This window comes from Micromonospora sonneratiae (genome assembly GCF_042679305.1).
In the GTDB taxonomy this organism is placed as follows: Bacteria; Actinomycetota; Actinomycetes; order Mycobacteriales; family Micromonosporaceae; genus Micromonospora_H; species Micromonospora_H sonneratiae.
On record NZ_JBHTMP010000031.1, the window covers coordinates 1 to 57671 of the forward strand.

Below are 57671 nucleotides of genomic sequence, written 5' to 3' on the forward strand. Positions count from 1 at the left end.
CGAGCGTGCCCAACGGGGCGAGCGCGGTGATCGGGGCCAGCGTGCCGCGGTCGACCGGGACAACGAGGGCGACGAGGACGGCGAGGGCGGCGGCCGGCGCAGCCGGCGTAGCCGATTCCGGGACCGCCGTCGGGGCCGGGGAGACCGCCCCGAGGGGGAGACCGGTGGCCGGGAGCCGCAGGTCGCCGAGGACGACGTTCTCGTTCCAGTAGCCGGCATCATCGACGTTCTCGACAACTACGCGTTCGTACGCACCACCGGCTACCTGTCCGGCCCGAACGACGTGTACGTGTCGATGTCCCAGGTCAAGAAGTACGGCCTGCGTCGCGGTGACGCCGTCACCGGTGCGGTACGGGCGGCCCGCGAGGGCGAGCAGCGCCGGGACAAGTACAACCCGCTGGTGCGGCTCGACGCGATCAACGGGATGGACCCGGACGAGGCCAAGCGTCGTCCGGAGTTCTACAAGCTGACTCCGCTCTACCCGCAGGAGCGACTGCGGCTGGAGACCGAACCGCACATCCTGACCACTCGGGTCATCGACCTGGTCATGCCGATCGGTAAGGGGCAGCGGGCGCTCATCGTGTCGCCGCCGAAGGCCGGTAAGACCATGGTGTTGCAGGCGATCGCCAACGCGATCACCCACAACAACCCCGAGGTGCACCTGATGGTCGTGCTCGTCGACGAGCGGCCGGAAGAGGTCACCGACATGCAGCGCTCGGTCAAGGGCGAGGTCATCGCGGCCACGTTCGACCGGCCGCCGCAGGACCACACCACGGTCGCCGAGTTGGCGATCGAGCGGGCCAAGCGCCTGGTCGAGCTGGGCCACGACGTGGTCGTACTGCTCGACTCGGTGACCCGGCTCGGCCGGTCGTACAACCTGGCAGCTCCGGCCAGTGGCCGGATCATGTCCGGCGGTATCGACTCGACCGCGCTCTACCCGCCCAAGCGTTTCCTGGGCGCGGCCCGCAACATCGAGAACGGCGGCTCGCTGACCATCCTCGCCACCGCACTGGTGGAGACCGGTTCCATGGCGGACACGGTCATCTTCGAGGAGTTCAAGGGCACGGGTAACGCCGAGCTGAAGCTGGACCGGAAGATCGCTGACAAGCGCACCTTCCCGGCCATCGACATCCACCCGTCCGGTACGCGTAAGGAAGAGATCCTGCTTGCGCCGGAGGAACTGGCCATCGTCCACAAGCTTCGCAAGGTGTTGCACTCGCTGGACTCGCAGGCGGCGCTGGATCTGCTGCTCGACAAGCTCAAGCAGTCCCGTACCAACATCGAGTTCCTGATGCAGATCGCGAAGTCGACGCCGGGGGAGTAACCCCAGCCTCGTCTCCGCCAAGTCACGGCGCGAGCCGGACCGCAACCGCGGTCCGGCTCGCGCTCGTTTTTGCCTCCGACACGGCTCGTTCGAGCTCGTTCGTGGCCCCTGACGCGGCCCCGGCGCGGCTGGGCTCCCGCCCCGGCCGCAGCCCGTCCTGCTCGGAATTTTCCTTCAGTTCAGCCGGTAGGTATTGAAACTTCTATTCACCTTCCGGTTGACTACCCGACATGCGTACCCGCAGTCGACCCGCCCACCTCGTCGGTGCCCTGCTGCTGGCACCGCTGCTGACCCTGGTCGGCCCGGTGCCGGCCCAGGCCACGCCGGCACCGGCGCCAGCCGACGTCCACGCCACCGCCGTCGACGACGCCCCCGTCGCGTCGTCCTACCCGGCATCGTCCGCATCGCTGCTGTCCGCCGAACCAGCCGGCGGCCTCGACACCGATCGAAGGTCCCGTCCCGTTGCACCGGGGCTGACCCTCACCTCGTTCGACCGCTTCGACTCGGCCGGCTGGCTGCGAGCCGACGCGCTGACCGCCGACCTGTCCGGCGGCGTCACCGTCGACTACGTCAACTCCGGCGAGGTCGCCAAGGCCGAGCCGCTGCGCCGCGCGGTGGACCGCGCCGGCGCGGTCGCTGCGGTCAACGGTGACTTCTTCGACATCAACAACTCCGGTGCCGCCCAGGGCATCGGAATCCAGAGTGGACAGCTCATCCAGTCGCCGGTCGCCGGACACAACAACGCCGCCGCCATCACCGCCGACGGGATCGGCCGGGTCATCCAGGTGCACTTCGAGGGCACCGGCACCCTGCCCACCGGCACGGTCGAGCTGACCCAGTTCAACAACATGATCCAGGCCAACGGCATCGGCGTCTTCACGCCGTTGTGGGGGTCGTACGCCCGGGGACGTACGGTCGAGGGAGCCGCTCGCGTCACCGAGGTGACCCTGGTCGACGGCCGCGTGGCCAGCGTCACGAACACCGCCGGCAGCGGAGCGATCCCGGCCGGAACCACCATCCTGCTCGGCCGTGACGGTGGGGCGGACGCCCTCGCCGGCCTCCGGCCCGGTGATCCGGTCACCATCGCCTACCAGCCCCGCCCCTCCGCCGGGGACGCGCCGCGCGCGGCGGTCGGCGGTGGCAACGTGATCCTGCGCGACGGCGTACCCCAGAACATCGCCGACGCCACCCTGGCACCGCGTACCTCGGTCGGGTTCTCCGCCGACGGCCGGAAGATGTTCCTGCTCACCGTCGACGGCCGGCAGGTCGACAGCCGGGGCGTGACACAGACCGAGATGGGCCGGCTGATGGCCGAACTCGGCGCGCACAACGCGCTCAACCTCGACGGCGGTGGCTCCTCCACGCTGCTGGCCCGGGAACCGGGCGCGGCGGCCGTACAGGTGGAGAACAGCCCGTCGGACGGCTCCGAGCGGCCCGTTCCGAACGGACTGGCCATCTACGCGCCCAAGGGCAGCGGCAAGCTGACCGCGTACTGGGTCGAGACCGCCATCGACCCGACCGAGGCACCCGGCGTGGGTCCGGTGCGCGGCGGCCGGCCGGACCGGGTGTTCCCGGGCCTGACCCGGCGACTGACCGCCGCCGGCTACGACGAGACCTACGGCCCGGCCGCCGGTACGCCCAGCTGGCGGACCACCCCGGCGGTACGGGGTGTGGTGAACTCCGACGGCGTCTTCCGGGCACTGGTGCCCGGGGCGGCCACGGTGACCGCCGCCCGGGGTGGTGCCCGGGGTGAGGTGAAACTCACCGTGCTCGGCCCGCTGGACCGGATCAGTGGAACGGTGGACCGGGTCGGCCTGGTCGGTGCCGGTGCGACCGGTCTGATCGGGGTCGTCGGGTACGACGCCGAGGGCAACACCGCGCCGATCGAGCCGGCCGACGTCCGGCTCGACTACGACCGGAACCTGTTCGAGATCACGCCCACCGCCGAGGGCAACCTGTCGGTGAAGGCACGGACCGATTCCGGCGCCGGCCTGATCACGATGCGGGTGGGGGGTGCCAGTGCTGCCGTACCGGTCACCATCGGTCTGACCGACGTGCCGGTCGCCAACTTCGACGATGCGGCCAGCTGGACGTTCAGCGCCGCCCGGGCCACCGGGTCGGCCGCCCCGACCGCCGGCCACACCGGCACCGGCCTGAAGCTGTCGTACGACTTCAGCCAGTCCACCGGCACCCGCGCCGCGTACGCCAACCCGCCGGCCTGGATCGAGGTTCCCGGTCAACCACAGGCGTTCGCCATGTGGATCTACGGCAACGGCAAGGGGGAGTGGCCGAGCCTGCACCTGCACGACGCGCTGGACCAGCAGCACATCCTGCGTGGGCCGCTGCTGGACTGGACCGGCTGGCGGTACGTCGAGATGGCGGTACCGGCCGGGGTGCAGTATCCGGTGCGGATCCGGCGGTTCTACGTGGCCGAGACCAACGCCGCCGCCGCGTACACCAACGACATCGTCATCGACGACATCGTGGCCCGGGTACCGCCGACGGTCAGCGCGCCGGCCGAGACGCCCCGTACCGACCGGGTGGTGGTCCGCGACGGCACGGTGGACGGGGCACCCTGGCGCTTCGCGGTGATGTCCGACGCCCAGTTCGTCGCCGCCAACCCGGACAGTGACCTGGTCGCCCAGGCCCGCCGTACGCTGCGGGAGATCCGGGCGGCGAAGCCGGACTTCCTGGTGATCAACGGCGACTTCGTGGACACCGCCTACCCGGCCGACTTCGCGCTGGCCAAGCGGATCCTGGACGAGGAACTGGCCGGGACGCTGCCCTACTACTACGTGCCCGGCAACCACGAGATCATGGGTGCGCCGATCAGCAACTTCAAGGCGGTGTTCGGTGACACCCACCGGGTCTTCGACCATCGCCCGGCCAGCGGTGGCACCGCCACCCGCTTCGTCACGCTGAACACGTCCACCGGCAACCTGCGGGGGGGCGGCTTCGAGCAGATCGAGGCGTTCCGCGCCGCCCTGGACAGTGCGGCAACCGACCCGGCGATCGGTTCGGTGGTCGTACTGCACCACCACCCGCCGCGCGACCCCAGCCCGGCCCAGGCCAGCCAGCTCGGTGACCGTAAGGAGGCGGCGCTGGTCGAACGGTGGCTGGCCGAGTTCCAGCACACCACCGGCAAGGGCGCGCTCTTCGTCGGCGGGCATGTCGGCACCTTCCACGCCGGGCGGGTCGACGGTGTGCCGTACGTGATCAACGGCAACTCGGGCAAGAACCCGTCGTCCGCACCACACCTCGGTGGGTTCACCGGCTGGACGATGTTCGGTGTCGACCCGGTCACCGAGGACGAGGCGGCACGTGCCCGGAGGAATCCACTGACTGAGGGCCCGCAGTGGGTGACCGCGCAGATGCGGGCGCACGTGGACGGGTTGACGGTGACCGCCCCGGCGGTCGTCGCGGCCGGCTCACCGGTCCAGGTGACGGCCACGGTGACCCAGGCCGGCGGGCGTCAGGTGCCGGTGGCCGCCCCGGTCAGCGCCGACTGGTCCGGGTCACCGAGCGTCCACATCGGATCCCCGTTGGGGCTGCGCCCGTGGCACGTCGCCTGGTTCGACCCGGCGACCGGTCGACTGACGGCACTCCGGCCGACGGGCTCGGTGCTGCTGGCGGTGACCGTCAACGGCGTACGGGCGGAGGCCGCGCTTCAGCTCGCGCCCCGGGCGGCTGCCCCCGCCGCCGCATGATCCGTATGGCCGCCGTGGGTCGCTTTGGCGGCTGTGGTCCCCGTGGCCGTAGCGGCCCTCATGGCTGCATGATCCAGGAGTAAATGTGTCGTCGGCGCGTCGCCCTGATCGCGGGGATCAGGGCGACGCGCCGACGACACGCGCGAGTCCGACCCTGATCACGCGGATCTTGGCGGGTCAGAAGTCGCCGTCGGCGACCTGGAACACGGTCAGGCCGAGATCACGCCACATGCGTACGACCTGCATCCGGTCGTCGAACACGCCGACGACCCGGTAGTGGTCGCGGATCTCCCGTTCGAAGATCTCCTTCTTGACGACGGAGTCCTTACGGGTGTCGCCCAACGCCCGCATGTGCAGGGCGAGGTAGGGGACTCCGACATGCTCCGCCAGCCAGCCCTCGGTCACCGTACGGCAGGAATCGTCCCGTCCGGAGCAGAAGACCACTTCGTAACCGGCGGCATGCATCGCCCGTACCGCCGCGATCACCGCGTGGTTGGGCCGGTCCTCACCGACCCGGCTCATGTCGTACGGGCTGCGCCCGCTCATCAACGCGACCGTGCCGTCGATGTCGACCAGGACGATCTCCGGTGCTCCGCTCGGCGGGGTGTAGACGGTGGCCGGCCCGCCCGGCTCGACGTTCGGCACCGGCAGGGGCAGCTTGCGTCCGGCCAGGTACCGCTCGTGCAACCGCCGGATCGCCTCCTCGCCGACCTGGTCCTGCGCCGGCCGTACGGCGTCCCGGCGAATGCACTCGTCCAGCGGTACGTCGGTGAAGTCGTGCAGTTCGAACGTCGCGCCGAGCCGGGCGGCCAACTCGGCCCACTCCCGTACGGTCTTGGACCGCAGGTTGGTGTCGTCCACGCAGACGTCCACCCGGGCCCGCAGCAGTGCCTCGACCTGCACCCGCTGGGCGGTGGTGACCTGGCCCTCGGCCCACTGGGTGAACAGTCGCTCCCCGTGCAGCATCCGGCGCAGGTCGTCGCGATTGACCCGGACCACACTCGGCTGCAACTTACGGGCGAAGGTCGTCTTGCCGGAGGCGGGCAGCCCCCGGGTGAGGATCAGTCGGGTCACGGCTGCCACTCCGGCGTCGTCGCGTCAGGTCGGTCCTACCGTACGCCGTATTGATCTTCGTGGCGCGACTGTTTCCGACTGGCCTGCGTACGCATCCCACCCACCCCCATCCCCCCGTCCCGTTGATCATGAAGTTGTTGTTGCGACACGCCGGTAACGGGGGTCATAACTTCATGATCAACGGGGTCAGGGGCGGGGTGGGGCGGGCGGGTAGGGGCAACGGGGGCGGGGGTGGGGGTCAGCGGGACTGGAGGCTCTTGACGTTGTCCCCGAACGTCCAGCCCCGTGACCCGTCCCAGTTCAGGGACCAGGTCATCAGGCCCTTCAGGCCACCCTGATAGGTGTTCCACGCCTGTGCCACCAACGACGGGGACATGTGACCACCGCCGGCGCCCGGTTGTGCGGGCAGTCCGGGTACCTGCTTGTCGTAGGGCACCCGGATCGTGGTGCCCTGGATGACCAGTCCCGCGTTCAGGCAGTCGGTCTGCTTCGTGAAACCCTGGACGGTGCCGGCGGAGTACGAGTCGCCGGAGCAGCCGTACATGCTGCCGTTGTAGTACTGCATGTTCAGCCACCAGAGCCGGCCGTTGTCGGCGTACTTCTTGATGATCGGCAGATAGGCACCCCAGATCGAGCCGTACGTGACACTACCCCCGGTGACGTACGCCGTCTCGGGCGCCATCGTGAGCCCGAAGTTGGCGGGCATCTGGGCGAGTACGCCGTCGATGATGCGGATCAGGTTCGACTGTGACGGGGACAGTTGGTTGATGTTGCCGCTGCCCGTGAGACCGGTCTCGATGTCGATGTCGATCCCGTCGAAGTTGTACCGCTTGAGGATCGGCACGACGGTGGCGATGAACCGGTCGGCGACGGCACTCGAACTGAGGTCGATACCGGCCGTGGCACCGCCGATCGACATCAGGAGCGTGAGGCCGGCCGCCTTGGCCTGGCACATCTCGGCCGGGGTCGCGACCTTCACCGTGGCGTCCATGCCGTCTTCCCACAGGACCGTGCCGTCCGAGCGGATCACCGGGAAGGCGGCGTTGATCACGTTGTAACCGTGTGCGGGGATGCGGGGATCGGTGATCGGGATCCAGCCGAGCGGCGGGTGCACGCCGTTCGCCGCGCCGTCCCAGTTCTCCCAGTAGCCCTGGAGGACCTTGCCGGCCGGCTTCGACTTGACCGGACAGGTTTCGGTCCCGGGTGAGGAGGTGGGACTCGCGGTGGGCGTCGGCGACGCGGTCGGGCTCGCAGTGGGGCTCGCGGTGGGCGATGGTGACGAGGTACGGGTCGGCGTGGGGCTTGGGGAACCGCCGCCGTCACATACCCCGAGGTCCCGCCACAGTGACGGGGCCGCCGCCGGGTTCCAGCCGGCACCCACCGGCGGTGTGTGCGTCACCCGGGCCTCGTACAGTCGGCCGTTGTAGCTCACCTGGCTGCCCGCCGGGTAGCTCGTGCCCTCCGCCCATGCCGGTGCCGAACAGGCGACGAGCGGCACGTCCGCCGAGGCGCCGAACGCCCCGGCGAGACCGTAGGGTGCGGGCACGAAGCCGACCGCGATGGCTGTCGCGGTACCGGCTACCAGGGCGATCAACTCACGTCGAAGTCTCATGGCATCCCACCTCAGTTAGGTGGCAGGAAGCTTATCCGTTAACTTTCCTTAATGTAAGTGTCTCAATGTGACGAGCGTGCCGGGCGCCCGTTGGTCCGGGGCGCCCAGTGGTCCAAGGCGCCCCGGTGGACCAGGGCGCGTCGGTGGTCCAAGGCGCCCCGGTCGATCAGGGCGCGTCGGTGTCCGGGTGGTGTGGCGTCCAGTCGGCGGAGGGGCGGGCGTGCTGCCAGAGCAGTGGACGGTAGTCCTTGCCGTCCAGGTGGAGGAACAGGCAGGCGCGTTCGGGGTGTCCGTGCACCGCCTGGGCGAACTCCCGTCGGCTCCAACCTTCGGGCAGTACGGCCACGATCTCGCGATACGCCGTCTCGATCTTCGCGGCCCGGTCCTCGACGGTCTCGGTCAGTGTCGCTACGACATCGCGTACCCAGATGTGGAACTCGTCGGGCAGCGGTTCGACGAGTGCGGCGAGATCGCCGCCGTTGACGAGCACGTCCCACACCGCGCGGGCGGTCAGGCCGGTCACCAGGCGGTGCAGCCGCAGGTACTCGGCGTACTTGATCTTTACCCGCTGGTCGGTCTCCCGGCAGTGCACCACCAGGCCCTCCCGGTTGTCCCGGGGTGGCGCGGCCAGCGCCTCGGCCAGCGTCGCGTAGCCGAACTGCTCGACCGTCGGGCCCGGCCAGCCGGGCACCGCCTCCGGCCCGTGGGTACGACCGGTCGCGATCTCGACCGCGCCGAGCAGCACCAGGTCGTCCAGGCCCCGGTAGTCGAGGACGATCCGGTTCGCCGGATAGACGACCTCCACCAGTACGGTCAGCCCGGTCGGCGGAACGAAGTGGGCATACCGGTTACGGAGTACGGCGGTGGCGTGCCGGGCCTGGTCCGACGCGAACGACCCCCGGGTGGCGACCGCGAACGTACCGTCCGGATCGGGATAGATGATGCCCAGCGATCCGTCCGCCTTGTCGGTGACCGTCACCGGTGCGTCGAGTCGGAGGGTCGGCGCACCGGGCTGTTCGTGGTTGAAGAACTTGGCGAACGGCCGGGCCAGCACGGTGCCGGTGGCGTCGTCGACGATCAGACCGCGACAGGCCAGGGTCACCGGTGTCCAGTACTGCCCGTAGGTGCACGCCTCGGTGTAGTTGTAGATCGACATCGGGTGGTCGGGGTGGCGTTGCGCCCGGACGTGTCCCTCGGCGAGCGCGGCATCCAGCGCGGTGACGTCGAGGATGTCGGCCAGCCGGGTCGGTCCGGCGGGACCGCCGGAACGGGACTTCGGGGCAGAAACGGGCATGGTGACAGGCGTAGGGGCGGTCACGGGTGTGCCTTCCGGCGGGGCGGGAATACCTGAGGGGAGAGCCAGGTTAGCCGTCACGTGACCGGTGTGCAGTCCGATTACGCCGCCGCCGGCGGCGCATGGCACACTGGTCAATCGGCCAGGGTTCCGGTTCACGCCCCCAGTCGTCACCAGTTCGTCATCGGACTGTGCTGGCGAGGGCGACCCGGCGACCATCAACGAGAGGACCGAGGCGACATGAAGCAGAACATCCACCCGGAGTACGTCACCACCGAGGTCACGTGCTCCTGCGGCAGCTCCTTCACGACCCGCAGCACTGCCAAGGGCGGCACGATCCACGTCGAGACCTGCAGCGCCTGCCACCCGTTCTACACCGGCAAGCAGCGCGTGCTCGACACCGCCGGTCGGGTCGCGAAGTTCCAGCAGAAGTACGCCAAGGTTCAGGCCAAGAAGGCCAAGTAGCTGCTCTGACGGCGCCCGCGTCCGGTTTCCACCGGGCGCGGGCGCCGTCCGTGTTGGTGCGCCAGTAGCGGTCTGGGTTGAAGGGGTACGGGCATGAACCAGCGAATCATCGGGGCGCGGATATGAGCAGTGAACGGCTGGTCGGGCTCCTCGCGGAGTACGCGGAGCTGGAGAAGCGCCTGGCCGACCCGGCCATCCACGCCGACCAGGCCACGGCCCGGCGGGTGGGCCGGCGGTTCGCCGAGCTGACCCCGATACACAAGGCGGCCGGTGAGCTGGAGCAGACCCGCGCCGACCTGGAGGCGGCCCGGGAGTTGGCGGCCGAGGACCCCTCCTTCGCCACCGAGGTCGAATCGCTGGCGGCGTCCCTGCCGGTGCTGGAGGAACGCCTCGCCGAGCTGCTCATCCCGCGTGACCCGCACGACGCCAAGGACGTGATCGTCGAGATCAAGGCGGGCGAGGGCGGCGAGGAGTCGGCCCTGTTCGCCGGCGACCTGCTGCGGATGTACATGCGCTACGCCGAGCGGCACGGCTGGGTCACCGAGGTGATCGACGCGCAGGACTCCGATCTGGGCGGCGTCAAGGACGTCTCGCTGGCCGTGAAGACCAAGGGTGTCCCCGAGGGGGGCAACGGAGTCTGGTCCCGGCTGAAGTGGGAGGGTGGCGTACACCGCGTGCAGCGGGTGCCGGTCACCGAGTCGCAGGGGCGGATCCACACCAGCGCCGCCGGCGTACTCGTCCTGCCCGAGGCGGAGGACGTGGACGTCACCATCGACCCCAACGACCTGCGGATCGACGTGTTCCGCTCCTCCGGTCCGGGCGGGCAGTCGGTCAACACCACCGACTCGGCGGTCCGGATCACCCACCTGCCGACCGGGATCGTGGTCTCCTGCCAGAACGAGAAGAGCCAGTTGCAGAACCGGGAGCAGGCGATGCGGATTCTGCGGGCCCGGCTGCTGGCCGTTGCCCAGGAGCAGGCCGACGCTGCCGCCTCGGACGCCCGTAAGGCCCAGGTGCGCACCGTCGACCGTTCCGAGCGGATCCGCACGTACAACTTCCCGCAGAACCGGATCACCGATCACCGGATCGGCTTCACCGCGTACAACCTGGACCTGGTGCTGGCCGGTGAGCTGGACGGTGTCCTCGACGCACTGACCGAGGCGGACCGGACGGCCCGGTTGGCGGGGGAGACCGAACTGTCCCGCCGCTGACCGGTCGGCTGCGGCCGAGCGCCGACGCCGGGCCACCAAGTCGGTCGGACCCCGGACGATCCAAGCCGGTAGGCCGCCGGACCGACCCCAGCCGGTCGGACCGGACGGTCCAGCCGGGTAGGCCGCCGGATGGCGGGATCAGGAGAGGCGGGATCGGCCGCCCGGCTTCTCCCGGTGGGCGATCTCGAAGGCGACCCCCAGGGCCCGGTGCAGCGGCGTGCCGGGCCGTACCTCGGCGAAGCCCACCCGGACGCCGATCGGCGTGCCCGGCACCAGCGACTCCCAGTCCTCGGCGAGGACGGCACTGGTGATCCGCCGGGCCACCTCGGCGGCCTGGGCCATGCCCGCGCCGGAGAGCAGAAGTACGAAGTCGTCGTCGCCGTACCGGGCCACGAGATCACCCTGACGCATCACGCGGTTGATCACGCCAGCGATACGTTGCAGTACCAGGTCGCCGGAGTGGTGCCCGTGGGCGGAGTTGACCGCCTTGAAGCCGTCCAGGTCACAGACTCCGATCACTGCCCGCTCACCCCGGCTGACCAGTGCTGCGGCGTAGCCCTCCAGCCGTCGCCGGTTGGGCAGCCCGGTCAGCGGGTCGGTCAGCGCGTCACCGCCGTACCGGGCCGCGTCGCGGCGCATCTCCTCCTGGTCGATCCGGGCGGCGATGCCGTCGACGTAGACGTCCCGGAGCCGGTCGTTGCGCTGTGCGGCCAGCCGGAACGCGTGCCGGTCGGCCCGGTGGGCCGCCGCGTGGTCACCGGCCAACGCGAAGGTCAGGCTGCGTAGCCGGGGCTGCTCGGCCGCGCCGAGCGTCTCGGCGGAGACGGTCATCGAGTCCAGCCGGGTCATTGCCTCGGCTGGCCGGTTGGCGGCGAGGGCCAGGCAGACGGCACCGAGTTGGCGCATGTCCCGGGCCCGCGCACTGTCGCCACCGTGGCTGAACAGCTCGGTCGCGTCCGGGCATCCGGTCGGCCCGACCGGATCGCCGAGCGCCGCCTGGCGGGCGATCGTGTAGCCGTAGGCGGCCAGGTTGCTGGGGCGCAGCCGGGCGGCGCGGCCGGTACGCCGGAACCGGTCGAGGTCGCTGCGGATGTCCCGGAGTACCCGCAGACAGCCGTCGCTGTCGCCGTTGTGGTCGAGGGCGACAGCGTTGCGGAGCCGGATTCCCGGCGCCGCGAAGGTCTCCTCGTGGATGCCGGCGGCCGTGCCCAGTTGTCGGGCACGTTCGATCGCACTCAGGGCGTAGCCGTGGAAGCTGAGGTACGAGTAGGCCATGGCCAGGTCGTGCCAGGCCCAGGCGGTCTCCCGGCCGGGGTCGTCCACCGCGCGCAGAGCCCGGTCGCTCTGTACGAGGTGGGTGACACAGCGGTCCAGTGCCCCCTGATGGTGTGCCGCCAGCGCGGCCAGCGCGTGCAGATGTCCGTGCAGGTACGGCTCGGCGAGGTCACGGGCGGTGGCGAACGCCTGCTCGACGGCGGTGGTGTAGGAGGCGGTACGACCGAGGTTGATCAGTGCGGAGAGCCGTTGCAGCAGCGCATCGGCCCGGACGTACGGGTTCTTGGTGGTGCTGATGATCAGCTCGAGGGCCAGGCACGCTTCTGCGGACCGGTCACTCTCCTGGAGGGTATGTGCGTGCATGAGGACGTCGGCCTGGTCATTGACCTGGTCGAGCCAGCTCACGGGCATCCTCCTGACAGGTCGTGAGCACACCGCACCCACCCGTGGCGCGACAACGTCGGCCGACGTTCCATGATTATGTCGTGACACGTCCAGGTGATGACTCCGACGGAGGGGCCGAATTGCTCCGTCCGGCACGGGTTTTGGCGCGCGCCGCCGCAGCCCTGGCCGAGGCTGGTATCGGCCCGGCCCGCGCCGAGGCGGAACTGTTGGCGGCGAACGTGTTGGGCGTGTCGCGGGGTCGACTGGCGCTGGCCGAACCGTTCAGCCGGGAGCAACTCGACCGGTTCGACCGGATGGTCGCCCGACGGGTCGGTCGCGAGCCACTGCAACACATCCTCGGTACGGCCGCATTCCGGCACATCGAGTTGGCGGTCGGACCCGGTGTCTTCGTACCCCGCCCGGAAACCGAGCTGCTGGCCGGTTGGGGGATCGAACAGGCCCGCACGCTGGCGCCCGTCGGACCGCCGGTCGTCGTCGACCTGTGCAGCGGTACGGGAGCGATCGCCCTGGCCGTCGCCGACGAGGTGCCCGGCGCGCGGGTGGTGGCCGTCGAGCGGGCGGCCCCTGCCCTGGACTGGCTCCGGCGTAACGCCGCTGCCGGTGGCGGGACGGTGCGGGTGGTAGCCGGCGACGTGACCGATCCCGGGCTCTTGGCTGAGCTCACCGGCCGGGTGGACGTCCTGCTGTGCAACCCGCCGTACGTGCCGGCGGACGTCGCCGTACCGGCGGAGGTGGCCGACTACGACCCGGCGGACGCGGTCTTCGCCGGGCCGGACGGTCTCGCGGTCATCCGCCCGTTGATCGGTCGGGCCGCGCAACTGCTGCGTCCGGGTGGGGTGGTGGGGATCGAGCATGACGACAGCCACGCCCACGCGGTGCCGGACCTGTTCCGCGCCGACGGTCGGTTCACCGACATCGTCGATCACCGGGACCTGACCGGTCGCCCCCGCTTCGCCACCGCCCGGAGAACCGCCGAGGGTTCGGAATGAGCCGGCCGCGACCGGGCCGGGTAGCGAGGACTGGGCCGGGTAGCGAGGACTGGGCCGGGTAGCGAGGACTGGGCCGGGTAGCGGGAACCGGGACCGGGGTGGAGCTGACATCCCGGGGGCGGCGCGGGCGTGGCAGACTGGCTTCCCGTGATGCTCTATGACTGCCGTTCGCTGGCCGAGCGGGACCGAGGCATCGCTGCGGCGATCGAAGCGGTCAAGAACGGCGAGCTGGTCGTGCTGCCGACCGACACCGTCTACGGGGTCGGTGCCGACGCCTTCACCCCGTACGCGGTGAAGGCACTGCTCGACGCGAAGGGGCGCGGGCGGCAGATGCCCCCGCCGGTTCTGGTCGGCTCCCGGCACACCCTCGACGGGTTGGTCTATTCGTTGCCGCCGGTCGCCCGTGACCTGGTCGAGGCGTTCTGGCCGGGTGCGTTGACCATCGTGGTGGAGCATTCGCCCAGCCTCCAGTGGGACCTCGGTGACACCGACGGGACGGTGGCCGTGCGGATGCCGCTGCACCCGGTTGCGCTCGAGGTGCTGCGGGAGACCGGGCCGATGGCGGTCTCGTCGGCCAACAAGACCGGCCAGCCGGCGGCGGTGACCGCGGCGGAGGCCCGCGACCAGCTCGGTTACACGGTCCGGACCTACCTGGAGGCGGGTCCCTGCCCGGATCCGGTGCCGAGCACGATCGTCGACGTGACCGGGCAGGTGTGCCGGGTGCTGCGGCAGGGCGCGATCCCGCTGGAGAAGCTGCGCGACGTGGTGCCGGACATCCAGGGGCAGGTGTCCTGAGTGCCGCCGTTCACCGTCCTGCACGTCTGCATGGGCAACATCTGCCGTTCGCCGATGGCCGAGCGGTTGCTGACCCTCGCGGTCCGTACCCGGATCGCCCGGTCGGTCGGCTCGGCGGCCACCGCCGGGACCGTGACGCCTGACGAACTGGTGCACAGTCACAGTGCCGGCACGGGCGGCTGGCACGCGGGCGAGGAGATGAACCCGCCCGCAGCGCGGCAGGTGCGGGGGCGGGGCGGTGACATCGCCGGGTTCGCGGCCCGGAAGCTGCGGTCGGACCAGATCGACGCCGCCGACCTGGTGCTGACCGCGACGGCGGACCAGCAGGAGTACGTGGTGGCGCTGCGTCCCGATGCCGCCGCCCGGACGTTCGTGCTCGGTGAGTTCGGTCGGCTGCTGGCCGGGGTGAACGTGGCGGCGCTGCCGTCGGTGGAGCTGACGGCCGAATCGGTGTACGCCCGGGGCGTCGCCCTGGTCGAGGCGGTGGACGTTCTCCGGCGGGGCGCGTCCCCGCTGCCCGCCGACGATCTGGACGACCCGTGGGGTCGGGGTGACCAGTGCTTCAGCCGGGTGGCTGACGAGATCGAGGAGACGGTGCAGCCGCTGGCTGCGGTGCTGCTGCCCTAGCCCCCCGAGCTCCGCCTCGCGGGCGATCCGTGAGTTTTTTGCTGTTTTGTGGAAAAGGCAGGTCTACCAGGCAGTTCGTGGTCATTCTTGACTGGTTCAAACGCTTATACGCCATTGCGAAGGGTGAGCGTTATGGCCCGGTCCCGATCCCAGGTTGCCAAGCTGTCGATCCTGTTGTTGGCCGGGATACTGGCCGGAGTGGCTCTCGGAGTGGCGGCGTTGCCGACCGGCGTACTGGTCGGGTTCGGGCTGGGCGCGGTCAGCGCCGACTACGACGAACTGCCCCGTGAACTGTCGATTCCGCCGACGGCGCAGCGGTCGTACCTCTACGCCAACGACGGCAAGACGTTGATCACCTCGTTCTACGCCGAGAACCGGCACGACGTACCGCTGGCCGAGGTGGCACCGCTGATGCGGCAGGCGGTGGTGGCGGCTGAGGACAGCCGGTTCTACCGGCACAGCGGCGTCGATCTACGCAGCGTGGTACGGGCGTTCGTCGCCAACCAGAGCGGGGGCGAGGTCCAGGGTGCGTCGACGCTGACCATGCAGTACGTCCGCAACGTGCTCAAGAACGACCCGAACCGGACCGAGGAACAGCGGGCCGCGGCCACCGAGATGACCACCGGCCGCAAACTACAGGAGATCCGGTACGCGTTGGCGTTGGAGAAGGAACTCGCCAAGGACGAGATCCTCAGCCGCTACCTGAACATCGCCTACTTCGGGGCCGGGGCGTACGGTGTCGCCGCCGCCAGCCAGCGCTACTTCTCCAAACCGGCGGCACAGTTGACGTTGGCCGAGGCGGCTCTGCTGGCCGGGTTGGTCCGGTCGCCGCACACCGACGACCCGATCGACGGTGACGTCGCCGCAGCGCTCGGCCGCCGGTCGTACGTCCTGGACCAGATGGTGGAGATGGGGGTGGTCTCCGCTGCCGACGCGGCCCGGGCGAAGGCGGAGAAGCTGGCGCTGCGTCCCAGCATCGAGCCCAACGACTGCACCGGGGTGCCGCAGGAGTACGCCGACTGGGGCTTCTTCTGCGACTACTTCCAGCAGTGGTGGAACGACCAGCCGGCCTTCGGGGAGACCGTGGAGGCCCGGCAGCAGGCACTGCGTCGGGGCGGATACTCGATCACCACCTCGCTCGATCCGGGGATCCAGGCCCGGGCCCTGAAAGAGGCCCTGGAGGTGTACGACTACAGCAACGAGCGGGCCCTCCCGACGGCGGTGGTGCAGCCCGGCACCGGTCGGGTGCTGGCCCTGGCGGTCAACCGGCACTACAGCCTCGACGAGAACCCCGACGGGCAGGAGAACTATCCGAACACGGTCAACCAGCTCGTCGCCGGTGGCGGTGACATCGACGGCTACCAGGCGGGTTCGACGTTCAAGATGTTCACCATGCTGGCGGCCCTGGAGTCCGATCTGCCCCTGAGCACCGGCTACGACTCGCCGACCAAGCTGGTGACCAAGTGGCCGGTGAGTGGGCCGAACAGCTGCAAGGGCTACTGGTGCCCGAGCAACGCCAAGCCCGAGTGGATGGACGGCTACCGCACCATGTGGACCGGGTTCGGCCGTTCGGTCAACACCTACTTCGTGCACCTGACGGAACGGATCGGGGCGGATGCGGTGGTGGAGATGGCCGAGCGGCTGGGCATCACCTTCCGGGCCGAGGACGATGCCGAACTGGCCCGTAACGGTGCCCGGACGTGGGGGCCGTTCACCCTGGGGGTGTCGGCGACCACACCACTGGATCTGGCCAACGCGTACGCGACCGTGGCGGCCGAGGGCAGGTACTGCCAGCCGTTGCCGGTCGTCTCGATCAGGGATTCGGCTGGTCGACCGGTGTATGCCGGCGGCCCGATCTGCAGGCAGGTGCTGCACCCCGACGTGGCGCGGGCGGCGACCGACGCCGCTCGCTGCCCGGTCGGTGACCAGTCGGCGTTCGGCCGCTGCAACGGTGGTACGGCGACCCAGGTGCACACGATCCTGAAGGAGCGTCCGATCGCCGGCAAGACCGGCAGCTCGGACAACTACGCCACGGAGACGGTGGTGATCTACACCCCGCAACTGGCCGTGGCGGCGATCGCGGCGAACCCGGATGATCCGCACGACCTTGTCGACTCGAAGGTGCAGGCGAAGGTCGCCGAAGGGGTGGCCCGGATCATGGTGGACGCGTTGCGGGACGAACCCCGTGCGGAATTCGTCCCGCCCCCGCTCGACCTGGCGTTCGGTATCGACGAGTGAGCTGCCCAGCTCAACGCGGTCGCGAAGCGGGGCGGTCGATCGGGTCGGCCTAGACTCTGGGGTGTGGCGAACTCGATGAGGCGTTGGCGATGAGCGGGCGGGACACCGGACCGGACACGTTCTGGGGGCCGGACTTCGGCCAACTCCAGGCGACCGATCCGGAGATCGCGGCGGTGGTGCTCGGTGAACTCGACCGGCTACGGGGCGGCCTCCAGTTGATCGCGAGCGAGAATCTCACCTCTCCGGCGGTACTGGCAGCGCTCGGCTCGACCCTGACGAACAAGTACGCCGAGGGGTACCCCGGGCGGCGCTACTACGGCGGGTGCGCCGAGGTGGACCGGGCCGAGCAGATCGGCATGGCCCGGGCCCGCGAGCTGTTCGGCGCGGAGCACGCCAACCTGCAACCGCACTCGGGGGCCAGCGCCAACCTGGCCGCGTACGCGGCACTGGTCCAGCCGGGTGACACGGTGCTGGCCATGGACCTGCCGCACGGTGGTCACCTGACCCACGGCAGTCGGGTCAACTTCTCCGGCAAGTGGTTCAAGACGATCGGCTACCGGGTCCACGAGGAGACCGAGCTGATCGACTACGACGAGGTTCGTGACCTGGCCCTCGTTCACCAGCCGAAAATGATCATCTGTGGGGCCACCGCCTATCCGAGGTTGATCGACTTCGCCCGGTTCCGGCAGATCGCCGACGAGGTCGGGGCGTACCTGATGGTGGACGCGGCGCACTTCATCGGGCTGGTCGCCGGCCGGGCGATCCCGTCGCCGGTGCCCTACGCGGACGTCGTCTGCGCCACCACACACAAGGTGCTGCGTGGCCCCCGGGGCGGCATGATCCTGTGCCGCGAGTCGCTGGCCCAGCGCATCGACAAGGCCGTCTTCCCGTTCACCCAGGGTGGTCCGTTGATGCATGCCGTCGCGGCCAAGGCGGTCGCGTTGCGCGAGGCCGCGATGCCGGAGTTCCAGGCGTACGCCGCCCAGGTGGTCCGCAACGCGCGGGCGTTGACCGCCGGGCTGGTCGCCGAGGGGATGCGCCCGGTCTCCGGTGGTACGGACACCCACCTGGCGCTGATCGACCTGCGCGGAATCGACGTGACGGGCCAGGAGGCCGAGGAGCGCTGTGACGCCGCGATGATCACGCTGAACAAGAACGCCATCCCGTACGACCCGCGTCCACCGCTGACCGCCTCCGGCATCCGGGTCGGTACGCCCAGCGTCACGACCCAGGGCATGCGGGAGGGGGAGATGCACCGGATCGCCGCGCTGATCGGACGGGCGGTCCGCACCGACCCGACCGCCCCGGGTGGCACCGACGCGCTGGCCGCGATCGCGGGCGACGTCGCCGACCTGGTCGCCGCGTTCCCGGCGTACCCGCGATGAGCGCGCCAGCGGCCGGGCAGCCGGGAGCGATCCGTAAGCGCCTGCCCTATCTGCGTACCACCCTGCTGGCGTCGGTCGCGCTGCTGGTCGTGGCGGTCCCGGTGGGGGCGATGCTGCGTGGTCCGACCGGCGCGTTGGGAGTTGCCGCCGGGGTGGCCCTGGTGGTGTTCAGCTACCTGGTCTCCGGGGTCTCGGTGGCGTGGGCCGACGCGGTGAACCCGAGATTAATAATGTCCGTCGGTCTGGTGACGTACGCGATCAAGATCGTGATTCTCGGTGTGGTGATGGCGGTGATCGCGGCGACCGGATGGTCGGGACTGGCCCCGATGGGGGCGGCGATCATCGCCGCGGTGGCGGTCTGGACCATCACGCACCTGGTCTGGGCGGTACGTTCACCATTGCCCTACGTGGAGCCGAACCAGAGCTGAGTGGTGGCTGGCCGCAGGTCCTGCCGTCTCTGCGTTGACCAGGGATTTCCGTAGCGTCAACTGCGGTGCCGGTTGACCGTCGTCAGGCGGTACGACCGGAGAAAAGCTGTCGGAATTTTACCGGGTACGGCGCGGGTGAACCCGTCCGATGGGGAGTAACGTGTGCGGAGAATTACGCGCACCTGGTTCCCGGCCCGCACCCGTGATGCTGTGTGGGGGGTGCCCCGCACCTGCGCGTATCCAGGCTGATATCGTTCGCCACGTCATGGCCGATGACCTCCACCCCCAGAAGTCCGACGACGCGTCGTCGGAGGGTGTGGCCGGTTCCGTCGCGGGTTACCTGATCGCCGGTATCGGCGTGTGGGGTTTCCTGGGGTGGTTGGCGGACCGATGGCTCGGTCTGCCGTCCGGCGTCGGGATCGTGACGGGCATGATGATCGGCGCGGTCGGAGCGATCTACCTGATCATTAGAAGGCTCGGTGCCTGATGCCAGCGTGCCGGTCTTGTCGAGTGCGGAGGATGACACGGTGAGCGGACAGCTGGTCGTCGCCCAAGGGGCGGAGCTGCCCTGGCCCCCTAGCGTCGGGGACTTCTACCCACCGGATGTGGCGGGCCCCTGGGTCACCAAGTTCGGCATCATGATCTGGATCGCGGTTGCCGCACTGATCATCTTCTTCATGACCGCCTACCGCAAGCCGAAACTGGTACCGGGTCGGGCCCAGTGGGCGGCTGAGGAGGTCTACGGGCTGATCCGTAACGGCGTCGCCCGGGACCAGATGGGCGCGGCGGGTATCAAGTTCGCCCCCTACCTCACGGTGCTGTTCAGCTTCATCCTGCTGACCAACCTCTTCGGCATCATCCCGGGCTTCCAGATCTCGCCCAACTCGCACATTGCGTTCCCGATCGTGCTCACCGCGATCTCCTACGCGATGTACAACTACGTCGGTGTCCGCAAGCACGGGTTCTTCAAGTACGTCAAGATGAGCCTGATCCTGCCGGGCGTGCCGTGGCCGATGCACTTCCTGCTCGTCCCGATCGAGTTCCTGCAGAACTTCGTCATCCGCCCGGTCACCCTCGCGCTGCGACTCTTCGCCAACATGTTCGCCGGGCACCTGCTCCTGCTGGTCTTCACCGTCGGCGGGTTCGTGATGCTGGCCTCGGACAGCCTGTTCGTCCAGGTGACCTCGGTCTTCTCGTTCCTGATGGCGATCCTGATGGTCTTCTTCGAGCTGCTGGTCGCCGTCCTGCAGGCCTACGTCTTCGTGGTGCTGAGCGCCAACTACATCTCCACCTCGATGGCCGACTCACACTGATCTGACGGGCCGCCGGCACCGTCCGAGAGCTTTGGTACTGACTTGTCGTACGCGTGAGCAGTCACGCGCGAACTAGGAGGAATCCTCGCAATGAACGCACTTGCCGCGATCGAGGGCAGCGTCAACACCATCGGCTACGGCCTCGCGGCTATCGGCCCGGGTATCGGTGTAGCACTGGTCTTCGCGGCCTACATCCAGTCCAGCGCCCGTCAGCCCGAGTCGGCCGGCTACAACCGGACCTGGCTGATCCTGGGCTTCGCCCTGGTTGAGGCGCTGGCGCTGTTCGGCCTGGTGCTCGCCTTCGCAGTCGGTGGCTGAGCGTCCAAACCGTAACCGGGAGGTCTGAGATGTTCTTCGCCGCTGGAGGCGCCGAGCACAACCCGATCCTGCCGATCTGGCAGGAGATCGTCGTCGGTTCGATCTCCTTCGCCATCCTTTGCTTCGTCCTGCTCAAGTTCGTCATGCCGAAGATGGAAGGCATGTACCAGGCTCGGGTGGACGCGATCGAAGGCGGCCTTAAGCGCGCCGAGGCGGCCCAGGCCGAGGCCAACCAGGTCCTGGAGCAGTACAAGGCACAGCTCGCCGAGGTACGTACCGAGGCGGCCCGGATCCGGGACGACGCCCGCGCCGACGCTGAGTCGATCCGCAGCGACGTGCTGGCCAAGGCCCGCGAGGAGTCCGAGCGGATCATCGCGGCCGGGCGGGAGGCCCTCGCCGTCGAGCGGCAGACCATCGTGCGCGAGCTGCGCACGGAGGTGGGCACGCTCGCCGTCGACCTGGCCAGCAAGATCGTTGGTGAGTCGCTGGCCGACGAGGCACGGCGCAAGGGCACGGTCGAGCGGTTCCTGACCGGCCTTGAGAGCGCGGGGGCCCGCTGATGCAGGCCGCCAGCCGCGAGTCGTACGCGGCCGCGTACGAGCGCTTCGAGGCGTACGCCCGTAGTGCCGAACCGGCCGCGCTGGCGGACACCGCCGAGGCGCTGCTGTCTGTGGCTGCCGTACTGGGGCGCGAGCCCCGGTTGCGGCGGGCGTTGGCCGACCCGGCCCGCTCCGGTGAGGACCGGGCGGGCCTGCTCGGCAGCCTCGTTGCCGACAAGGTCGGTGCCGAGGCGCGTGAGCTGCTCACCGCACTGGTGTCCGGCCGTTGGTCGGCCCCGTCGGAGCTGCTCGAAGCGAACGAGCGGCTCGGGGTGGAGGCGCTGCTGGCCAGCGCCGACCGCGCCGGTGATCTCGGTGAGGTCGAGGACGAGCTGTTCCGCTTCGGTCAGCTGGTCGCCGCCGACCCGGGGCTGAGCAGTGTCCTTTCCGATTCCATCGCTCCGCCGGCCCAGCGGGCCGAGCTGACCCGGGCGCTACTGGTGGACCGGGCCAAGCCGGTGACGGTCCGTCTGGTCGAGGTCGCCCTGGCCGGCTTCGGTGGGCGCTCCTTCTCCGGGTCGCTGACCCGGCTGGTGGAGCTGGCCGCCGACCGCCGGGACCGGCAGGTGGCCTACGTGACCGTCGCGGCGCCCCTCAGCGAGGACGAGGAGCGTCGGTTGGGTGCGAAGCTGGCCGAGCTGTACGGCCGGGAGGTTACCGTCAAGCAGACGGTCAACCCGGAGATCCTCGGTGGTATGAGCGTCCAGGTCGGTTCCGATCTCTACGACGGCACCGTTCTGCGTCGCCTCACCGACACCCGTAACGCGCTCGCAAAGCGCTGAGAAGACATCCACGCCGTTCCGGTTCTCCGGGCGCTGAATAGAGGAAGCAGAGGATGGCCGAGCTGACCATCTCGACGGAGGAGATCCGCGGCGCCCTGGAGCGCTATGTCTCCTCCTATTCGCCCGACGTCTCCCGCGAGGAGGTCGGCACCGTCGCCGACGCCGGTGACGGCATCGCCCACGTCGAGGGCCTGCCCTCGACCATGACCAACGAGCTGCTGGAGTTCGAGGACGGCACGCTCGGCGTGGCGCTGAACCTCGACGTCCGGGAGATCGGTGCCGTGGTGCTCGGCGACTACGCCGGCATCGAGGAAGGACAGCGCGTCAAGCGGACCGGCCGGGTGCTCTCGGTGCCGGTCGGCGACGCGTTCCTGGGCCGCGTCGTCAACGCGCTCGGCCAGCCGATCGACGGCCTGGGCGAGATCGCCAACGAGGGTTACCGCGAGCTGGAACTCCAGGCGCCGAACGTCATGGCCCGGCAGTCGGTTTTCGAGCCGATGCAGACCGGTCTGAAGGCGGTCGACGCAATGACGCCGATCGGCCGGGGCCAGCGGCAGCTGATCATCGGTGACCGGAAGACCGGTAAGACCACCGTCGCCCTGGACACGATCCTCAACCAGCGCGAGAACTGGCGCTCCGGCGACCCGAAGAAGCAGGTCCGCTGCATCTACGTCGCCATCGGTCAGAAGGCCTCCACCATCGCCTCGGTGAAGGGCCTGCTGGAGGCCGAGGGTGCGATGGAGTACACCACCATCGTCGCCTCGCCCGCCTCCGACCCGGCCGGCTTCAAGTACATCGCCCCGTACGCCGGCTCGTCCATCGGACAGCACTGGATGTACAACGGCAAGCACGTTCTGATCGTCTTCGACGACCTGAGCAAGCAGGCCGAGGCGTACCGCGCCGTGTCGCTGCTGCTGCGCCGTCCGCCGGGTCGTGAGGCCTACCCGGGTGACGTCTTCTACCTGCACTCCCGGCTGCTGGAGCGCTGCGCGAAGCTCTCCGACGAGCTGGGCGGCGGATCGATGACCGGTCTGCCGATCATCGAGACGAAGGCCAACGACATCTCGGCCTTCATCCCGACCAACGTCATCTCGATCACCGACGGCCAGATCTTCCTCGAGACCGACCTGTTCAACCAGGGCGTCCGGCCGGCCATCAACGTCGGTACCTCGGTCTCCCGGGTCGGTGGTGCCGCCCAGGTCAAGCCGATGAAGAAGGTCTCCGGTTCGCTGCGGCTCAACCTGGCCCAGTACCGCGAGCTGGAGGCGTTCGCCGCCTTCGCCTCGGACCTGGACAAGGCCTCGCGTAACCAGCTGGAGCGCGGTGCCCGTCTGGTCGAGCTGCTCAAGCAGTCGAACTACGCGCCGGTCCCGGTGCAGGAGCAGGTCGTCGTGGTCTGGGCCGGCACCGAAGGAAAGCTCGACGACATCCCGGTCGGGGAGATCCGCCGCTTCGAGTCGGAGTTCCTCCAGTACCTGCGGCACAAGAACGCCTCGACGCTGCAGGCGATCGCCGACAACAACTGGGACGACGAGATCATCGCGGCCCTCGACGACGCCATCGGCCGGTTCAAGCTGATGTTCCTCGGCAAGGAGGACGAGCTGCGGATCAACGAGCCGGCCGCCAAGCCGGCCGAGGGCCCGGAGAACCGCGAGACGGTCACCCGCTACCGGGACGGCGCTCCCGCTGACGAGAAGCAGTAAGGGCTGATCCATGGCAGCCCAGGTTCGCGTTCTTCGTCAACGGATCCGCTCGGCGAAGTCGATGAAGAAAATCACCAAGGCGATGGAGCTCGTCGCGACGAGCCGGATCGCCAAGGCCCAGGCCCGGGTGGCGGCGTCCCTGCCGTACGCCCAGGCCATCACCGGGGTGCTCACGGCACTGGCGTCCAACTCGCAGATCGACCACCCGCTGCTGACCGCCCGGCCCAAGGTACGGCGGGCCGGCGTCGTGGTGGTCACCAGCGACCGGGGACTGGCTGGTGGCTACAGCACCAACGCGATCAAGGCTGCCGAGTCGCTGGTCGCCCGGTTGAAGGCCGACGGCAAGGAACCGGTGCTGTACGTCATCGGCCGCAAGGGCGTGACGTACTACCGGTTCCGTAACCGGCCGATCGAGGCGAGTTGGACGGGCTTCTCCGAGCAGCCGACGTTCGCCAGCGCCCGGGAGGTCGGCGAGACCTTGATCAAGGCGTTCACGCACGGCGCGGACGACACCGACGACGGTGCGGGGAACGACGGGGTACGGGGTGTCGACGAGTTGCACATCGTCTACACCGAGTTCAAGTCGCTGATGACCCAGAACCCGGTAACCCGGATCGTCGGTCCGATGGAGGTCGAGGACCGGCCCCGGTCCGAGGCCGCACCGGGTCTGCTGCCGGCGTACGAGTTCGAGCCGGACGCCGAGGCGCTGCTCGACGCGCTGCTGCCGAAGTACATCAACACGCGGATCTACGCGGCGTTGATCGAGTCGGCGGCCAGCGAGTCGGCGGCTCGGCGGCGGGCGATGAAGAGTGCGACCGACAACGCCGAAGAGATGATCGACAAGTACACGCGTGAGATGAACTCGGCCCGCCAGGCCGGGATCACCCAGGAGATCAGCGAGATCGTCGGCGGCGCGAACGCGCTGGCCGCGTCGGGAAGTGAAGTGTGATGACTGCCCCAGTAGAGACCAAGACGGCCACGGGTCGCGTGGTCCGGGTCATCGGCCCGGTCGTCGACGCCGAGTTCCCGCGCGACGCCATGCCCGACATCTTCAACGCCCTGCACGTCACCGTGGCGCTCTCCGGTGGAGACAAGCTCCTGACCCTGGAGGTCGCCCAGCACCTGGGTGACAACATGGTCCGGGCGATCTCGATGCAGCCGACCGACGGTGTGGTCCGGGGCGCCGAGGTCCGGGACACCGGCGGCCCGATCAGCGTGCCGGTGGGTGACGCGGTCAAGGGCCACGTCTTCAACGCCATCGGCGAGTGCCTCAACCTGGAGCCGGGCGAGAAGCTCGAGGTGTCCGACCGGTGGGGCATCCACCGTAAGGCGCCGGCCTTCGCCGACCTGGAGCCGAAGACCGAGATGCTGGAGACCGGCATCAAGGTGATCGACCTGCTGGCCCCGTACGTCAAGGGTGGCAAGATCGGTCTGTTCGGTGGTGCGGGTGTGGGCAAGACGGTGCTCATCCAGGAGATGATCACCCGGGTTGCCCGTAACTTCGGTGGTACCTCGGTCTTCGCCGGTGTGGGTGAGCGGACCCGTGAGGGTAACGACCTCATCGCCGAAATGACCGAGTCCGGCGTCATCGACAAGACCGCGCTGGTCTACGGCCAGATGGACGAGCCGCCGGGCACCCGTCTGCGGGTGGCGCTCTCCGCGCTGACGATGGCGGAGTACTTCCGCGACGTGCAGAAGCAGGAGGTGCTGCTCTTCATCGACAACATCTTCCGCTTCACCCAGGCCGGTTCGGAGGTCTCCACCCTGCTCGGCCGGATGCCGAGCGCGGTGGGTTACCAGCCGACCCTGGCCGACGAGATGGGCGAGTTGCAGGAGCGGATCACCTCGGTCCGGGGCCAGGCGATCACCTCGCTGCAGGCGATCTACGTGCCCGCCGACGACTACACCGACCCGGCGCCGGCCACCACCTTCGCCCACCTGGACGCGACCACCAACCTGGAGCGGTCCATCTCCGACAAGGGCATCTACCCGGCGGTGGACCCGCTGGCGTCCTCGTCGCGGATCCTCGCGCCGGAGTACGTCGGTGCCGAGCACTTCGCGGTCGCCAGTGAGGTGAAGCGGATCCTGCAGAAGTACAAGGACCTGCAGGACATCATCGCCATCCTCGGTATCGAGGAACTCTCCGAGGAAGACAAGCTCGTCGTGCAGCGCGCACGGCGGATCGAGCGCTTCCTGTCGCAGAACACCTACGCCGCCGAGCAGTTCACCGGCGTACCGGGCTCGACGGTTCCGATCAAGGAGACCATCGAGGCGTTCAAGAAGATCAGCGAGGGCGAGTACGACCACTTCCCCGAGCAGGCATTCTTCATGTGCGGTGGTCTGGAGGACCTGGAGCGCAAGGCTGCCGAGCTGATGAAGGGCTGAGTATTTCAACCCGCGAAAGGGACCATGCTGGCCAATGGCCGCATGGTCCCTTTCGTCGTGGATGCTGTTCCAGTTCGAGCGAGGTACTTTCGATGGCGGCTCACCGAGAAACGGCGTTGATCCCCGCAACGCTCGCGTCCTTGGCGCCCGTCCCTAATACAGGGACGTGACATACGGAGGTTTTCGTGGCTAAGGCCGAAAAGGGCGGGCGCGGTACGTCAGGACGGGCTGGTGCGCCCCGCTGGGCCCAGGTGTGCACGGTGTTCGGTGCCATTCTGGTGCTGCTCAGCGGCGGTACTCTCGTCGCTGCCGAGACGTTGACCGCCCGCTACGAGGGTGCGGTCGGCAAGGGGGACCTGTTCGGTGAGCAGGCGGCCGGCACGAAGCCACGTGAGGTCGAGGTCGCCGGCCCACTGAACATCCTGATGGTCGGCATCGACCCGAGGAATCCGGAGACACCCCCGCTGGCCGACTCGATCATGATCATGCACATCACCGCCTCGCTCGATCAGGCCTACCTGTTCTCCATGCCGCGTGATCTGGTCGTCGACATTCCTGCTTTCGAGAAGGCCAACTTCCGGGGCGGCGAGGACAAGCTCAATGCGGCGATGTCGTACGGTAGCCGGGTTTCCGGCCAGAATCCGGATGCGGCCCGGGGATTCGAGTTGCTGGCCATGACGATCAGCAAGTACACCGGCATCAAACGGTTCGACGCCGGGGCGATCATCAATTTCAACGGCTTCCAGAAGATCGTCGACGCCATGGGCGGCGTCGACCTGTACATCGAGCGTGACGTCAGGTCCGAGCACCGGCAGCCGGACGGCACGCATCGCGAGGGCAACCCGTACGGCGACGGCTACATCGGCCCCCAGGCGCAGTACAAGAAGGGTATGCAGCACCTGAAGGGGTGGCAGGCGCTGGACTACGTCCGGCAGCGTTACCCGAAGAACGGTGTCCCGGACAGCGACTACGGCCGGCAGCGGCACCAGCAGCAGTTCCTCAAGGCAATGGTCGACCAGGCGTTCAGTCGGGACGTGGTGACCAATCCGATCAAGCTTGATTCGGTGTTGCGGGCAGCCGGCAAGTCGCTCATCTTCAACGGCCGCGGTCACAGCATCACCGACTTCGGCTTTGCACTGCGTGGCATCCGGTCCGACTCGATCCAGATGGTCAAGCTGCCGGGCGGAGGGATCACCACCGGTGGCAAGTATCGGGGTGAGCGCTTCGAGCCGGTCGTGAAGGACTTCTTTACCGCGGTGCAGGACGACTCGGTCGCTGCTTTCCTGATCGAGCATCCTGAACTGTTGAGTAAGGCGTAGCGTCGGAGTGTGCGTCTGGCCACCCGCCTTGGGTTGTCGCAGGGTACGGGACTAGACTCGGGCCATTCCGCCGCCGCAAAGGAGACAGCGTGGCAAAGCCGCTACACGTCGAGCTGGTAGCCGTCGAAGAAATGGTCTGGTCCGGCGAGGCTGAGATGCTTCTCGCCCGGACGACCGAGGGCGAGCTTGGGGTGCTGCCGGGTCACGAGCCCCTGCTTGGCCAGCTCGCCGAGCCCGGGAAGGTCCGGATCAAGCAGGCCGGTGGCGCGGAGATCGCCTACGAGGTGGCCGGTGGCTTCCTTTCGGTGACCGCGGAGAAGGTCACCATCCTGGCCGAAGAGGCCAGCCCGGTAACCGCAGCGGCACGCTGACCGGGAACGTCGATGCTGGTCTTGAAATGGATCGGAGTCGGCGTTCTCATCCTGCTCGTCACGATTGCCGTGCTCTTCGTCCGACGGGCACTGGTGACCCGGGCAGGGGGCATAATCCGGCTCAGTGTGCGGGTCTCCACCCTGCTCGACGGTCGAGGCTGGTCGCCAGGCTTCGGCCGGTTCGTCGGAGATGAGCTGCGCTGCTATCGGATGTTCAGCTTTGCGCTCCGGCCGAAGCGGGTGCTGTCCCGGCGCGGGCTCGGAGTGGATCTGCGGCGGCTGCCCGAGGGGCAGGAGCGACTCATCATGCCCGCCGACTGGATCATCCTCCGCTGTACGAACCGCCATGCCCCGGTGGAGATCGCCATGGCTGAATCAACGGTAACCGGGTTCCTGTCCTGGCTCGAGGCCGTCCCTCCCGGGGCGGCCTCGCCGCGTCTGGCCGTGCACGACTGGCCGGCCGCCTGAGGCACCCAGCGGGGGTTCATTCCGCCGTGGCGACCAGTTCCACCTCGTATCCGGCCTCGTCCGCCAGATAGGCGGCGTAGCTGTCCGGTCCGCCGGCGTACGGATGTCGGTCCGGAAACAACAGGGACCACCCGTACGCCGGGGCCTGCTCGACCAGCCGGTCCACGACGGCGCGGGGGCCGGCGTGGAAGGCGAGATGGTTGAGTCCGGGTGCCATCCGGTCATGGACTTTCGAGGTCAGCGCCGGAGATTCCTCAAGCACCAGGTAGGTGGCGTCCAGCCGCCAGGATCGGCCGGCTGGCCAACTCTGGAACGGTTGCCAGCCGAGTTCGGTGAGTAGCCAGCTCCAGCCGCGAATCGATTTCGCCAGATCGGGTACCCACACCTCGACGTGGTGCAGTCCGCCCATGATGGCTACCGCTGGCCGCCCGGCTTCCATAGCACATCCCCGTCCGGGTTTGCCGTTCTTGCCAGGATGAACAGCAGGTCGGAGAGTCGGTTGAGATACTTTGCCGGAAGAGTGCTGGTTCGGTCCGATTCGTGGGCAATCAGCGCCCAGGCCGAGCGCTCGGCCCGCCGCGCGATGGTGCGTGCGACGTGCAGCAGCGCAGCTCCCGGGGTGCCGCCGGGAAGAATGAAGGAGTCAAGGTTGCTCAACTGCGCGTTGTACTCGTCGCACCAGCCCTCGAGGCGGGTCACGTACTCCTCGGTCACCCGTAGCGGGGGATACGCGGGATCGGGCTCGACCGGGTTGGAGAGGTCCGCGCCGACGTCGAACAGGTCGTTCTGGATCCAGGCCAGCATCACGCGCAGGTCCTCGCTCAGCTGTCCGAGCGCCAGGGCGACCCCGATGGCCGCATTGCACTCGTCGACATCGGCGTACGCGGTGATCCGGGGATCCGTCTTCGCGACCTGCTCGTTGTTGCTCAACCGGGTCGTGCCGGCGTCGCCGGCCCTGGTGTAGATACGCGTGAGGTGGACAGCCATGACACACAGCGTACGGATGCCCGCCCGACGGCTGTCTGCTCGGTCATCGGCCAGCGGCGTGGGCGTGGAGCCGGTGGGGGAGTTGGGCGTGGGCGCGGAGCCGGTTGGGGAGTGGCCAGTGCCCTTCGGTCCGGGTGCACCGGACGAGCGGCCGAACCTGGAACGGGACGTGATCCGGGTGAGCGGGGGTGCCCGGCTCGCCGGACAGGTCCAGGTCACCGGGGCCAAGAACTCGGCGCTCAAACTGATGGCGGCGGCGCTGCTGGCCCCGGGGCGAAGCGTCATCACCAACGTTCCGCGGATCACGGACATCGCCATCATGGGCGAGGTGCTGCGGCGGCTCGGCTGCGAGGTGTCCTTCGGTGCCGACGACACACCTGGGGGAGTCGAGACGCCTGCTGGCGTCGGGGAGACCGCTGATGTGTCCGGTGCCGGGAGCGTCGGTGTCGGTGGTGCCGATGTCGGGGCTGCCGGTGTCGGTGGCGACCGTGGGGGACCGGGACAGCGCTCGCGTTCGGTCACCATCGACGTACCGGACGAACTGGGGGCGGAGGCGGACTACGACCTGGTACGACGGCTCCGCGCGTCGATCTGCGTGCTCGGCCCGCTGTTGGCCCGCCGGGGCTACGTACGGGTCGCCCATCCCGGCGGCGATGCGATCGGTTCCCGTGGGCTGGACATGCACGTCTCCGGACTTGCCCGGATGGGTGCTGAGATCACCGGCGAGCACGGGTTCGTGATCGCCTCGGCTCCGGACGGGCTGTGCGGCGCGACCATCTGGCTGGACTTCCCCAGCGTGGGGGCAACGGAGAACCTGGTGATGGCGGCGGTCCTGGCCAGGGGCGTGACCGAGATCGACAACGCGGCCCGTGAGCCCGAGATCGTCGACATCTGCACGATGCTGTCGCAGATGGGGGCCCGGATCGAGGGCGCCGGCAGTTCGACGATCCGTATCGAGGGCGTCCCGGAGTTGCATCCCGTACGGCATGCGACGGTCGGCGACCGTATCGTCGCCGGCACCTGGGCGTTCGCGGCGGCGATGACCCGGGGCGACGTCACCGTGACCGGGCTGGATCCGGCGTACCTGGAGATCGCCCTCGACAAGATCATCTCTGCTGGTGGTCTGGTCGAGACCCGGTCCGACGCCTTCCGGGTACGGATGGACCGACGACCGACGGCGGTGGACGTCGTCACCCTGCCGTTTCCGGGGTTCGCCACCGACCTGTTGCCGATGGCGATCGGGCTGGCCTCGGTCAGCGAGGGGGCCTCGCTGATCACCGAGAACATCTTCGACGGGCGGTTCATGTTCATCAACGAGATGGCACGGCTCGGCGCGGACATCAACACGGATGGTCATCACGCGGTCGTACGGGGTCGGGAGCGGCTTTCGAGTGCTCCGGTTCGGGCCACCGACATCCGGGCCGGCGCGGGACTGGTGATCGCGGGTCTGTGCGCGGACGGCACCACCGAGATCTCCCATGTGCACCATGTCGACCGCGGCTACCCGGACTTCGTGGCAGACCTGCGGGCGCTCGGTGTCGAGGTCGAGCGGGCCACCGTACCGGAGGAGACGACCTTCAGGCTGTAGGCGTCCCGCCGGTGCCCGGCGTGGCCGGCCGGTTGGGCGGCGTCGGACGGTAGGCCGGTGCTGTGATCATCATCCTGCCTGCGCAGAGGGACCGGGCGACTGAGGAATCGTTTAGCCTTGCCCGCTAAGGTGCTGACAAACAGCAATCGAGGGCGAGGGAGTGAGCTATGGCGGGTCGACTCGCGGTCGTCGGAGCCGGACTGATGGGCGCGGGGATCGCCCAGGTGGCGGCCCAGGCCGGCTGGCAGGTGACGCTTCGGGACCTGGACGACACGGCGACCCGTCGGGGCTTGGCCGGCATCCGTAAGTCGCTGGAGAAGTTCGCCAGCAAGGGCGCGATCAGCCCGGAGGACGTGGAGGCCGCCCTCGGTCGGATCACGCTGACCACCGAGCTGGAGGCGGCGGCCGACGCCGACATCGTGGTCGAGGCGGTGTTCGAACGGATCGACATCAAGCACGAGGTGTTCCGTGCGCTCGACAAGATCTGCGCCCCGGGCGCGGTCCTGGCCACCAACACCTCGGCCATCCCGATCACCCAGATCGCTGCGGTGACCGAGCGGCCCGAATCGGTGGTCGGCACCCACTTCTTCTCACCGGTTCCGATGATGAAGTTGTGTGAGCTGGTCCGTGGCTACAAGACCAGCGACCAGACCCTGGCGACGGCCCGCGCCTTCGCCGAGGAGATCGGCAAGACCGTCGTGGTGGTCAACCGGGACATCGCCGGGTTCGTCACCACCCGACTGATCACCGCTCTGGTGATGGAGGCGGTCAAGCTGGTCGAGTCGGGTGTGGTGTCCGCGGAGGACCTCGACACGGCTTGCAAGCTCGGCTTCGGGCACGCGATGGGCCCGTTGGCGACCACCGACCTGACCGGTGCCGACGTGCTGCTGAACGCGACCAAGAACATCTACACCGAGACCGCCGACGAGAAGTTCTTCCCGCCGGAGCTGCTCCAGCGCATGGTCACCGCCGGCGACCTGGGGCGGAAGACCGGGCAGGGTTTCTACTCGTACTGAGCCGCTGTTCCTACTGCGCCTCGGGCCGGTTTGTCATGTCTCGGCTCACCACGCTGGCGATCGGGCACCCGCGTCTGGCCGGGGGTGCCCGCGTCTGGCCGGGGGTGCCCGCGTCGAAGCAGTTCGCGGGCGAGTCGGGACGGGTTCGGTAAACGACCGGCGGGCGGGCTGCGGCTGCGGCTACCGTGCGGGTGAGGTGTGCGGGCAGGTCGGCTACGGCGACCGGGGGCCTGCGTGGTGCCTCGCTGGTGAGGGAGTCGAGCGTGCCGGAGCTGGCGATCATCGAGGCACCGTCGGTGCTGGGGCTGCGGCCCTCCGGCGTGGAAGACCTGCCGGCCGCGCTGCTCGATGCCGGCCTGCGGGACCTGCCCGGGGCGGTGGTGGGCGGCCGGGTCGACGCGCCAGCGTACGACCAGCGCAGGGACCCCGAGACCGGGGTCCTGAACTCGGACGGGATCGCGCAGTACACCGTCGAGCTGGCTGATGCCGTGGGTGCGGTGCTGGCCCGTGGGGCCTTCCCGGTGGTCCTTGGCGGTGACTGCAGCATCCTTCTCGCCAACCTGCTCGCCCTGCGCCGGCGCGGGCGCTATGGCCTGCTCTTCGTCGACGGGCACACCGACTTCTACCAGCCGGCGGCGGAGCCGAACGGCGAGGCGGCCTCGATGGATCTCGCGCTGGCGACGGGCCGTGGACCGCAACTGCTCAGCGACGTCGAGGGCCGTGCGCCACTGGTGCGAGACGAGGACGTCGTGGCCTTCGGCTTCCGTGACGGTGCGGAGTCGGAGCGGGCCGGGATGCAGCCGCTGCCGCCGCAACTACGAACCATCGATCTTGCGGGGGCGCGCAGAGCCGGTGCAGCGGCGGCAGCGCGGCAGGCGGTGGACTGGCTTTGTGCCGGACCAAGCTCCGGTTACTGGGTCCACCTCGATGTCGACGTCCTCGACGACGCCGTCATGCCGGCTGTGGACTACCGCCAGCCCGATGGGCTGACCTGGGCCGAACTGGAGACTGTACTGCGGACGGCGATGTCGAGCGGTCGAGCCGTCGGCCTCGACGTGACGATCTTCAACCCTCGCCTGGACCCCGATGGGCGAATCGCCGTACGTCTGGTCGAGTGCCTCCGTCAGGGTTTGTCAGCGCTGACCGACGGCAGTTGACCTTCAGCTCAGCCGTCGCGTTTGGTGGTCCAGCGGAAGGTGAACAGACACAGGGCCAGCCCGATCAGGCACCAGGCGCCCAGCATCACCGCCACCATGCCCAACTCGTAGGAGCCGGCCGGCTCCTGGGCACCGAACGAGGCGGGAAGGAACACCGAGCGCAGCCCCTGGCACATCCACTTGAGCGGGAAGAACGCCGCCACCTGCTGCATCCAACCCGGGAGCGAGGTGAAGATGAAGAACACCCCGGAGATGAACTGGAGCACCAGGGCGACCGGGGTCGCCGTGGCCGAGGCACCACGGCCGGTCCGGGCCAGTGACGAGAAGGCGATGCCACAGAGTGTGCAGGCGGTGATGCCGAGCAGCGAGACCCAGCCGAAGGTGAACCACTTGCCCGCCGTGTCCGGCAACTTCAGGTCGAAGAGCAGCACCGCGACCAGGAGCAGCAGCACCGTCTCGGCCACCCCGATGGCAGCCACCATGACGACCTTGCCGGCGAAGTAGACCCACTTCGGCATCGGCGTACCACGGAACCGCTTGAGCACCCCCCGGTCCCGCTCGATCGGGATCTGGATCGCCAGACTCTGGAAGCCCACCGTCATCAGCCCGGTCGCGATCATGCCGGTCACGAAGTACTGGGTGTACCTCACCCCACCGCCGATCTCGCCCTGGAAGATCGAGGCGAAGATCAGGATCATGACGACCGGGAAGGCCATGGTGAAGACCACCGACTCCCGGCTGCGCAGGAACTGCCGGATCTCCAGCTGCCCCTGACGCAGGCCGAGTGAGACCGGTCCCACCCGGCGGGCGACTGTCTGACGTGCGGGTGCCGCTGTCGTCGTACTCACCGGTGCCCAATCATTCGTAGGTAGACGTCTTCCAGCGTCGGACGGGTCACCGTCAGCCCGGGAATCTCCCCGTCCCCGCCGTCCGCCCGTAACCGCGCAGCCAACTCGGCGACCAGCGCCGTTGGCGTCGCGCTCTCCACCCGTTCCAGCGTCCCGTCCGGGGTACGCCAGGAGACCGTGGCCAGGGCGTTCTCCCGATCACCCAGCTTGGCCGGGGCCGCCACCTCGACCAGCCGGCCGCCCGCGATCACCCCGACCCGGTCGGCCAGCGCCTCGGCCTCGTCCAGGTAGTGCGTGGTGAGCACGATGGTGGTGCCACCGGCGGCCAGGTCCCGGATGAGGTCCCAGAACTCGCGTCGGGCCTCCGGGTCGAAGCCGGTGGTCGGCTCGTCGAGGAAGAGCAGTTCAGGGCAACCGATGATGCCCAGTGCCACATCCAGCCGACGCTTCTGCCCGCCGGAGAGGGTGTGCGTACGGGCGTTCGCCTTGCCGGCCAGCCCGACCCGGTCGATCACTTTCTCCGGATCGTCCGGCGCGGGATAGAAGGCGGCGAAGTGGTGTACCACCTCGCGTACGGTCAACTCGTCGAACTCGCCGGTGCCCTGGAGCACGATGCCGACCCGGGACCGCCAGAGTGCGGTCGGTCGGGCCGGGTCGACCCCGAGGACGCTGACCTCGCCGGCGTCCCGCTGCCGATAGCCCTCCAGGATCTCCACCGTCGTGGTCTTGCCGGCACCGTTCGGTCCGAGCAGGGCGAACACCTCGCCCCGGCGTACCTCCAGGTCGAGGCCGGCCACGGCGATGTTGTCGCCGTACGACTTGCGCAATCCCCGTACGGCGATCGCGAGCTGGTCAGTCATGCCCTCAACTATCCGGGTCGTCGAACCCTCGGGAGCAGCCGGGGGTCGCCGTGAGCTGTGCGGTTTTTCACCAACACAAGTGACTTAACGGTAACTTAGACTCTGGAGATGGATGAGCGTCTCGATAGGGAGCAGCTCGGGACGGGTCGGCTCGCCGAGCGGGACCGCCCCTGGGTGATGCGCACGTACGCCGGCCACTCGTCGGCGGATGCGACCAACGCGTTGTTCCGCCGGAATCTGGCCAAGGGCCAGACCGGGCTGTCGGTGGCCTTCGACCTGCCGACCCAGACCGGCTACGACCCCGATCATGAGCTGGCCGCCGGTGAGGTGGGCCGGGTCGGGGTGCCGGTGTCACATCTCGGTGACATGCGGGCCCTGTTCGCGGACATCCCGCTGGCCGGGGCGAACACCTCGATGACGATCAACGCAACTGCGATGTGGCTGCTGGCGCTCTACGTGGTCGCCGCCGAGGAGCAGGGCGCCGAGGCCTCGGGACTGGCCGGCACGACGCAGAACGACATCGTCAAGGAGTACCTGTCCCGGGGCACCCACATCTTTCCGCCCGGTCCGTCGCTGCGGCTGACCACCGACACCGTCGCCTGGACGGTCAGCAACGTGCCGAGGTGGAACCCGGTCAACATCTGCTCGTACCACCTCCAGGAGGCCGGTGCCACCCCCGTACAGGAGGTGGGGTTCGCCCTGGCCACGGCGGTGGCCGTGCTGGACGCGGTACGTGACTCCGGCCAGGTCCCGGCCGACCGGCTAGGTGACGTGGTGCGTCGGATCTCCTTCTTCGTCAACAGCGGGGTGCGGTTCATCGAGGAGATGGCGAAACTGCGGGCCTTCGCCACGCTGTGGGACGAGATCGTCCAGAGCCGGTACGGCGTGACCGACCCACGGGACCGTCGCTTCCGGTACGGCGTGCAGGTCAACTCGCTCGGTCTGACCGAGGCGCAGCCGGAGAACAACGTCGCCCGGATCGTGCTGGAGATGCTCGGGGTCACCCTGTCCCGGGACGCACGGGCCCGAGCCGTGCAGTTGCCGGCCTGGAACGAGGCGTTGGGACTGCCCCGCCCGTGGGACCAGCAGTGGTCGCTACGGATGCAGCAGGTGCTGGCGTACGAGTCGGACCTGCTGGAGTATCCCGATCTGTTCGACGGCTCGCATGTCGTGTCGGCGCTGGTCGAGGGGATCGTCTCCGGTGCCCGGCAGGAACTGGACCGGATCCTCGAACTCGGTGGGGCGATCGCCGCGGTGGAGACCGGCTATCTCAAGAGCGCGCTGGTCGCATCGTTGGCCGAGCGTCGCCGACGGATGGAGTCCGGCTCGGACGTCGTGGTCGGCGTCAACCGGTTCACCGAGACCGAGCCCTCGCCGTTGACCGCCGCCGGTGCCGAGGCGGTGCAGCGGGTCGACCCGGCGGTGGAGGTGGCCGCCGCCGACGCCGTACGTGAGTGGCGGGCCGGCCGGGACGCCGACGCGGTCGGTGCCGCTCTGGCCCGGTTGAAGGAGACGGCGGCGTCCGGCGCGAACCTGATGCCGGTCTCGATCGACTGTGCCCGGGTCGGGGTCACCACCGGTGAATGGGCGGGCGTGCTCCGCGAGGTGTTCGGCGAGTACCGGGCACCGACCGGGCTGACCGGTGGAACCGGTGTCGGCGGCGCGGACGAGCCGGCACTGACGGCGGTACGTGAGCGGGTCCGGCGTACCGCGCGGGAGTTGGGCAGCGGACGGCTGCGGCTGCTGGTCGGCAAGCCCGGACTGGACGGCCACTCCAACGGTGCGGAGCAGATCGCGGTACGTGCCCGCGACGCCGGCTTCGAGGTCGTCTACCAGGGGATCCGGCTGACCCCGGCGCAGATCGTGGCAGCGGCCGTGGAGGAGGACGTCGACCTGGTCGGACTCTCCGTACTCTCCGGCTCGCACCTGGCCGCCGCACCCGCGGTGCTGGACGGACTGCGGGCGGCCGGTCGCGCGGACCTCCCCGTGGTGGTCGGTGGGATTATTCCCGCCGCGGACGTGGCCGCACTACGGGCGGCGGGCGTCTCCCGGGTGTTCACCCCCAAGGACTATGCGCTGACCGACATCATCGACGAACTCGTCACGGTGGTCCGGGAGGTGAACGGACTCGACGACTGACGCCGGCGATCAGCTGGGGTCGTAGGTCATGCAGTCGGCCATCGCCTGCTCGGGACTGACCACGATGGCCGGGGCGTGGCACTCGAGTTCGGCGTTGTGCCGGCAGTCGGACCGTTGGCAGGCACCGACCAGGGCGATCATCGATTCGATCCCGCCCCGGGTCGGCATCTCGACGAAGGTGCTGCACTGCGCGTGACCGTCCTCACCGCCGACGCTGATGGCGAAGGCGTGACAACCATCCTGGTTGTAGGAGCAACTCGTAACGGTGCACGACTGGACCCGGGGCATTTCCAGTGCAGTGGCCATTTTGACCTCCTCTAGAGTCTTGCCCCAATTTTAGGCTTTTGCAGGGTTTGCTATCTCGGATTCGTCGACCCCTGGCCCAGCACCTCCGACAGTGGCGCGGGGGTGAGGCCACGTGCGGCCAGCCCGGCCAGGATGTGCGGCAGCGCCTCGTCGGTCATCGCGGCGTTCGCCTCGGTCACGTGCATGATGATGATCGAACCGGGGCGTACCTTCGACAGCACCGCGTCCACGATCGGTCGCCAGGCGGTGGCGAACGGGTCGCCGCTGACCACGTCGCCGTCGACCACGGTCAGGCCCAGCGGTGCGAGGGCGGCCAGCGCCGCCCCGTCGTGGCACAGCCCGGGGAAGCGGAAGTAGCGGGTCTGCCGACCGCCGTACGCCTCGATCACGTCGAACGTCTTCGCCACGTCCTCGGTCATCAGTCGGGACGGCACCCGGGGCAGGTCGTAGCAGTCCGACGTGAACGCCAGGTGTCCGTAGGTGTGGTTGGCCAGCTCGAACCGGGGGTTGCCGGCCAGCCGTCGGGTGATGTCCGGGTAGCGCTCGACCCATTTGCCGGTCAGGAAGAACGTCGCCGGGATCCGCCCCTCCTCCAGCATCTCGATGATGCGCAGGTTGGCGTACGACTTCACCCGGCCGGTCCGCAGGCTGTGCAGCATCCCGTCGGTCATGTCGGCGTCGAAGGTGAGGGCCACCCGGTTGCCCGTACGGGGGCCGTTGTCGACCACCGGCGGCCGGGTGCCCGGCCGGGTGGCCCCGGGCAGGGTGGCCGGCGGCGGGTCGACCGGGCCGGTGGTCGGTCCGCTACCCGGAACTCCCGTCGAGGGGTTCGGAGTCGGTGTGCCCAGAGCCGATCTGCTCGGGTCGGGTGTCTCGAAGGTCGCTGCCCGGGTGGGGGCGGAGCCGTCCCGGACCCCGTGGACGATGAGGGCGATGCCGCCGCCCACGGTCACCGTCAACAGCGTGGCCAGCAACAAGTGAGTTTTTTTCATGGGCACGGTGACGATGATTCCAGCCCGACGGGATCGGTGCCGCCCCCCTCCGATGTCGCCCCGTCCGGTGCGGTCCCGTCTGGTGCGGTTCCGTTCGGTGCGGTCCCGTCCGGGGGTGCCGCGCCCGGAGCGGGAGGTTGTCGTCGGTCAGACCTGGAACCCGGCCGCCCGGGCGGCCTGCCGCTCCCGTCGCCGTCGCCTGCGCCGCCGGAGCACCCAGACCAGGAAGAGCACCATGCCGGCCAGGAACACCACCACCAGTACCGGCACGAGAATCGCGACCAGCGACATGACGACGCTGGTGGCGTCCTCCGCCGTACTGGCGACGGGAGCGCCGATCCCGGCGGTCATGGTGTTGATCACCGGGCGGGCGGCGGCCTTCAGGGCGTGTACGCCGAGGGCGATGAGCACCCCGACGACGATCGGTACCCACTGGTTGGACGAGAAGAACTCGCCCGGGTCGCTGACCGTGGCCGTCTCCGAGCTGACCCCCGCTCCGAAGACCAGGCCGCCGGAGGTCGGCCGGATCACGGTCTGCACCACGTCGTTGACATGGTCGACGACCGGTACCTTGTCGGCGACGAACTCGATCGCCAACAGCACCGTCAGGATCGCGATCACCCAGCCGTTCGACAGCCACTGCCAGCCACCGGGCAGTTCGACGACATCGGTGTAGCGGGCAAGTAGCCCCATGCTGAGCAGGGGAATGTACGCGTTGAGTCCCGCCGAGGCGGCGAGACCCGAACCGGTGAGGGCTTCCAGCACCCGTTCAGGATCTCATCGACGCGCCAGTGGGGTCGGACGGCCAACGGTGTGCGCTCCGCTACCCTCGTCGGGTGCGGTTGGTGATAGCGCGGTGCTCAGTGGATTACGTCGGACGGCTTGCGGCCCACCTGCCGTTGGCGACCCGGTTGCTGATGGTCAAGGCCGACGGGTCGGTCTCCATCCATGCCGACGACCGGGCCTACAAGCCACTCAACTGGATGAGCCCGCCATGTCGGCTGGAGGAGGCACCCGGCGTCTGGCGGGTGGTCAACAAGGCCGGCGAGGAACTGCGGATCACCCTCGAAGAGATCTTCCAGGACACGTCGTACGAGCTGGGAGTCGATCCCGGGCTGCGTAAGGACGGGGTGGAGGCGCACCTACAGGAGTTGCTGGCCGCCAATCCGACCGCCCTGGGCGACGGGTTCACGCTGATCCGTCGGGAGTACCCGACCGCGATCGGGCCGGTCGACCTGCTCTGCCGGGACGGCGCGTCCGCGACCGTCGCGGTGGAGGTCAAGCGGCGCGGCGAGATCGACGGCGTTGAGCAGCTCACCCGCTACCTGGAACTGCTCAACCGGGACCCGCTGTTGGCTCCGGTGGCCGGTGTCTTCGCCGCCCAGGAGATCAAGCCGCAGGCCCGGGTGCTGGCCGAGGACCGGGGCATCCGGTGCGTGGTGGTCGACTACGACAAGCTGCGCGGCATCGAACGCGACGAGCTGACCCTGTTCTGACCGGGCACCTGGCGCAACCGAGCGAATCGACCTTTCATGGGCATCCGGAACCAGCAGCGTAGAGCGGCCAAGAAGAAGGCGCGGGAGCAGCGGCAACGCGGTCGTACGGAGGCTGCGGCGGGGGCCCACGGCCAGTCCGGTCGGGTCGGTGACGCCTTCGATCCGTGGACCTCTTCCAGGGAGGAACGGACCTCCGAGGAGTGGATCGCCGAACTGCTGAACGGAGCGGTGTACGCGCTCCTGAGTCAGCACCCGGACCAGGTCGAGCGGCAGTTGGATCAGCTGACCGTCGGTGAGCCGGGACTGGTCGACCGACTGGTGGCCGAGGCGTTCCAGGACGTCGTCGGCCAGCTGTGGGAACGCGGCTGGCTACCGGCGGACCTGGTCCGGGTGGTACGGCGGCGGCACGGCCAGCGGGCCGCGCAACTGACCGTCGAACAGATCGCCGCCCAGCTTCGCGGCTATTCGGAAGTCACCGTGCACGAGAGATGGCACGCCCAACTCCGCGAGCTGGGTGCCGCCGTCTGGCAGGGGTACGCCGACCACCGGCTGACCGCCTGGGGCCAGCGGCAGAAGCTGGACCGCTCGGAAGCCCTGCGGGACGTGGTGTCCGTACTGAGCGTGCTGACCGCTTTGCCAGACATCGGAAAGGTGACCCCGCTGCCGGGCACGGTCCGGGGCAACGCGTCGCGGGCCGGAACCGCGACCGGGGCGACGATCGACGAGCGGGTGCTGGGCCGGGTCCGGGGGCTGCTGGCCAAGGCGGAGTCGACCGAGTTTCCGGAGGAGGCCGAGGCGCTCTCCGCCAAGGCCCAGGAGCTGATGGCCCGGCACAGTATCGACCGGGCGCTGTTGGCCGCCGGCCAGACCCGGGGCGGGTCGGCCGGTGCGACCGCCCGGACCATGGGAGCACCCTGGGTGACCGGGGCGCCCGACCAGCCGGTAGCGCTCCGGGTCGGCGTCGACGCGCCGTACGAGCAGGCCAAGGCCCTGCTGTTGCAGGAGGTGGCCACGGCCAACCGGTGCCGGTCGGTCTGGTCGGCGGACTTCGGGTTCGCCACGGTGCTCGGGTTCCCGTCCGACGCCGAGTCGGTGGAACTGCTCTACACGTCGCTGCTGGTGCAGGCGACGGCGGCGATGGTGCGGGGCGGTCCGCAACGCGGCCGGGCCGGCCAGTCCACCACCCGGTCGTTCCGGCAGTCCTTCCTCCAGGCGTACGCCGTCCGGATCGGTGAACGGCTGCGGGCCGCGACCGACGAGGTCAGCCGGGAGGTGGTGGTCGAGGCGGGGGCCGACCGGTTGCTGCCGGTGCTGGCCGCCCGGGAGGACGTCGTACGGGAGGCCGTCGAGACGATGTTCCCGGAGATGGTTCAGCGGCAGGTCCGGGGCAGCCACAACGCGGCGGGGTGGGCCGCCGGGACGGCAGCGGCGGATCTGGCCGCGCTGGCCGCCCGGTCGGAGGTCAGCGGCCGTACCTGAGTTTGATCGCCTTGACGATCCGGTCGACCTGGGCGGGCGTCCGTTCGAAGGTCATCGCGGGTAGCAGGGACGGGGCCCGGCGTCGGGTGATCGCCTTGGCCCGGCTGAACTCGCGCAGGCCGTCCTCTCCGTGGATCCGCCCGAAGCCCGACTCGCCGACCCCGCCGAACGGCAGGGAGGACATGCCGGCGAAGCTCATCACTGAGTTGATCGAGGCCATGCCGGAGCGCAGTTGGCGGGCCAGCGCCAGCGCTCGGCGGCGGCCGAAGACCGAGCCGCCCAGGCCGTACGAAACCGCGTTGGTCAACGCCACCGCCTCGTCGGCATCCCGTACCCGGGCGATGGTCAGCGTCGGGCCGAAGGTCTCCTCGCGTACGGCGGCCGAGTCCTCCGGCACGTCCACCAGGATCGTCGGCTGTACGAACGGCGGCTGTACGGCGTCGAGACCGCCCAGTACCGCCCGGCCGCCCCGGTCGATGGCGTCGGCGATGTGCCGACGGATGATGTCGATCTGTCCGGGCATGGTGATCGGTCCGATGTCCGCCCCGTCACCCGCGCCGACGGTCAACCGCCCGGCCTTCTCCGTCACCTTCGCGACGAAGGCGTCGTAGACCGGGTCGACCGCGTAGACCCGCTCGATGCCGATGCAGGACTGGCCCGCGTTGGTCAGCGCACCCCAGACGCAGGCTTCCGCGGCGGCATCCAGGTCGGCGTCGGTGTCGACGATCATCGAGTCCTTGCCGCCGGCCTCCAGCAGCACCGGGGTGAGCGTCTCGGCACAGGCGGCCATCACCTTCTTCGCGGTGGCTGCCGACCCGGTGAACGCCACCTTGCCCACTCCCGAGCGGCACAGCGCGGCACCGACGTCGCCGAATCCGTGCACCACCTGGAGCACCGGCTGTTCGGGTACCACCTCCGCGAAGGTGTCGACCAGCCACTGGCCGACGGTCGGGGTGTACTCGCTGGGCTTGAAGACCACCGCATTGCCGGCCGCCAGGGCGTAGGCGATGGAGCCGACCGGGGTCAGCACCGGATAGTTCCACGGGCCGATCACGCCGACCACGCCGTACGGCTGGTATTCCAGGTGGGCGGAGAACTCGGCGAGGACGAGCCGGGAACGTACCCGGCGCGGGCCGAGCACCCGGCGGGCGTTGCGGGCCGCCCAGTCGACGTGTTCGATCGCGGAGACGGTCTCGACGATCGCCTCGGCGACCGGCTTGCCGCCCTCCCGGTGGGACAGGTCGGCGATCTCCTCGATCCGCTGCGCCAGCAGCGCCCGCCACCGCAGCAGCCGCTGTCTGCGGCCACGGTCGCCCAGTTCGGCCCACCAGGACGCCGCCTCGCCCGCCCGCCGTACGGCCCGCGCGACATCGTCGGTATCGGCCACCGGGAAGCGGCCCGCCTCCACCCCGGTCGCCGGGTTGGTGGAAACCAGTTCGCCATCCTCGATGACGGGGACGCCGGGGGCATGCGTGGCGGTCATGTTCGAAGTCTAAACCCGAAAATTACTCATGGGTACGGTCTGCGTCCGTCGGCCTGACCTCAGCCGGCAGAGGGGCGTGACGGGTGCGACGAGTGGCGGGGAAGGTGCGTGGCGGGGATGAGATCGAGCCCAACGTCAACTACCGTAAGGTAGCGAACGGCTACTCGTGGTCCACCGAATCGGTAAGTGGATATGGCCGGAAGACTGGGCAAATCAGTACCACGGTGCATGGAAATGCGTTCGGTGCGATGGAAAGCTGGCTCGGGGGCAGTAGCGCGGGTTGAGGGCGCGGGAGGCAGTACGAAATGCCCACTACGGACGAGATCGGCCTGTCACCGCTGTTGATGGTGGTCAATGGGTCGTTGCGGGGTGCGAGTTTTCGACTCACGTCGGGATCGACGGTGATCGGCCGAGGTGAAGGTGCCGACATCCTCGTCGAGGACCACCGGGTCAGCCGGCGACATGCCACGGTGCAGGTGGTCGATGGTCGGGTCCTGCTCAGCGACGCCGGTTCCACCAACGGCACCTGGCTGAACGATCAGCGGGTCTCCGACCCGCGCGAGGTACGCGACGGGGATCGGATCCGGCTGGGCGGGGTGGAACTGCGGTTCTTCGATCCGGGGTCGGCGCAGACCGATCCGGTCGGCACGTTGCGCTACCAGTCGGCGGCACGGACGATGCTGCCCGGCCCGCCGGGGGCCGGGGCGGTGTCGGCGGCGCTGCGGGCACCCACCCAGGCGCTGCCCTCCCGGCGTCCCCGACGGCTGTTGCTGACGATAGGCTGCTGCGTCGTACTGGCGGGCTGGTTGGCCTGGGCCTATCTGATCTTCTAGCGCTCGGTGAAATACCCCACCGTGTCTCGACAAGCCCGAATGACGTGGCAGACTCGCCCGCATAACTTAGCGGCCGTTAATGCGGCTGCCCAGAGCATGCGGGAGGCCGGCAGTGGCACGCGAGTTCAGCAGCGTCGGCGTCGTCGGGCTGGGCACGATGGGTGCCGGCATCGTCGAGGTGTTCGCGCGTAGCGGTGTCAGAGTCGTCGCGGTCGAGATCTCCGAGCCGGCGCTCGACCGGGGACGAGCCAACCTGACCAACTCCACCGACCGGGCGGTGGCCAGGGGCAAGCTGGCCGCGGAGGCACGCGACGCGCTGTTGTCCCAGGTCACCTTCGCCGTCGGGATGGAGGCGCTGCACGACGTCGACCTGGTGATCGAGGCGGTGCCCGAGCACCTCGACCTCAAGCAGCGGATCTTCGGTGAGCTGGACCGGATCTGTAAGCCGGAGGCGATCCTGGCCACCAACACCTCCTCGCTCAGCGTCACCGAGATCTCGGTCGCCACCCACCGGCCGAACCAGGTCATCGGAATCCACTTCTTCAACCCGGCACCGATCATGAAGCTGGTCGAGGTGATCCGTACGGTCGTCACCGAGCCCGAGGTGGTCGCCGACGTCGAGGCGCTCTGTGCCCGCCTCGGCAAGGTCGCCGTCACCATCAACGACCGGGCCGGCTTCATCGCCAACGCCCTGCTCTTCGGCTACCTCAACCGCGCGGTGGAGATGTTCGAGTCGCGGTACGCCAGCCGGGAGGACATCGACGCGGCGATGAAGCTCGGCTGTGGCCTGCCGATGGGGCCGCTGGCGTTGATGGACCTGATCGGCATCGACACCGCGTACGAGATCCTCGACACCATGTACCGCCGGGGTGGTCGGGACCGCCGGCACGCGCCGGTGCCGCTGATCAAGCAGATGGTCACGGCGGGGCTGCTGGGCCGCAAGTCCGGGCGGGGTTTCTACACCTACGAGAAGCCCGGGTCGCCGGTGGTCGTACCCGATGACCAGACGCCGCGTCCGACGGGCTCGGCTGTGGCCGACGGAGCACCGGCCATCGCCAAGGTCGGCGTGGTCGGCTCCGGGACGATGGCCACCGGCATCATCGAGGTCTTCGCCCGGGCCGGGTACGAGGTCGTCTCGGTGACCCGGGGTGCGGAGAAGTCCGCCAAGGTCTGCGAGGCGGTCAAGACCTCGCTGAACAAGGCGGTGGTACGCGGCAAGCTCACCGAGGACGAGCGGGATGCCGCACTGGGGCGGGTCAACTGGTCGGCCACCCTGGAGCACCTGGTCGACGTGGACCTGGTGGTCGAGGCCGTGATCGAGGAGTTGAGCGTCAAGAAGGCGCTCTTCGCCAGCCTCGACGAGATCTGCAAGCCGGGTGTGGTGCTGGCCACCACGACCTCGTCACTGCCGGTCATCGACCTCGCCATGGCCACCCAGCGTCCGGCGCACGTGGTGGGTCTGCACTTCTTCAACCCCGCCCCGATCATGCCGCTGGTCGAGGTGGTCCGCACCATCCGTACGTCCGAGGAGACCGTGGCCGCCGCCCGGGCCGTCTGTGTGGCGCTCGGCAAGACCGCGGTGGTCTGCGCCGACCGGTCCGGCTTCGTGGTCAACGCGCTGCTCTTCCCGTACCTCAACGACGCGGTGAAGATGCTGGAGGCGAACTACTCCACGGCCGACGGCATCGACCACGCAATGAAGCTCGGTTGCGGCTACCCGATGGGTCCGTTCGAACTGCTCGACCAGGTCGGGCTGGACGTCTCACTCGCCATCCAGCAGGAGCTCTACCTGGAGTCACGGGAGCCCGGGTTCGCACCGGCACCGCTGCTGGAGCACCTGGTGACGGCCGGCTACCTGGGACGTAAGGCCGGCCGGGGGTTCCGCGACCACACCAACCGCTGAGCGGTCCGACGCCACACCCGCATCGAGAACCGGCGGCACGATCCGTACGGATCGTGCCGCCAGCTTTCTCCAGCCGTGGAGAGCGCTCGGACCGGTACGCCAGTCACGCCTTGCGGGTGATCGTCACCGCCGCCCTGCTGGTCCGGCCGTGCTCGGTCAACTGGTAGACCAACCGGTCACTGCTGGCAGTGGTGGCGAGCGGTGTGTAGATCACCTGCCGGTCCCTGGTCAGCTGGACCGTGCCGTGCCGTGGTTGGGTGACGATGCTGATCGTCGCCTCGGCGGTGGCGTAGTCGTTCGCCAGTACGGCGATCCTCGTCCGCTTGAGACCGGTGACGGTCGACGTGTCCGCGACCGCTCGCGGCGACTCGACGAACCTGCCGTCGCCGGTGCCCAGGTAGTACCGGACCTGCCGGGTGTCCGGGTTGTCGATGACCAGGTCGGATCGGCTGTCGCGGTTGGCGTCGAGTACGTTGACCGACCAGTAGGTGTCGCCGGCCTCGGCCCGTTGGATGTGTGTGACCTGGCCGTCGTCACGGATCACGACCACCCCGCTGGCATAGTCGCCACAGCCTTCGATGTACGCGATGACCACGTCCATGGCGCCGTTACGGTCGAAGTCGGCCAGGCGGAACTGGGGCCAGCCGGAGCACCACTTCACCGGTCCGGGCACCAGTTGCCCGTTGGTGGTGTTGAGGTAGGTGGCGAAGCCCTGGCCCTGGTCGGTCCACTGATAGAGATCCAGTCGACCGTCCCCGTTGAAGTCGGCCAGGCCGACGTAGCTGGGCTGGTGGATGGCGTCGAAGCCGGCTGCCGGACGGTAGTTGCGCAGCACCAGCAGGTCGTGTTCGGACGTCGGTGGCCGTCCGGCGAACCAGGCCAGCACCAGCTCCGTCGTGCCGTCCCCGCCGAGATCGACCGCGACGCCCATGTCCGGACAGCTGATCGGGTCGGCCCCGGATTCCTGTAGATAGGTGTAGGTCTTTGCCGGCTGGTAGCCACTCGGGCGGCGGCCCAACTCGACCTTGACCACGCAGCTGTCCGGGGCCTTGACCCCGAGCGTTGCCCGGTCACGCAACCCGTCAGCGTTGAGGTCGCCGACTATCGGCTCACCGGCCCCGCCAGCCTGGGCGGGCAGAACCGCCCCACCTGCCACGGCCAGGATCGTCGTCGCGATCACCGTGGCGATGCGCTTCCCCCACATGCGCGCCTCCTCAAGCGTGCCTCGTCGTCCAGTCTCTGCGGCTGGCACTACTCGTGAGGTTAGAAGCGTTTTGTGGTTATCTAGCCCATTCTGACCGTGATCTGACAACTACAATTCCGGGATGCGCGTGGGAGCCCCGTACCCTTGGGAGACGTGAGCCCGCGTCGCAACCGCCCCCGCCCCGATGACGCTACGCCGATTTCCGGCGAACGGGCACGAAGAGGCGTGGAGTCCGTGCAGTCCTGGCGTGACGGTGAGTGGCAGGTACGCGGCATCTCCGGCGACGGGGCGGTCAAGACGTACCGTTGTCCCGGTTGTGATCAGGAGATCCGGCCGGGCGTGGCGCACGTGGTCGCCTGGCCGGCGGACGGTCGGGGTGATCTCACCGATCGCCGGCACTGGCACACCGGCTGCTGGCGGGCGCGGGACCGGCGACTGCCCAACGTCCAGCGTTCCCGCAACGCACCCCGGCACGGCTGACGTACCGTCAGGGATCTTTGTCACGGTGTTGCCGTCCCGGCTGACGCTGCCGGCGCCTCCGGGCGAGACTGGGACGGTGAGCACCCCCATCCGCGCCGCATCCATCCTTCCCGGGCGCCGGGAGGACATCGAACTGCACACCGCCGACGGGCTACGCCTGGTCGGTGAGCTGGCCCGACCGCTCGACCGGGACCCGGTGGGCACCCTGATCTGTCTGCACCCGCTGCCCACCCACGGCGGAATGATGGACAGCCACGTGTACCGCAAGGCCGCCTGGCGGTTGCCGGCCCTGGCCGACCTGGCTGTCCTGCGGTTCAACACCCGGGGGACCAGCAGCGTGCGCGGCACCAGCGAGGGGGAGTTCGACAACGGGGTCGGGGAACGGTTCGACGTGGCGGCGGCGATCGAGTACGCCGAGTTCGCCGAACTGCCTAACCTGTGGTTGCTCGGCTGGTCGTTCGGCACCGACCTGGCGCTACGGTACGGCTGCGACCCGGCCATCGCCGGGGCAATCCTGCTCTCGCCGCCACTGCGGTACTCCACCAGCGACGATCTTGCGGTGTGGGCCGAGACCGGTAAGCCGTTGACCGCGCTGGTGCCGGAGTTCGACGACTATCTGCGCCCGGAGGAGGCACGACAGCGGTTCGCGGCGATCCCGCAGGCCGAGGTGATCGGAGTGCCCGGGGCCAAGCACCTGTGGGTCGGCTACGCGGAGACGGTGCTCGACGAGGTGGTCCGCCGGGTCAACCCGTCGGTCCCGGTTCCGCTGCCGACCACCTGGGACGGTCCGATGGAGACCGGTGACTCCAGTGCGTACGCCGACCGTACGGTCGCCGCCTTCGCGGACCGTCCGGTTCCCGGCCCGGCGGCCGAGTAACCGACCGCTTGGGGTCAGCGATCGGCCGGCGTGACGATCTCCACGGGCGGCAGTTCGGACACCGGTGGCCAACCGGCCAGCCAGGTCCGGCGGGCCGCCCACACCCCGCGCCAGTAGCCGGCGCGACCGGTGAGCCGGGCCCCCGCCGCCCGGATGGCGATGCCGGTTGCCAGCAACAGCCGGCCGATCGCGGCCCGGGGCCGGGACCACCGTAGGCGCAGATAGGTCGTCTTGCCCTGCAACACCATGACCCGCTTACCCACGCTCGTCGACGACGCGCCCCCCACGTGCTTCACCTGTGCCCCGGGCACCAGCACCGGCCGCGCCCCGAGCAGGGTGGCCCGCAGGCAGAGGTCGATGTCCTCGCTGTACATGAAGTAGTCCGGGGCGAAGCCGGCCAACTCGGTGAAGAGCGACCGTTCGATCAGCAGCAGGCAGCCCGACGCGGCCGGCACCGGGCCGGGCCGTGACCGGTCCAGTCCGGGCAGCTCCTCCGGATTGCCGAGCCGTGACCGGCGGAACACGGTGGAGAGCCCGGCGGCGAAGCAGAGGTACCCCCACACCGAGGGCAGGGCGAAGACCGACCGCCCGTCGTCGGTGCCGTCCGCATGCAGCGTCCGGCCGGTGTAGACCCGGTGCTCGGGGTGGGTGCGGGCGTACGACACCAGCTCACCGAGGACGTCGTCGACCAGTTCGGTGTCCGGGTTGAGCAGCAGCAGCCACTCGCCACTGGCCCGGGCCGCGCCCACGTTGACCGCCCGGGCGAAGCCGACGTTGTGTGCGAGTCGTACCACCTGGGCGTCCGGGAACGCCGTGCTGACCGCATCTGCCGAGCCGTCCGTGGAGGCGTTGTCGACGACGATCACCTCGTACGGCACGGTCGGGCGGGACGCCCGCAGCATCGACAGCGCCCGCACGATCAGCTCCCGGGTCTGGTACGAGACGACGATCACGCTCACCACCGCCGCGCTCACCTGACGCCACCACCCGTCGTGGTCCGGCTGGAGTCGTCCCGTCCCCAGCTGGCCTGTGCGCCCGCGCGTCGGGCGGCGAACTCTGCCAACAGGGTGAGCGCCAGATAGCAGGCGGCTGCCGGAAGTAGCCACGGCCGGGGCAGCGCCACGTCGAACAGCCACGATGCGCCCCGGGTCGACGGAACCCCGTCGTTGGTGGTCCGGAGTGCCCGGTTGGCGGCGCGTACCCGGGCCAACCGGTGCAGCAGGTCCCGGGTACGCAGTGGGGTGGCGGAGACCGCTGCCGCGCTGGCCACCTCGGCGCGTTCCCCGACGGCGAAGAGCGAGTTCAGGAACAGATCGTCGGCGAAGGCGTCCGGGAACCGGTCGAAGCGGTCCCGGCCGGACCGGGAGACCGCGATCGCGCCCCGGCCGAAGAGCGTGTCCCGATAGACGGGCAGCCGGCGGTTGATCGTGTAGAAGGCGCGTACGAGCAGCGGTCGCCCGGCGGTGACCACCACCCGGCGCGGTGCGGCGGCCAGCAAGCCGGGGCGGCCATCGGGGGTCGGGGTGACCGCCGCGACCAGAGCCCGGGCACACGCGGTGCTCAGCTGGATGTCGGCGTCGAGATAGATCCTCGGGAACCCGGTCGCCAGCTCCTCACCCGCATTCAACGCGCTGGCCTTCGACGATGCCGGCAGTTCGAGTACCGTGACCCCACGGTAGGAGCGGGCGACGTCGGCGGTGGCGTCGGTGCACCCGTTGGGTACGACGACCACCTCGAACTCGCCCGGTGCGGCGTCCTCGAGCAGGGTGCGCAGGGTCTGGCCGAGCACCGCCTCCTCGTTGTGGGCCGGGATGACGACGCTGATCGGCCCCGGTCGCCCACCGGGATCCGTCGTCACCATGGGGCGTGCCCGGTCAGAGCCAGCCGGATCCGCCGCGCCGCGGTACGCCGCCGCAGCCGCCACCCCCGGTATTCCCGCAGGTCCAACGAGGCGGCCTGGACCACCCGGGCCGAGTGGCGCATCTGCTCGGTCCACTGCGAGACGGTGGTGACGCCGGTCTTGCGGGCCGACAGCGGGCGGCGGGCCATGAAGTCCTCGTCGGTACGGTAGATGGTGTTCGGGCTGCGGGGATCGTCCATGTGCTCCTCGTGCAGGAACGGGTGGTACCACCCGTTGACCCAGCCCAGCTGCGCGGCCCGTACGCACCAGTTGGAGAAGGACTCGTTCTCGCCGAGCTGGCCCGTCTGCCGGATCAGCTCGCGTTTGACCAGGTAGCCACTGCCCTGGACCCAGTGGTTGCGCAGCAGTTGGTGTCCGCCCGGATAGTCCGCCAGCTTCGCCGCGACGAGGGCCTCGTCGACGTCCTCGTCCGGGAACCGCCAGGTGCCGATGACGCCGAAGGTCGGGACGTCCTCGTGGGCCTGGCGTAGCGTCTCCAGCCAGCCGCTCTCCGGGAGGCAGTCGTCGTCCACCTTGCTCAGATAGGTGCCGGTCGCCTCCTGCCAGAGCCAGTTCGTCGGTCCGCGTAGGCCGGCGTTCACCGGGCTGTGCCGGAAACGGTGCACCCGGGGGTGGCCGAGGTGTTCCTCGACCGCTTCGAGGGTGGGCTGATCGCTGCCGTTGTGCCATACCCACACCCGGGTGTCGGGGGTGCAGGTATCGAGCAGGTGGGGTAGCGACAGCCGGACGTACTCCGGCCGGTCGTACGTGATCATCAGAATGTCGATGCCAGTGTCGATGCCAGTCACGTCGCCTCGCTCCGGTTGGACCGTTCCGCCCAGGTCACCCGCCACAGCGCACCGGCGAGCCCGAGAAGGAGATGCATGGTTAGGAAATAGGTGGAGAAGTAGAGCGCGTCGTAGGTGAAGGCGGTGACCGCGGCGACGCCGAGGGAGACCGCCAGCACGGCTGCGAGATCGCGGTCACGGGGGCTGGTGGAGAACCGGCGGACCCGTCCGGCTACGACGATGCCGGAGAGGAAGAACGCGGCCAGTCCGGTCACCCCGACGATCCCGGCGCTGACCAGCGTGACCAGCCACTGGTTGTCGAGCAGTTGGTACAGCTCGGGGAGCCAGGTGCCGACCCCGCGACCGAACCAGGGGCGTTCGCTGATGAAGGGGGCGACGTAGTCGTAGTCCTCCAGGCGACCCTGGACGCTGGGGTCGTTGTCCCCGGCGAAGATCAGTGCCCGCAGGGTGGCCAGTAGCCCTGGCCGGACGACCTGGATGACCGCCGCGAGGATGCCGCCGATCACGAGCACGTTGAACGTCGTCCGTAACGGCCACAGCATGATGAAGAAGAGGATGGCGGCGGTGAGGGCCAGCACCCCGGTACGGGACAGGGAGATCGGGATCACCCCGGCCTGGATGATCGCCAACGTGCCGTAGATCTGCCGGTTGCGCTGGCTCGACGAGAACCTCGCGTAGTGGATCGAGACCATCAACCCGATCACCATCAGCACGCTGAACTCGATGTAGTGGCCGGCGGTACCGGCGACCCGTACCAGGCCACCGCCGCCCCGGGCGTCGAACCCGATCAGTTCCCGCTGGAACATCAGCACCGGTGGCAGCTTGAGGTAGTTGGTCAGGTCGATCCGGAGCACGAACTGACTGAGCGCGAAGAACGCCATGCCGGTGGCGCACCAGGACAGCCAGCGGAGTACGTGGTCGATCCGCTGCCGGGTGAGCACACCGTCGGCCGCAGCCAGGAGTACGCCGCCGCCGGCGAGCGCAATCAGTATCGTACGGTGCGCACCATTGGCCTCCAAAGTGGACATTCCACGCGACTGGGCCGCGATGTAGGACGTGCCGATGGTGACCAGGTAGGCCGCGAGAGCCCAGCGCATCGGCTGTCGCCCACGGGTGGCCAGGGCCGGATGCAGCCGGCTCAGGGCCCACCAGACCAGCAGGCCGAGCCCCAGGGCGATGCCCGGCTTACCCAGTTCGCTGAGCGGCGGAAAGATCAGCCGCGAGGGCAGCAGGTAGGCCAGGATGATCGTGAGGACGAGGCCGGCCGTGGCGTCCGGGAAGTGGTGTACCGCAGGGGTGATTCCGTCGTAGACGGCGGTCGAGCGTCGCGTGGAGAGATAGGTCGGCACGTTGCCCGCTTTCTCAGCGCGTCGTCACGGCGTCGTCGAATCCTCGACTGGCCTGCGGATGGTGGTGAGCAGGACCGTGTCGTCGGCCTGGGGGTAGCGTCCCCGCTCCGCTGGGCCCTTCGGGCCGGTGCTGTCCCGGCCCGGAGGCAGCGACCCGTCCGGGCCCGCCAGGTTGGTGACGGGTAGCTGCTGGGTCACGTCGGCCGGCTGCTGGGGGTGGGCCACCGGATGGGAAGGTGCCATCGACGGGGCGTGGCCCGCCGGTTGGGGGGAGGGGCGCCGGGGGCGGACCGCCGCCTGGCCCGTGTTCCAGTTCAGCGGGGTCCGGCCACGGCGCTGGTCGTGCTGCTTGGCCGACGACCGACGGCGCTGGATGGCGTCGTAGGTGACCGCCGAGGCGGCGGCCAGCAGCACCCCGATCACCGCCACCACGATCTGCGCACGGAGCACGTTGGACCGGGACGGGACGATGTTCAGTCCCGGATCGAGCACCTCGATGGTGATCTGCTCACCGGCCCTGGGGTGATACTGCGCCTGCTGGCCCGCGACCGTCTCCTCGATCAGCTTGGTCACCGCCGTCACGGTCGCCAGTGCCGTGGCCCGGCTCGGCGCGGTGACCTCGATGGTCAGGATCGAACTGCGGTTGACGAGGCCGATCTCGTACCCCGGATCGCCGCCGGCGGCGACGATCTTCTGCCGGGCGTCGTGCGCGGAGACGGAGATCTGGACGGCCTGGGCCATCGCGTTCTCCCCGACCCGCAGCCACGGGTTGCCCGGCTGGGGCGTGGCGTTCGGTGCCTGTACCACCGGTGCGGTGGTGGGCGGGACGAGCAGGACCGCTGCCTCGGTCTTGTACTCGGGCTGGATCGAGGTGCCGAGTGCGAGTGCCGCGCCAAGGGTCAGGATGACCACCGGTGCCGTGACGTACCACCGCCGAAACATGAGCTTCAGCAGGTCAAGGAGGTCCATTGAAACGGCCCCTTCAATTGCGCGGGTTGAACTGTCGTCAGTGGGACCGGCCCGAGACCGGGCGTGCGGCAGCAACGTCGCTACTGTACGCGACCGACCTGTCACCAGTCCCGTTCCGTTCTAGCAGGTTGTCCCACAGTCGGATGTATGACTTGACCTGGTGGTCCCAGGCGAGTTGCTCGACGAAGCGCCGCCGACCGGCGATTCCCATGGCTGTCCGAGCCTGCTGGTCGCCGAGCAGCTGGTCGAGTGCCTTGGCGAATTCGTCGGGAGTTCCGGTCGGTACGTAGCTGGCGGCCGTGGCGGCGGTACGCCGGGTCTCCAACAGGTCGACCGCGACGACCGGTACGCCCCGGGCGACGTACTCCACCGTCTTCGCCATTGTGGACAGCTCGGCCATCCTGGTCGGCGGATCAGGCTGTAGTGCGATCGACGCCGACCGCAACAGGTCGTCGACCTCGTGGGCCTCCAGCCAACCGGTGAACCGGACGACGTCCGACAGGCCGCGCTCGGCGACGAGTTCACGCAGCTCGGGCAGGCAGTCCCCGTCCCCGGCGATCAGCAGCCGCCAGTCGTCGGCACTGCGCAGTCCGATGAGGCGTTCGGCGGCCAGTACGGCGATGTCCACATGGTCCTGCGGATTGATCACTCCGAGGTAGACGATGTGCTGGACCGGATCGGGCCGGTCGGGGTCGGAACCGACCGGTGCGCCGGTACGGGGTGCGGGCACGGTGACCGTCCCGACCTCCGCCAGCGTCGGCCCGTTACGGACCACCACGACCCGGTCCGGATCGCAGCCGCCCCGGCTGATGGCCAGATCCCGGTACGACTCGTTGGTGGACACCACGGCCGAGGCGCACCGCCAGGAGAGTTTCTCCAGCAGGCGCAGGGTGCGTAGCACGAGCGGATGGGGCCGCTCGGTCTTGCACTCGTACAGTTCCGGGCTCAGGTCGTGGTGGTCGAAGACGAAGGGGCGGCGCAGCATCCGCATCAGCAGCCCGACCACCCAGAAGATGTCCGGCGGGTTGCAGGCCTGTACCGCGTCGACCCGGTCGCGCAGCATGAGGCCGAGCAGCCGGGCGGTGACCGCGGTCAGCGCCCAGGCGAACTCGGCGGCGAAGGAGAGCACCCCGGACCCGGCCAGCGGCTGTGGGAACGAGTGGATGCGGGCGTCCGTGGTGCCGGGTACGACCTTCGGCCGTTCCGGACCGCGCGGGCAGATGACGCTGACCCGGTAGCCCGCCGCCTCCAGGGCCTGGCACTCCCGGATCACCCGACGGTCCCGTTCGACGGGCAGGTTGACCACCACGATGACGACATGCGGACGCCGGACGGCCATCAATCACTCCCATCGGGGCAGCTCGGACGAGGTTGTTTCGACGGATGGCCGCGAACGCACTGCGGGGTGCGGCCCGAATTCAGTGTGCCAAGGCGGCGACGTTGCCTCTCGGGGCAATGCCCTCCCGAGACATTGCTCTACCTGGGGCTGAGCGGCAAGGATGCTGATTCGCGAGTGTTGTCGGCATCTTTACATGGAATGATCCGGTCGGCCTATTGCTGTTCATTCGTTTGTCTAAATCTGCCGTCTTGCATGCACGGCGCGGGAGACCAGGCAAAGGTCAAGGCGTTGTTGAGCGTCGATGCGAGATCGTTCGGTGATCTTTCTTCACAATCCAGTGCCAGGAACGACATATCGCTTTCCGGTTACCGCCTGGTTAGCCTGTCCGTGCCGCCGTTGGCGGGCACCGGTGGCCGTGCGTGGGTCGCACCGACGCATGCGTTCCTGGAGGGTGGAATATGCGTTGGCGCCGTACCATCCGACTCGTTTCTGCGGTTGCCCTGCTGGCCAGCATCATCGTTCCGATGCGAGCTACGGCGGTGGCGGCGGTCACCCTGCCGAGCGGCTTTCAGGAGCAGATCGTCTTCACCGGCCTCAACCAGCCGACCAACATCGAGTTCTCGCCGGACGGACGGGTCTTCGTCGCGGAGAAGAACGGCCGCATCAAGATCTTCGACGACCTGGCGGACCCGACCCCGACGATCTTCGCCGATCTCTCCCGCGACGTGCACAACCAGTGGGACCGGGGACTGCTCGGACTGGCTCTGCACCCGAACTTCCCGAGCAGTCCGTACGTGTACGTGCTCTACACCTACGATGCGCCGCCCGGTCAGACCGCCCCGGTCTGGAACGACACCTGCGGCGACGCCAACAACGGGCGGTGTGTGGTCACCGGTCGACTCTCCCGCCTGCGGGCCAGCGGCGACGTGATGACCGGCGAAGAGCAGGTGCTGATCCACGACTGGTGCCAGCAGTACCCCAGCCACTCCATCGGTGACCTGGGCTTCGGCACCGACGGCATGCTGTACGTCAGCGCGGGCGACGGCGCGAGCTTCAGCGCCACCGACTACGGGCAGCTCGGCAACCCGATCAACCCGTGCGGTGATCCGCCCGGCGGCACGATGACCCCACCCACCGCCCAGGGCGGTGCGCTACGGGCCCAGGACCTACGCACCACCGGCGACCCGACCGGACTGGACGGCACCGTCCTGCGACTCGACCCGCAGACGGGGGCCGCCGCACCCGGCAACCCGTTGAGCGCCTCGCCCGACTTCAACACCCGTCGGATCGTCGGGCACGGCCTGCGCAACCCGTACCGGCTGGCCATCCGCCCCGACACCAACGAGGTGTGGCTGGGCGACGTCGGTTGGAGCACCTGGGAGGAGATCGACCGGGTGGTCGACCCGACCAGCGGGGTCACCAACTTCGGCTGGCCGTGCTACGAGGGCGCCGGCCGGATGTCGAGCTACGACAACGCCAACCTCAACCTCTGCGAGACGCTCTACAGCGGCGCCGGCCAGGTGGCGCCGCACTACACGTACCACCACAACGCGGCGGTGGTGCCGGGGGAGAACTGCGCCGCCGGCGGTGACGCGATATCCGGCCTGGCCTTCTATCCCCGTACCGGTGGGAACTACCCGGCGGCGTACGCCGGCGCGTTGTTCTTCGCGGACAACTCGCGTGGCTGCATCTGGGCGATGCGTCCGAGCACACCGGGCGGCCTGCCGTCGCCGACCAACATCGAGGCCTTCGGACAGGCCGCCGCCAGCCCGGTGGACCTGGCCATCGGCCCCGGTGACGAGCTCTACTACCTGGACCTCAGCGGCGGCACGGTCCGCCGGATCCGCTACTACCCGGGCAACCAGCCACCGGTCGCCCGGATCACCGCCGCGCCCACCAGCGGGACGGCACCGCTGACGGTGGCCTTCGACGGCACCACCTCGACGGACGCGGACCCCGCCGACGCCGGTCGGCTGACCTACAAGTGGGACTTCACCAACGACGGTACCGTCGACGCGACCACACCGACGGCCACCTTCACCTATCCCGACAACGGCAGCTTCACCGCGAAACTGACCGTCACCGACACCCTGGGGGTGACCGGAACGACGACGGTGGAGATCCAGCCCGGCAACAGCGCGCCCACCGCGGTGGTGGACAGCCCGACGGCGGACGTCCGCTGGCGGGTGGGGGACCGGATCACCTTCACCGGGCACGCCACCGACCCACAGCAGGGGACGTTGCCGCCGTCGAGACTGTCGTGGCGGTTGAGCATGCGGCACTGCGAGTCGGTGGAGAACTGCCACACCCATCCGTTGCTGGAGTGGACCGGAGTCGGGACCGGCTCGTTCGTGGCACCCGACCACGAGTACCCGTCCTATCTCCAGCTCGAGTTGACCGCCACCGACGACGAGGGGATGTCCAACACGGTCGTCCGGCGGCTGGACCCCGAGACGGTGGATCTCTCCTTCGCCACCGATCCGCCCGGCCTCCGGCTCAGCGTCGGTGCGTCGACCGCGACCACCCCGTTCACCCGTACGGTGATCGTCGGTTCCACCAACACGATCAGCGCGCCGAGTCCGCAGAGCGCCAACGCCCTCACCCACACCTTCGCCAACTGGTCCGACGGTGGGGACGGCACGCACGTGGTCACCGCTCCCGCGACGGCCACCACCTACACCGCGACCTACACCAGCGCCCCGGGCTGCGCCGACAGCTTCGGCTATATCTGTACGACGACCACCACCCGGCCGTTCGTACCGGCGGACGAGACGGTGCTGCCGATGACCGGTGACGACGTGGCCGCCCAGGTCACGTTGCCGTTCTCCTTCCCGCTGTACGGCCAGACGTACTCCACCGCCTGGGTGTCCAGCAACGGCTTCCTGTCCTTCGTGGAGCCCGAGGGCCCCTCCGCGATCAACACCCCGGTGCCGGACGTCAGCCGACCGAACGCGGCGATCTATCCGTTCTGGGACGACCTGGTGATCCGGGCGGACTCGACGATCCGGACGGCGCTCGTCGGCACCGGCGCGGACCGGCGGTTCGTTGTGGAGTGGCGCAACATCGGTCAGTACGGCTCGTCGTCGGCCCGGATCACGTTCTCGGTGGTCCTGACGCCGGACGGCGAGTTGACCTTCCACTATGCGGATATGAACACGAAGGGCCGGGAGCGGGGCGATTCGGCCACGGTCGGCATCGAGGACGCAACGGGCACGTTGGCCCTCAGCTACTCGACCAACCAGCCGAACCTGGTGAACGGTACGTCCGTGGTGTTTACCCCACCGGGTGCTTCGTAATTGTCGGCCGGTGATTTCCTGCCGTCGTGTTCCGGACCGCTGCGCAGCAGAATTGCGACAGTAGTCCGGGATGCGGCGGCAGTCGATTTACCGGACGTCAACCTCGCCGGTCGGGAGAATTGTCGAAGCGTCCTCGCGAATTCCCTGACTGCCTGCGCAAACTCCTGAATCCCCTTCGGGTCGACCGGTCATTGTCTCTTATGGGGCATTGAAGATGAGACTTTGTTGTGGTTCTCGCATTCTCGGATAGCATCGCGGGACACGCGCCGCCGTA

Annotated in this window: 52 protein-coding genes; 32 read left to right on the forward strand and 20 right to left on the reverse strand. The window is 69.1% G+C overall.

What is annotated here, in order from left to right; genetic code table 11:
• Together rho and ACFQ4H_RS19860 are read left to right on the forward strand one after the other, a co-directional pair.
• Nucleotides 1–1324, forward strand: a 1324-nt coding sequence (gene rho / locus ACFQ4H_RS19855; protein WP_377572498.1) for a transcription termination factor Rho, incomplete at its 5' end; no start/stop codon positions are given.
• A gap of 230 nt (nt 1325–1554) precedes the next feature.
• Nucleotides 1555–5031, forward strand: coding sequence for a phosphodiester glycosidase family protein (locus ACFQ4H_RS19860; protein ID WP_377572499.1), 3477 nt, complete (start codon nt 1555–1557; stop codon nt 5029–5031).
• A gap of 177 nt (nt 5032–5208) precedes the next feature.
• Here the strand turns inward: ACFQ4H_RS19860 and ACFQ4H_RS19865 are convergent, their stop codons facing one another.
• The 3 genes from ACFQ4H_RS19865 to ACFQ4H_RS19875 all read right to left on the reverse strand — a co-directional run bounded on the left by ACFQ4H_RS19865 (nt 5209) and on the right by ACFQ4H_RS19875 (nt 9011).
• Nucleotides 5209–6105, reverse strand: coding sequence for a phosphatase domain-containing protein (locus ACFQ4H_RS19865; protein WP_377572500.1), 897 nt, complete (start codon nt 6103–6105; stop codon nt 5209–5211).
• 238 nt (nt 6106–6343) lie between these two features.
• Nucleotides 6344–7717 (reverse strand): carbohydrate-binding protein, encoded by a 1374-nt coding sequence (locus ACFQ4H_RS19870; RefSeq protein WP_377572501.1) that lies wholly within the window; start codon nt 7715–7717, stop codon nt 6344–6346.
• 166 nt (nt 7718–7883) lie between these two features.
• On the reverse strand, nt 7884–9011 hold the full coding sequence (locus tag ACFQ4H_RS19875; RefSeq protein WP_377572502.1) for an RNA ligase: 1128 nt from the start codon (nt 9009–9011) through the stop codon (nt 7884–7886).
• 240 nt (nt 9012–9251) lie between these two features.
• Between ACFQ4H_RS19875 and rpmE the strand changes: the two genes are divergently transcribed.
• Nucleotides 9252–9476, forward strand: a complete 225-nt coding sequence (gene rpmE, locus ACFQ4H_RS19880; protein WP_377572503.1) for a 50S ribosomal protein L31 — start codon at nt 9252–9254, stop codon at nt 9474–9476.
• A 122-nt stretch (nt 9477–9598) separates the two neighbouring features.
• Nucleotides 9599–10687, forward strand: coding sequence for a peptide chain release factor 1 (prfA, locus tag ACFQ4H_RS19885; protein WP_377572504.1), 1089 nt, complete (start codon nt 9599–9601; stop codon nt 10685–10687).
• A 138-nt stretch (nt 10688–10825) separates the two neighbouring features.
• Here prfA and ACFQ4H_RS19890 read toward each other — a convergent pair whose 3' ends face one another.
• Entirely contained in the window at nt 10826–12367 is a 1542-nt protein-coding gene (locus ACFQ4H_RS19890; RefSeq protein WP_377572505.1) for a GGDEF domain-containing protein, read from the reverse strand.
• Between the two features lie 80 nt (nt 12368–12447).
• Between ACFQ4H_RS19890 and prmC the strand changes: the two genes are divergently transcribed.
• The 17 genes from prmC (at nt 12448) to ACFQ4H_RS19975 (ending at nt 28087) form a co-directional block, all read left to right on the forward strand.
• Complete coding sequence (gene prmC, locus ACFQ4H_RS19895) at nt 12448–13356, forward strand: peptide chain release factor N(5)-glutamine methyltransferase (RefSeq protein ID WP_377572506.1); 909 nt, start codon at nt 12448–12450, stop codon at nt 13354–13356.
• A gap of 150 nt (nt 13357–13506) precedes the next feature.
• Entirely contained in the window at nt 13507–14151 is a 645-nt protein-coding gene (locus tag ACFQ4H_RS19900) for an L-threonylcarbamoyladenylate synthase (protein ID WP_184539951.1), read from the forward strand.
• Nucleotides 14152–14778 carry an arsenate reductase/protein-tyrosine-phosphatase family protein gene (locus tag ACFQ4H_RS19905; RefSeq protein WP_377572507.1) on the forward strand — a complete coding sequence of 209 codons (627 nt, stop codon included), beginning with the start codon at nt 14152–14154 and terminating at the stop codon, nt 14776–14778. It abuts the gene before it with no gap.
• Between the two features lie 132 nt (nt 14779–14910).
• On the forward strand, nt 14911–17016 hold the full coding sequence (locus tag ACFQ4H_RS19910; RefSeq protein WP_377572508.1) for a transglycosylase domain-containing protein: 2106 nt from the start codon (nt 14911–14913) through the stop codon (nt 17014–17016).
• An 89-nt stretch (nt 17017–17105) separates the two neighbouring features.
• Entirely contained in the window at nt 17106–18401 is a 1296-nt protein-coding gene (locus ACFQ4H_RS19915; protein WP_377572509.1) for a serine hydroxymethyltransferase, read from the forward strand.
• Nucleotides 18398–18829 carry a hypothetical protein gene (locus tag ACFQ4H_RS19920; protein ID WP_377572510.1) on the forward strand — a complete coding sequence of 144 codons (432 nt, stop codon included), beginning with the start codon at nt 18398–18400 and terminating at the stop codon, nt 18827–18829. Before ACFQ4H_RS19915 ends, ACFQ4H_RS19920 begins: the two co-directional genes overlap by 4 nt.
• A gap of 265 nt (nt 18830–19094) precedes the next feature.
• Nucleotides 19095–19316, forward strand: a complete 222-nt coding sequence (locus ACFQ4H_RS19925; protein WP_377572511.1) for an AtpZ/AtpI family protein — start codon at nt 19095–19097, stop codon at nt 19314–19316.
• Between the two features lie 40 nt (nt 19317–19356).
• Nucleotides 19357–20142, forward strand: a complete 786-nt coding sequence (atpB, locus tag ACFQ4H_RS19930; RefSeq protein WP_377572512.1) for a F0F1 ATP synthase subunit A — start codon at nt 19357–19359, stop codon at nt 20140–20142.
• 90 nt (nt 20143–20232) lie between these two features.
• The gene (gene atpE / locus ACFQ4H_RS19935; RefSeq protein WP_377572513.1) at nt 20233–20460 is read left to right on the forward strand and encodes an ATP synthase F0 subunit C; all 228 of its coding nucleotides are present in this window, start codon (nt 20233–20235) and stop codon (nt 20458–20460) included.
• Nucleotides 20461–20489: 29 nt separating this feature from the next.
• A complete protein-coding gene (locus ACFQ4H_RS19940) occupies nt 20490–21020 on the forward strand; it encodes a F0F1 ATP synthase subunit B (RefSeq protein WP_377572514.1) in 531 nt (176 codons plus the stop codon).
• On the forward strand, nt 21020–21841 hold the full coding sequence (locus ACFQ4H_RS19945; protein ID WP_377572515.1) for a F0F1 ATP synthase subunit delta: 822 nt from the start codon (nt 21020–21022) through the stop codon (nt 21839–21841). The genes ACFQ4H_RS19940 and ACFQ4H_RS19945 overlap by 1 nt, the downstream gene beginning before the upstream one ends.
• 53 nt (nt 21842–21894) lie before the next feature.
• Nucleotides 21895–23544 (forward strand): F0F1 ATP synthase subunit alpha, encoded by a 1650-nt coding sequence (atpA, locus tag ACFQ4H_RS19950; protein ID WP_377572516.1) that lies wholly within the window; start codon nt 21895–21897, stop codon nt 23542–23544.
• A gap of 10 nt (nt 23545–23554) precedes the next feature.
• A complete protein-coding gene (locus tag ACFQ4H_RS19955) occupies nt 23555–24493 on the forward strand; it encodes a F0F1 ATP synthase subunit gamma (protein ID WP_377572517.1) in 939 nt (312 codons plus the stop codon).
• Nucleotides 24493–25929: a F0F1 ATP synthase subunit beta gene (atpD, locus tag ACFQ4H_RS19960; protein WP_377572518.1), complete on the forward strand. Its 1437-nt coding sequence runs from the start codon at nt 24493–24495 to the stop codon at nt 25927–25929. The genes ACFQ4H_RS19955 and atpD overlap by 1 nt, the downstream gene beginning before the upstream one ends.
• Nucleotides 25930–26114: 185 nt before the next feature.
• Nucleotides 26115–27248 (forward strand): LCP family protein, encoded by a 1134-nt coding sequence (locus tag ACFQ4H_RS19965; protein ID WP_377572519.1) that lies wholly within the window; start codon nt 26115–26117, stop codon nt 27246–27248.
• A gap of 89 nt (nt 27249–27337) precedes the next feature.
• Entirely contained in the window at nt 27338–27619 is a 282-nt protein-coding gene (locus ACFQ4H_RS19970) for a F0F1 ATP synthase subunit epsilon (protein WP_377572520.1), read from the forward strand.
• 12 nt (nt 27620–27631) lie between these two features.
• Entirely contained in the window at nt 27632–28087 is a 456-nt protein-coding gene (locus ACFQ4H_RS19975; RefSeq protein WP_377572521.1) for a DUF2550 domain-containing protein, read from the forward strand.
• Between the two features lie 16 nt (nt 28088–28103).
• Here the strand turns inward: ACFQ4H_RS19975 and ACFQ4H_RS19980 are convergent, their stop codons facing one another.
• The gene (locus ACFQ4H_RS19980; protein ID WP_377572522.1) at nt 28104–28526 is read right to left on the reverse strand and encodes a VOC family protein; all 423 of its coding nucleotides are present in this window, start codon (nt 28524–28526) and stop codon (nt 28104–28106) included.
• Nucleotides 28502–29074: a cob(I)yrinic acid a,c-diamide adenosyltransferase gene (locus tag ACFQ4H_RS19985; protein WP_377572523.1), complete on the reverse strand. Its 573-nt coding sequence runs from the start codon at nt 29072–29074 to the stop codon at nt 28502–28504. The genes ACFQ4H_RS19980 and ACFQ4H_RS19985 overlap by 25 nt, the downstream gene beginning before the upstream one ends.
• 118 nt (nt 29075–29192) lie before the next feature.
• Here ACFQ4H_RS19985 and murA point away from each other — a divergent pair, with 118 nt between their 5' ends.
• Complete coding sequence (gene murA, locus ACFQ4H_RS19990; protein ID WP_377572600.1) at nt 29193–30662, forward strand: UDP-N-acetylglucosamine 1-carboxyvinyltransferase; 1470 nt, start codon at nt 29193–29195, stop codon at nt 30660–30662.
• 167 nt (nt 30663–30829) lie between these two features.
• Nucleotides 30830–31678 (forward strand): 3-hydroxyacyl-CoA dehydrogenase family protein, encoded by an 849-nt coding sequence (locus tag ACFQ4H_RS19995; RefSeq protein ID WP_377572524.1) that lies wholly within the window; start codon nt 30830–30832, stop codon nt 31676–31678.
• Between the two features lie 10 nt (nt 31679–31688).
• Here ACFQ4H_RS19995 and ACFQ4H_RS20000 read toward each other — a convergent pair whose 3' ends face one another.
• Nucleotides 31689–31961 (reverse strand): hypothetical protein, encoded by a 273-nt coding sequence (locus ACFQ4H_RS20000; protein ID WP_377572525.1) that lies wholly within the window; start codon nt 31959–31961, stop codon nt 31689–31691.
• Here ACFQ4H_RS20000 and ACFQ4H_RS20005 point away from each other — a divergent pair.
• The gene (locus ACFQ4H_RS20005) at nt 31942–32835 is read left to right on the forward strand and encodes an arginase family protein (RefSeq protein ID WP_377572526.1); all 894 of its coding nucleotides are present in this window, start codon (nt 31942–31944) and stop codon (nt 32833–32835) included. The two genes, ACFQ4H_RS20000 and ACFQ4H_RS20005, sit on opposite strands and share 20 nt — an antisense overlap.
• Nucleotides 32836–32843: 8 nt before the next feature.
• Here the strand turns inward: ACFQ4H_RS20005 and ACFQ4H_RS20010 are convergent, their stop codons facing one another.
• A complete protein-coding gene (locus tag ACFQ4H_RS20010; RefSeq protein WP_377572527.1) occupies nt 32844–33683 on the reverse strand; it encodes an ABC transporter permease in 840 nt (279 codons plus the stop codon).
• Entirely contained in the window at nt 33680–34543 is an 864-nt protein-coding gene (locus ACFQ4H_RS20015) for an ABC transporter ATP-binding protein (RefSeq protein ID WP_377572528.1), read from the reverse strand. The genes ACFQ4H_RS20010 and ACFQ4H_RS20015 overlap by 4 nt, the downstream gene beginning before the upstream one ends.
• Before the next feature lie 108 nt (nt 34544–34651).
• Between ACFQ4H_RS20015 and ACFQ4H_RS20020 the strand changes: the two genes are divergently transcribed.
• Nucleotides 34652–36682, forward strand: a complete 2031-nt coding sequence (locus tag ACFQ4H_RS20020) for a protein meaA (protein ID WP_377572529.1) — start codon at nt 34652–34654, stop codon at nt 36680–36682.
• 9 nt (nt 36683–36691) lie between these two features.
• Here ACFQ4H_RS20020 and ACFQ4H_RS20025 read toward each other — a convergent pair whose 3' ends face one another.
• The 3 genes from ACFQ4H_RS20025 to ACFQ4H_RS20035 all read right to left on the reverse strand — a co-directional run bounded on the left by ACFQ4H_RS20025 (nt 36692) and on the right by ACFQ4H_RS20035 (nt 38745).
• Entirely contained in the window at nt 36692–36988 is a 297-nt protein-coding gene (locus ACFQ4H_RS20025; protein ID WP_377572530.1) for a DUF1540 domain-containing protein, read from the reverse strand.
• A gap of 50 nt (nt 36989–37038) precedes the next feature.
• The gene (locus tag ACFQ4H_RS20030) at nt 37039–37980 is read right to left on the reverse strand and encodes a polysaccharide deacetylase family protein (protein ID WP_377572531.1); all 942 of its coding nucleotides are present in this window, start codon (nt 37978–37980) and stop codon (nt 37039–37041) included.
• Between the two features lie 147 nt (nt 37981–38127).
• A complete protein-coding gene (locus ACFQ4H_RS20035) occupies nt 38128–38745 on the reverse strand; it encodes a DUF4126 domain-containing protein (protein WP_377572532.1) in 618 nt (205 codons plus the stop codon).
• 71 nt (nt 38746–38816) lie between these two features.
• Between ACFQ4H_RS20035 and nucS the strand changes: the two genes are divergently transcribed.
• Both nucS and ACFQ4H_RS20045 read left to right on the forward strand, forming a co-directional pair.
• On the forward strand, nt 38817–39476 hold the full coding sequence (gene nucS / locus ACFQ4H_RS20040) for an endonuclease NucS (protein WP_377572534.1): 660 nt from the start codon (nt 38817–38819) through the stop codon (nt 39474–39476).
• Between the two features lie 36 nt (nt 39477–39512).
• Nucleotides 39513–40955, forward strand: a complete 1443-nt coding sequence (locus ACFQ4H_RS20045) for a DUF2786 domain-containing protein (protein ID WP_377572536.1) — start codon at nt 39513–39515, stop codon at nt 40953–40955.
• Here the strand turns inward: ACFQ4H_RS20045 and ACFQ4H_RS20050 are convergent.
• Nucleotides 40939–42438: an aldehyde dehydrogenase family protein gene (locus ACFQ4H_RS20050; protein ID WP_377572538.1), complete on the reverse strand. Its 1500-nt coding sequence runs from the start codon at nt 42436–42438 to the stop codon at nt 40939–40941. The genes ACFQ4H_RS20045 and ACFQ4H_RS20050 overlap by 17 nt on opposite strands.
• 305 nt (nt 42439–42743) lie before the next feature.
• Between ACFQ4H_RS20050 and ACFQ4H_RS20055 the strand changes: the two genes are divergently transcribed.
• Together ACFQ4H_RS20055 and ACFQ4H_RS20060 are read left to right on the forward strand one after the other, a co-directional pair.
• Nucleotides 42744–43271: an FHA domain-containing protein gene (locus ACFQ4H_RS20055; protein WP_377572540.1), complete on the forward strand. Its 528-nt coding sequence runs from the start codon at nt 42744–42746 to the stop codon at nt 43269–43271.
• Nucleotides 43272–43383: 112 nt separating this feature from the next.
• Entirely contained in the window at nt 43384–45174 is a 1791-nt protein-coding gene (locus ACFQ4H_RS20060; protein ID WP_377572541.1) for a 3-hydroxyacyl-CoA dehydrogenase family protein, read from the forward strand.
• 103 nt (nt 45175–45277) lie between these two features.
• Here ACFQ4H_RS20060 and ACFQ4H_RS20065 read toward each other — a convergent pair whose 3' ends face one another.
• Entirely contained in the window at nt 45278–46378 is a 1101-nt protein-coding gene (locus tag ACFQ4H_RS20065; RefSeq protein WP_377572543.1) for an FG-GAP-like repeat-containing protein, read from the reverse strand.
• Between the two features lie 153 nt (nt 46379–46531).
• Between ACFQ4H_RS20065 and ACFQ4H_RS20070 the strand changes: the two genes are divergently transcribed.
• Both ACFQ4H_RS20070 and ACFQ4H_RS20075 read left to right on the forward strand, forming a co-directional pair.
• Nucleotides 46532–46858 carry a hypothetical protein gene (locus tag ACFQ4H_RS20070; RefSeq protein ID WP_377572545.1) on the forward strand — a complete coding sequence of 109 codons (327 nt, stop codon included), beginning with the start codon at nt 46532–46534 and terminating at the stop codon, nt 46856–46858.
• Nucleotides 46859–46934: 76 nt separating this feature from the next.
• A complete protein-coding gene (locus ACFQ4H_RS20075; protein WP_377572547.1) occupies nt 46935–47735 on the forward strand; it encodes an alpha/beta hydrolase in 801 nt (266 codons plus the stop codon).
• Nucleotides 47736–47749: 14 nt separating this feature from the next.
• Here ACFQ4H_RS20075 and ACFQ4H_RS20080 read toward each other — a convergent pair whose 3' ends face one another.
• Genes ACFQ4H_RS20080 through ACFQ4H_RS20105 form a run of 6 tightly spaced genes read right to left on the reverse strand, consistent with a single transcriptional unit; the run spans nt 47750 to nt 54101 of the window.
• Nucleotides 47750–48709 (reverse strand): glycosyltransferase family 2 protein, encoded by a 960-nt coding sequence (locus tag ACFQ4H_RS20080; protein ID WP_377572549.1) that lies wholly within the window; start codon nt 48707–48709, stop codon nt 47750–47752.
• A complete protein-coding gene (locus ACFQ4H_RS20085; protein WP_377572551.1) occupies nt 48706–49596 on the reverse strand; it encodes a glycosyltransferase family 2 protein in 891 nt (296 codons plus the stop codon). Before ACFQ4H_RS20085 ends, ACFQ4H_RS20080 begins: the two co-directional genes overlap by 4 nt.
• Nucleotides 49590–50444 carry a glycosyltransferase family 2 protein gene (locus tag ACFQ4H_RS20090; protein WP_377572552.1) on the reverse strand — a complete coding sequence of 285 codons (855 nt, stop codon included), beginning with the start codon at nt 50442–50444 and terminating at the stop codon, nt 49590–49592. The genes ACFQ4H_RS20085 and ACFQ4H_RS20090 overlap by 7 nt, the downstream gene beginning before the upstream one ends.
• Nucleotides 50441–51793 carry an O-antigen ligase family protein gene (locus tag ACFQ4H_RS20095; protein WP_377572553.1) on the reverse strand — a complete coding sequence of 451 codons (1353 nt, stop codon included), beginning with the start codon at nt 51791–51793 and terminating at the stop codon, nt 50441–50443. The genes ACFQ4H_RS20090 and ACFQ4H_RS20095 overlap by 4 nt, the downstream gene beginning before the upstream one ends.
• 24 nt (nt 51794–51817) lie before the next feature.
• Entirely contained in the window at nt 51818–52762 is a 945-nt protein-coding gene (locus ACFQ4H_RS20100; RefSeq protein WP_377572555.1) for a hypothetical protein, read from the reverse strand.
• 37 nt (nt 52763–52799) lie between these two features.
• Nucleotides 52800–54101, reverse strand: a complete 1302-nt coding sequence (locus ACFQ4H_RS20105; protein ID WP_377572556.1) for a glycosyltransferase family 4 protein — start codon at nt 54099–54101, stop codon at nt 52800–52802.
• Between the two features lie 524 nt (nt 54102–54625).
• Between ACFQ4H_RS20105 and ACFQ4H_RS20110 the strand changes: the two genes are divergently transcribed.
• Complete coding sequence (locus tag ACFQ4H_RS20110; RefSeq protein WP_377572558.1) at nt 54626–57397, forward strand: PQQ-dependent sugar dehydrogenase; 2772 nt, start codon at nt 54626–54628, stop codon at nt 57395–57397.
• Nucleotides 57398–57671 lie beyond the last annotated feature (274 nt).

Bases quoted from the DNA above. Each gene is read 5' to 3' on its own strand.
- prfA (WP_377572504.1), top strand. From the start codon at position 9,599: ATGAGCAGTGAACGGCTGGTCGGGCTCCTCGCGGAGTACGCGGAGCTG.
- ACFQ4H_RS20015 (WP_377572528.1), bottom strand. From the start codon at position 34,543: ATGACTGACCAGCTCGCGATCGCCGTACGGGGATTGCGCAAGTCGTAC.
- ACFQ4H_RS19940 (WP_377572514.1), top strand. From the start codon at position 20,490: ATGTTCTTCGCCGCTGGAGGCGCCGAGCACAACCCGATCCTGCCGATC.
- ACFQ4H_RS20055 (WP_377572540.1), top strand. From the start codon at position 42,744: ATGCCCACTACGGACGAGATCGGCCTGTCACCGCTGTTGATGGTGGTC.
- ACFQ4H_RS20000 (WP_377572525.1), bottom strand. From the start codon at position 31,961: ATGATCGCCAGCTCCGGCACGCTCGACTCCCTCACCAGCGAGGCACCA.
- ACFQ4H_RS20100 (WP_377572555.1), bottom strand. From the start codon at position 52,762: ATGGACCTCCTTGACCTGCTGAAGCTCATGTTTCGGCGGTGGTACGTC.
- ACFQ4H_RS20105 (WP_377572556.1), bottom strand. From the start codon at position 54,101: ATGGCCGTCCGGCGTCCGCATGTCGTCATCGTGGTGGTCAACCTGCCC.
- atpD (WP_377572518.1), top strand. From the start codon at position 24,493: ATGACTGCCCCAGTAGAGACCAAGACGGCCACGGGTCGCGTGGTCCGG.
- ACFQ4H_RS19945 (WP_377572515.1), top strand. From the start codon at position 21,020: ATGCAGGCCGCCAGCCGCGAGTCGTACGCGGCCGCGTACGAGCGCTTC.
- ACFQ4H_RS19920 (WP_377572510.1), top strand. From the start codon at position 18,398: ATGAGCGCGCCAGCGGCCGGGCAGCCGGGAGCGATCCGTAAGCGCCTG.
- ACFQ4H_RS20045 (WP_377572536.1), top strand. From the start codon at position 39,513: ATGGGCATCCGGAACCAGCAGCGTAGAGCGGCCAAGAAGAAGGCGCGG.
- ACFQ4H_RS19875 (WP_377572502.1), bottom strand. From the start codon at position 9,011: ATGCCCGTTTCTGCCCCGAAGTCCCGTTCCGGCGGTCCCGCCGGACCG.
- ACFQ4H_RS19910 (WP_377572508.1), top strand. From the start codon at position 14,911: ATGGCCCGGTCCCGATCCCAGGTTGCCAAGCTGTCGATCCTGTTGTTG.
- ACFQ4H_RS19900 (WP_184539951.1), top strand. From the start codon at position 13,507: ATGCTCTATGACTGCCGTTCGCTGGCCGAGCGGGACCGAGGCATCGCT.
- ACFQ4H_RS20085 (WP_377572551.1), bottom strand. From the start codon at position 49,596: ATGGTGACGACGGATCCCGGTGGGCGACCGGGGCCGATCAGCGTCGTC.
- ACFQ4H_RS19985 (WP_377572523.1), bottom strand. From the start codon at position 29,074: ATGGCTGTCCACCTCACGCGTATCTACACCAGGGCCGGCGACGCCGGC.
- ACFQ4H_RS20110 (WP_377572558.1), top strand. From the start codon at position 54,626: ATGCGAGCTACGGCGGTGGCGGCGGTCACCCTGCCGAGCGGCTTTCAG.
- ACFQ4H_RS20065 (WP_377572543.1), bottom strand. From the start codon at position 46,378: ATGTGGGGGAAGCGCATCGCCACGGTGATCGCGACGACGATCCTGGCC.
- ACFQ4H_RS20020 (WP_377572529.1), top strand. From the start codon at position 34,652: ATGGATGAGCGTCTCGATAGGGAGCAGCTCGGGACGGGTCGGCTCGCC.
- rpmE (WP_377572503.1), top strand. From the start codon at position 9,252: ATGAAGCAGAACATCCACCCGGAGTACGTCACCACCGAGGTCACGTGC.
- ACFQ4H_RS19925 (WP_377572511.1), top strand. From the start codon at position 19,095: ATGGCCGATGACCTCCACCCCCAGAAGTCCGACGACGCGTCGTCGGAG.
- ACFQ4H_RS19860 (WP_377572499.1), top strand. From the start codon at position 1,555: ATGCGTACCCGCAGTCGACCCGCCCACCTCGTCGGTGCCCTGCTGCTG.
- ACFQ4H_RS20050 (WP_377572538.1), bottom strand. From the start codon at position 42,438: ATGACCGCCACGCATGCCCCCGGCGTCCCCGTCATCGAGGATGGCGAA.
- ACFQ4H_RS20025 (WP_377572530.1), bottom strand. From the start codon at position 36,988: ATGGCCACTGCACTGGAAATGCCCCGGGTCCAGTCGTGCACCGTTACG.
- ACFQ4H_RS19915 (WP_377572509.1), top strand. From the start codon at position 17,106: ATGAGCGGGCGGGACACCGGACCGGACACGTTCTGGGGGCCGGACTTC.
- atpE (WP_377572513.1), top strand. From the start codon at position 20,233: ATGAACGCACTTGCCGCGATCGAGGGCAGCGTCAACACCATCGGCTAC.
- ACFQ4H_RS19975 (WP_377572521.1), top strand. From the start codon at position 27,632: ATGCTGGTCTTGAAATGGATCGGAGTCGGCGTTCTCATCCTGCTCGTC.
- ACFQ4H_RS19980 (WP_377572522.1), bottom strand. From the start codon at position 28,526: ATGGAAGCCGGGCGGCCAGCGGTAGCCATCATGGGCGGACTGCACCAC.
- ACFQ4H_RS19955 (WP_377572517.1), top strand. From the start codon at position 23,555: ATGGCAGCCCAGGTTCGCGTTCTTCGTCAACGGATCCGCTCGGCGAAG.
- ACFQ4H_RS20030 (WP_377572531.1), bottom strand. From the start codon at position 37,980: ATGAAAAAAACTCACTTGTTGCTGGCCACGCTGTTGACGGTGACCGTG.
- ACFQ4H_RS19995 (WP_377572524.1), top strand. From the start codon at position 30,830: ATGGCGGGTCGACTCGCGGTCGTCGGAGCCGGACTGATGGGCGCGGGG.
- ACFQ4H_RS19870 (WP_377572501.1), bottom strand. From the start codon at position 7,717: ATGAGACTTCGACGTGAGTTGATCGCCCTGGTAGCCGGTACCGCGACA.
- atpA (WP_377572516.1), top strand. From the start codon at position 21,895: ATGGCCGAGCTGACCATCTCGACGGAGGAGATCCGCGGCGCCCTGGAG.